Here is a 57,671-nt window from a genome sequence, read left to right as displayed (position 1 = left end):
TTATTGTATACTGAAGCAATTTTTAGCGTTCCTCTTAGGTCATAGTTTTCCCAAGTTGGGTTGTAGAGGTGAGCATCTAAGCTTGAAGCAATTAGACTCAGTGTCGAAGAATTGTCGACCGACTGATGTCTTAGTTCTAGAAGATATCCTGTTTTTGTTAGATTAGTTAATGGATCGACAAAGTTCTTACTTTCGAATTTGTAGTCAATTTTTTCAAGTGCTTTACCATCAATTGAAATTTCGTTAAATAGAGATTCTCCAGATACATCTGAGTACACTTTTTTAACGATAAGTTTTTTGTTGAAATTTCTGTCGTGACAAGAAGTTATCGTTTCGACAACTGTGTTAATGTCTTCGCCATAGTAATCATCGTATCCGTCATAAGATGCGAATGAAGTGTTAGAAGTAAATACAAGTGAAATAAGTAGAAGTAGGGAATTCTTCATTAGGTTCTCCAAGAAAAAAGTTTTGCTTGGAGAATTATTTAGTACGGATTTCTAAGCAGTCTGTCAAATTTAAAATGAGAAAGAAAGCTATTTATTATCTTCGTTTTATATAATTATAAATATTTAGATTAGAGTTTAATATTTAAAGATCAATAATTTTAGACCGATATAGTGTTTGCATTACAATTTCAATAGAGGTCTTCATAAAAGTAATTCTTTTTGTCACTTTTATTTTTTGTCTATCATGTCAATTTGGTCAGGAGTCTAATATTAATACTGAAAAATTAGATAAGTTTTTTGCTGTTTTAGAAAATAAGAAAGTAGTTTCAGGAAGTGCTATATTAGTAAAAGATGGTAAGTCCATTTATAATAAAAATTATAATTTTGATAAAAATAATAAGAATCCTATTTATCGCATAGGTTCTGTTTCGAAAATATATACTGCTACAATTATTCTAAAGTTAGAGGAAGAGGGGAAATTAAAGCTTTCAGATAAGCTTTCTCTCTATTATCCAAAGATAGATAAGGCAGATAAGATCACTATTGAGGACTTGCTTCGCCATCGTACCGGTATTCCAAATATGACAGATCTTGCTGATTACAAGGAATACTCTCAAACTCCCCAATCTGAAAGTCAGATGATGGAGCGTTTCTATCGCTATCAGTTGGAGTTTATGCCTGGTGAAAAGTATGAGTATTCAAATACTGGTTATGTCATCTTAAGCTATATTGCTCAAAAGGCAGGAAATGATACTTATGCAAACTTACTAACTAGTTATATTGTTAATCCTCTTTCTTTGCAGGAGACCTTTGTCTATGATGCTAAAAGTCGTCGATCTAATGAAGTCACTAGTTACTTCAAAAGAGCTAACTGGGAAGAAGCAACCAATACTCATCAGAATGTTCCTCTTGGTGCTGGTGCCATTGCTTCCACACCACTAGAAGTTGCAACATTTCTTAGAGGATTATTTAGAGAAAAAATAATCAATTCAAGCTCTCTTAAGAAAATGAAAGAATTTATCGGCGAGGGAGAGTATGGATTAGGTTTAATGAAGTTTCCATATGCTGACAAATACTTCTTTGGACATACAGGTGGAGTCGATGGTTATGCATCTATCGCCGCCTATAATATTGAAGATGATATTGCTATGGTAAACCTAACAAATGCCTTGTCATTTAATTTTAACGATATGTCTCTTGCTCTTTTGGCCGGATTTTATGGCGACGATTTTGATATTCCTGTCATTCAAGAGTCAATCTTAGTTAAGAAAGAAATACTTGATCAGTATAATGGAACATACGGAAGTAATGATTTTCCAATTAAGCTTACTTTTAGAAATGAAGATGGAGTTCTTCTAGGGGAAGCATCAAGTGATGCTCAAAATGAGATCCCTTTTGAAGCATTTTCTAATACGATATTTAAGTTTCAGCGTGCTCATATCAAACTTGAATTCAAAGATAATGGAGAGATCCTTATCTTTACACAAGGAGAGGAATTCACTTTAAAGAAGCTTAATTAGTTAGAAATTTTTCTGCTTCATAGATTCCAAGAAAGCTTATTCCTGTTGAGAAGGACTTAACTATTCCTTTATCTAAGAAAACTGTTGTTGGTGTAACCTGTATTCCTAAATCATAACCTAGATCATTATCTTCAATAAAAGTGAAAGGATATGGACTTTTCTTTAGGTATTTTCTTATTTTTTCAGTACTTTCAAATGGGTTGATAGCATAGATCGAATCCTTTGCAATTTTACCATTTTCGACAGATTTTTTTAATCGTAGCATTTCAAGCTTACATGGAGCACATGTTGTCATCCAATAAAACGCTACTACTTTATTTTGTGGAGGAAATTCTAAAGCCTTCGAATTAAGCTCAATTGTCTTTACAGTTCTTGTTTGGATCTTTCTTTCTTTAATTTTAAAACTATTCGCAATTATCGGGGCCTGCTTTACGATAAACACTCCCAAAGCAATGACAAGTGCGATATTTTGGAGGGAAAAGTACTTCTTCATTCAAATCATTCCTAACTCTAGATTCCATCTATTGTATCATTTAAGCGCTCAGTCATACAATACTGCACAAGTAGGTACGTGATAGAGGGATAAATAATATGCCTTTATTAGCAACAAAAATTCTGTGCAGTAACCATTTGTTTGATGATTCAAATCTAAGTGAATTATTTTACATGGGTTGATTCTTAATCTATCATTTAGATGATTAATTTATAAAGGTAGTGGATTTGTTAATTAACGCTAATATATTTAAAAAGAAGTTGTTTCTAGCGTCAGTTCTGATGTTTATTCTTCTTGGTATTAGCTGTGCTTATTACTTCTCTAGTAAAAACCGTAAGGCCGTAGTTGAGTTAAATCAGAGAATTGACCTCTTCGTTTCTGTCGTCGGCAATTTTGGATATAATGGCCTTATTCATAATTTTAAAAACTATGTAAATCGATCTAATGAAGCATATTACAAAAAAGCTGTCATAAAATTTAATGAAATCGAAGAAGCTTATCTTCGTTCAAAAGATTATAAACTATCCGATACAGAAAGAGAGTCTCTCGAAAATTTATTTTCAACAGCACAAGAATATCGTAACAATCTTGAAATTTTAAAAAATAGTGACAAGAACCTTTCTGCCGAAGAAAGGGATTATCTGGTACGTGTTGATGACACACAGGCCGATTTAGCGGCCAAGGAAGTTATTCGCATATTGGAGAGTAAAGAGGTTCAGCTTAATAATATTTCACAGGATATCTCTCGATTTAGTGTTATTGCGATTGTACTTCTTATTTTTGCAATGGCGTCGATGTACTATTTCGATTTATTGGCACTGGATCGAACAAATAAGAAACTTACTCAAACAAATGAAGAGCTTCTTCAGTTCTCTTACCGTACATCTCATGACCTGAGATCACCTTTGACAACAATAAGTATTTTATCAGATTTGATCATAAGAAGTATTGAAACTAACAGGTTTAACGAAAAAGACGTTAAACTTAAGGTTGAAAAGATTAGAAGTCGTGTTAATCATTTGGCCGAGCTGATATCAAGTCTTTTAGAACTGGCACGCCTAGACGTATCAACACATCCTAATGAAGAACTTGATTTTGAGACAATGATTTCTGATATCGTAATTTCAAATGAATACTTAATAGAGAAGAATAATATTCGTTTTTCAACTGATGTCGACCTATCTCGTGGGCACTCTTCCCAAAGAGTTAGAGTATTTCAAATTTTAAGTAATATCATTATCAATGCAGTTAAGTATTATGATGTTAAAAAAGATGTTCCATTTGTAAATGTTGAAATTCATGATGATATTGATAATCTCTATATCACAGTCGCAGACAATGGGGTTGGAATACCATGTGAAAGTAAGTCTCAAGTCTATGAGCAATTTGTTCGTTTCAATGAGGATAAGTCAATAGGTACTGGTATAGGAATGTATATTGTTAAAAAATCTGTTGATTACTTAAGTGGAACTATTGATTTTACTTCTTCTGATCAAGGTACTACTTTTAAGGTAATTATTCCGACTTCTTTGGTGGCAACGACAAATAATGAATACATTGCTCAAGACAATACAAGTACAATGATACATTAATATTATATATTCAGTGTACTTATATAGATATCGAGTATGTTCCATCTATTGATATGATGATCTCGCCATTGAGTTTCTTTTTAAAACGATATAATAATGATTTAAAGCTTGTTTCGGCCTTAAGGTAATCACAATCTTGTCCATAGATTTTTATTATTAGCTGCTGTCTATTGGACTTAGCTTCTTTTAAAGCGTCTAAAAGAACATTCTCTTTCTTACTTAATTTTCCATTAATCTCAATTTCATGCGGGACTTTGTTTTTTAATAATAGACTTGAGATTAGTCCATGGTTGGGATCTTCTGATGAAGAGTTTATATCGACTTCAATTTCTTTTGAAAAATCTTCTCCATGTAGTTTAGCAGATAAAAGATAAAATAATGTACGGTTTAATAAATTATTATCTTTGCTTCGAATTATCGAATGAAGATTAGCTAATTGTTTATGTGATAGAGACTTTATATCGATAATATTTAATATTTCTTTATCAATTTTGCTAAGAAGTGCATCGATCATGATAAAGACTCCTGTGTAGCAAATATGATCTTCTCATTATTTGATAAAGAAAACAGCTGATTCTTTTGATCGAAAATGATAAGTCCTTCTATTTTTTTATTTATTCTAGATACTAAGGTCGTTAAGCGATTTCTTGCATCAAGCTCATCTGTATTCGGATAAATTTCCTCTATAATCTCTTTAAAGTCACATGGGCCGTAAGCTAAAAGGTGAATTAACTGGTCACTTATTTCTCCAAGTAGGTAAGGAGAAGTCTTTTTCTCTAGTCTGATTCTCCACGCCATTGTGAGTTGAGCTTTGTTAATTGTATTATTCTTGCTGAGATATACATTTTCAATGGCCTTTATTGCTTCTTTGATTTCAATAAAGTCGTAACATTGAAGCTCATCAAGAACCTTGTTCGCATTAATATTTTGCCCAAGACAAAACATCGATTCACAAAGATGAGTTAATGCTTGTGCATATTGAAGAGTGTTCTTTTGATCAGCTAAAATCATTAATGCTTTTTCATTGTAGCGATAGGCCGAACGTTGGGCACCAATCTTATGAAACTCATCAGCGATATTAACACAAATATTTGCTGCACTTGTTATGGATTCATGTTCAATTAGTTTATCAACTGATTCGATATAATTTGCTAGTAATCTTTTTCTTAGATCAATATTACCTTCTGCTGTTATTGTATTCATCTGGGCCGTTAGTGCTTTTTTATTTGCTCCGATTTTTGTGTAGCAGTTATAGGCATTTAGAAAGTTGTTCTTTACCTGAATATGATTGTCTTGTTGAGCTGCTATTAAGGCCATGGCAAAATAGAGATCACCGATATAGGGAGAGTTTTTATATATTTCAATATTCTCGATTTCATAAGACTTATTTTCTAAAATAGCGATACGGCAAAGGCAGAAAACATGTAAAAAAGAATTTGGTTTTACTTCGTTTTGTAAGCGCTGAAGCTTAGTTTTATCGTTTAGATAATAGGCCATCATGATTTGAGTATATAAAGAATCCTCAGATTTATATTCTAGTTCAAAAAAAAGTTTCGTTAATTGTGCTATATCAGCATCGATTAAATGTGAGGGGTGAATAGTTATACTCATTAGTTCCAGCTATTAATTAGAGGTATACTACCTTTGTTGCTGTTTTTCTTTTTTACGCTATAAAAAACTCTAGCTTTGTTATGCCTAAGTAGAGCATCTTCAATGCTCTGATTCTTGCTTGTCCTAGAGACGTTTAGCATATCCGTAAAGAAGAGTTCTTTTATATCAGCTATAATTGTATTGTCTTCATCTAATATGATTTCAATTCTTGGGACAAATTTTTCAATATCATTATCAATGACAACTGATTCTTTAAATTTCTTGTTATGATTCTTTCCAGATATCGTTAGTATTATCTTATCATTCTTAAGCTTAATGACTGATCTAATTGAGAAGGTTTCTTCTGTGTTTTGATCCTTATTACTTTTAAAGTTCCTAATCTTTTTTCTCAATATTTTTATTAAGTCGACTTTATCATTACTGTAGATTTCCTTACACTTTGCTATTTCACTGTATGCAAGGCCTTCCCAATTTGCGAAGATATAATTGTCATCACTTTTTTCATGTGAATTTTTGCACCTGAAGCCAATTACTAAATTTCCTGCAATTGATAATCCCGTTGGAATAATTATTCTCTCTCTAAACTCTAATGAATTATATACAAGTGGCCCGCCACCATTTCCGTAACCATTACCACCTCTTATAATTATATTGTCTTTGAATTTACCTTTAAATTCTTTTAACATTTCAATTGTTTGTATATTTGACCTATTATCTTGATCAATATTTAAATCCTTCTGTTTTTTCTCTAGGTATAGGTCGTAAAGTTCTTTTATTTTTGTATCAGTTAGATCTCCATTGGCCTTACCATGCGTGTTTGGGATTTCTTCAATTAGTCTATCCTGATTCTTTTGACGATAAGTTGATTGATACTTTGTCGAATACTTAAATCTTACCGAATCTAAGTGTCCTCTTTTCCCATTTAAATAGTTTTTGATACAACTTTTAATATTAGAATGCGAAGTAAAGATCGATCTTTGCATGATTCGATCATAAGAAGTGGCAATGCCTGCAATTTGATACTTACTTTGAGTTAAGTTGTTATTTTGTAATAGTGGTGACCCACTCATTCCTGGAACAATGCTTGAGGGAGTGATTATTGCTTTACTTAAAAATGATTGACGGCTTTTTTCATGCTCTTTTACTTTTGAATCTAAATTTATTCGACATTCATTATGTGTTATCAGATCCATAATTGAATTCATCATTCCAATTTGATTGTGATGATTTTGCTTATATGGGATCGCTTCAGTCGTTATCGACTTGATTGCTTCTGAAATAGGAACAAAGAGTGCATTGCCCTTGTAGTGTTCAGGCGAGCTTGGATAGAAGTTACATGAAAGATCATACATATTACCGATCTGTACGTAAGAGAGAGTTTCTCCTGATAGTGAATTTTCAAAGAGTGGTCTATTATTGTAATTTATTTCTCTGTTTTCTCCAAAATGAAACTCAGACTTTTGTTGACCTCTTGGCGAATTATTTTTTCCATGAGTATAAAGAGAATTCTTATGTCGATCATATCTTCCAAATATCTCTTTTATATTATTATTAACTTCAACGACTGCAACATCATCGTTTGCACATGAGAGTGTATTATCTTCTTGTACAGGAAAAAGCTCTCCACGATAGACATAGAATTTATTATCACCGTCGACCAGGTGTGAATTTGTGATAATAAACTTCCTATTATCACTTTCTATGGTGAAACCTGTCCCGGCAATCGGCATTTCACTCTCTTTATAATGAGAACCTATCACGACAAGAGATTCTTTATCTTCAATATAATGCTTCTTATAATACTCGTTTATCTTGTAGCTATCGACATTCTTACCAAGCAATATATCTGTATATGGATCTGCATTGACAAAAAATGATAGGCCAAGAGTATAGATAAATAGAATTTTATATTTCATATGCATATGTCATATACACAGCAAAGAAGGTGCCATTTTTTCGAAGTTATTACGTATCATCTGCTCGTATTTTGTTTAGATTAACAGACGGCCGTCTATTTTTTGATCAATTCTAAGCTAAAATACTACATTTATTGTGCGATTTATTGGCATTTTACTTGCTTTATCAATCATATGATTAAATCACTTAAAAGCTTATCTATTATAAGTACGTTCTTAATTTGTTCTAGTTCAACGTCTTTTGCGGCCGATAATTTATATGGGGCCGAGGCCGGTGTTAAGACTAATCTTGGCAATTGGTATAAAGACTCAAGCCTTGATGAAGGGCCAGTTACACTCACTTTTAGGGCCGATAGTAACGGTAATTTAGAGCTTGCAGAGTTGGACTGGATGCAATTTGAAAAAAGGTATCAAAGAGAAGAATTTGGTGGTGTTGAGATCGCTCTAAGGGCCCTTGGCGCAAAATATGAAAAGATCCATGACTCTATCGGGCAGCACGGTAGTATTCAATATGCGCACTTAGTAATTAGAAAAGCATTTGTCTTAGATGATGGTGCGACATTAATTCTATCAGGTGTTGCAAAAGCAAGTGATACTTGGAGTGTTCATCAGTTTAATGAAGAAGATAGTCGTAATCTCGGTCGTTCCTATAAGAGAATCTATAATCAAGACTCGGTCAATTTAGATATCGAAGCAACTGGTGAAATCCATTTCAAAATTGGTGATGGTAATGCCCGTGCTTATGCCTACTACAAACAAGGTGATGAAAGAAATTTTGAAACTGAAGATAAAAAATTTAATTACTCTTATCAGAAAAACGAATATGGAGCAGGTATTGAATATCGGCCAAGTGAAAAGTCGAAGCATACTTTTGGGCTAAAAGTAAAGCGTAACGAATTCAATGAGAATTTCGGTCGTGGTCAAAAGAGCTTCGATGAAACACAGTTTATGCTCACTTATCAATATCGTTTTGATATGGAAGAGTTCTTTTTTGGTAAGTCATATGAAGTTGATACAAAAAAAGGTGATAAAGAATATGACGAATACGTTGAGGAAGAGTTAGATCTACCAGAATTCTATTAATATTTTAAAACAAGGCATTAGATGAAAAAAATATTTTTATCATTTCTATTATTTATTCCTCAGGTTTTTGGTGAGAACTTAAATATCAATCACGCTCACTTAAATGAATTAACTGGTGATAACGAAGCTGTCTTTGAGCCTATTGCGATAAAGGAGCTCGAAGTAGAGGAGGAATCGCTCCTTGACGGAATTAGAAAAAGATTTGTTATAACATATTCTAAGATAAATCGTTCAGATATGGATACCTCTTATAATGTTTCAAATGATGGAGATTCTCTTTACGATTTATATGATGATGAATTCGATCGAATATTAGATGAAAATTTAAAATTTAAAGAAGGTCATAAAGTAACAATTGAGTATCTTGTTACTCAAACTTTTAGTATTGAATTGGCCGATACGTATCGTCGCTATAATATGTCTGGTCGACATGTTGGTGTAACTGAAGGAGGCTTTCTAGAGGATGATCAATATGATGTCTATGAAGCTAAAAATGTTACGATATTGAATGATATCCAAATTGGTATGAAATATGCCATTAGACTTGTTGATACTCCCCGTTTTAGATTTGAGTTAAGTCCAGGTATAAGTGCAGGTTTAGTTCATGTCCAATCTGATACTAAAACTTACTACAATGGTGCAGAGTATGAAGAAAATCACTTTAACGATATTGGTGGCTATTCTTACGGTGTCTCGCTTGAGGCGAAGGCCATTTTTTGGGATAATTTCTTTGTACAAGTAGGAGTAGAGCAAAGAGATTACGTGCTTGCACCAATGGCACATGAAAGTGGTGTTTCACAACAAATTGATCAAAGTGGATTCAATTTTTACATTGGAGCTGGGATTAGATTCTAATCTTCTATCGAATGAAAATTATCTAAATTTAATTGATAGGAGTCCTCTTGATCATGCTTGAGGACGTCCTTGAACTTCTTTGCCTTGAGTAAGTCCTTTGCAAGGTAGATGTGGTTAGAGTGAACAGTTTGAGTAAGTACTTTGTCTATTCCAGTAAATGAAGTTGAAAAAGATATTCTTTTCTCTTTTATTTCATCTAACGTTAGGCCATAGAGTGGACTTTCTGTATCGATGGGATGCATAACTGTCCATGTTAGAAGAAATGTCGGGTTTTCTGTGTTCATCAACTTTAAGTTACATGTACGTCTTATATGATGGCCTTCCTTAGAAACATAGGGAATTAAGGCCCCAACCTTAACTGATGCATCGATAATATGTGTATCCCTACTATTGGCAATTCTAAACATTAGAGTCGGTACTGAATCAAACGTAGCGATGATAATATTATTTGTAAAAATAATCTTAGCTGAAGGTTTTGCAAATTTAGCAAAGGCCATACCTGTTATAATTGCAGCGTAGAAGATACCAGTCATGGCATCGATTATCACTAAGAAGTGGGCAGGGTCATTTTTAGGAAGATAGTAACCATAGCCGATAGTTGAGCTTGTTTGAAAACTGAAGACAAATGCATCCCAAAGCGAGTTACTATTAGTATTTGAAATTTCTGCTGGAGAGTAAAAGTAAAGTAACGCAAAAAGAAAGTTAATGATCAAGTATATTAAACTCGCAGTTAGAAAAAAACGAGACCAGGATGTTCTGATCATTCGATAGTATAAATCATTAAACAGATTATACCTAACACCCTCAATTGATACATTTAGCTTTGCCATGTTTATATTATATCCGAAGAATAAAATTTAAGAAAATCATTAATCTATTAGGTAGCACTTACCTTGTAAAATGCCATCATCTTAAACAAGGAGACTGTAATGATTAGATCAAAAGGAATCGCGGCAAAGAGTCCTAAAGCGCCACTTGAACCATATAATTTTGAAAGAAGAGAAGCTAGACCTAATGATGTTGTGATCGATATTAAGTATTGTGGTATCTGCCACTCTGATATTCATATGGTAAGAGATGAGTGGGGACTAGGTACACCTTTTCCTCTAGTTCCTGGGCACGAGATTGCTGGTGTTGTTCGAGAGGTTGGTGCAAATGTAAAAAAATATAAAATAGGAGATCGTGTTGGAGTTGGATGTCTTGTCGATTCTTGTCGTAGTTGTTCTCCTTGTGAAAATCATCTTGAACAATATTGTGAGCAAGGGGCAACACAGACATATGGTTCGGAAGTTGATGATGGTACTGGCCATACTCAAGGTGGCTATTCTGATGTTATCGTAGTTGACCAAGACTTCGTTTTAAAGATTCCTGACAATATTGATTTACAAAAAGCTGGCCCGCTTATGTGTGCAGGTATAACGCTGTATTCTCCTTTAACTCATTGGAAAGCTGGCCCTGGCAAAAAAGTTGCTATTATGGGGCTTGGGGGACTAGGGCACATGGGAGTTAAGATAGCGGCCGCAAAAGGTGCTGAAGTTACAGTTCTTAGTCATACAAAGAATAAGCAAGAGGATGCTTCAAAATTAGGAGCGCATAAATTCCTCTATACGGGAGATGAGAAAGTTTTTGAAGAGAACGCCGAAAAGTTTGACCTTATTATTAATACTGTTTCTAGTAATAAAATAGATATGGGAAATTATTTTAATCTCTTAAAACTAGATGGAACATTGGTCTCTGTTGGAGTTCCTGAAGAACCTTTAGCAATACATCCATTTCCACTTATTATGAAACGTAGAAGTTATGCAGGTTCTGTTATTGGAGGAATCAAAGAGACACAGGAAATGTTAGATTTCTGTGGGAAGCATAATATTTCCCCTGAGATAGAAATGATTGAGCCTAAACAAGTTAATGAAGCTTATGAAAGGGTACTTAAAAGTGATGTCCGTTATCGCTTTGTCATTGATATGAGTAAGCTTGGTTAGTAAAAAAAAGGGATCCTAAGGATCCCTTTATTTAAACTATTTTCTTAAGTCACTTAAATGGCATTTATATGATTTAAATACTAACTTTGATTTTTCTTCACAAGTTACATTGTAGAAATGAATTCCACAGGCATCTTTGTCTGATGAACAAGTCGCTTCGCTAATATCGTATAAAGCGTCCGAGATATCTTGTGCCTCGTCACCCTTTACTGTCTTAACAAGAATGTCACCATTTGAAAAAGCGCCTACTGTACATTTTGTCTTTTTAAACAATTGTGTACAAAAAATTTGGTCTAATTCGATTATACATTTAGACCCGTTGCAATCTGGTTCTACTGTTGACTCTAGTGAAAGAAATAGATTTTTCGCAAGATCTTTTTCTACTTTTAAATCTGAAGCGCCAGCTGTTGCAATAAGAGTGATTAGAGTAATAATGATTTTTTTCATGAATTACTCCTCTGATTCTTCAAGGTTGTGATAAACAGTAACAACATCGTCGTCTTCTTCAAGAAGATCGATTAATCTTTCGAATTGCTTCAATGTCTCTTCATCATTAATTGCTTTATAGTTTAAAGGAACTCTTTCAAGTCTCGCTTCTTCAGGTGTAATCCCAATTTCTTGAAGTTTCTTTTGAATGTCTCCAAATGATTCAACTGGTGCGATGATTTCAAAAACACCGTCTTCTAGTGTAATATCTTCAGCACCTGCATCAATAATCTCAAGTTCAAATTCGTCTTTATCAGAAACATTCTCTTCGTTCACGAGAAAGTTTGCCTCTCTTTTAAATACGAATTCAAGAGAACCAGTTTGTCCAAGTGATCCTTGAACTTTATTAAAGTAGCTTCTTACACTTGCTACAGTTCTTGTATTATTATCTGTTGAGGCCTCAACGAAAACGGCCACACCACCAGGTCCGTAACCTTCATAGTTGATATCGACGTAACCTGCACCATCACCACCTTGTCCTTTTTTTATCGCACGGTCGATATTATCTTTTGGTACGTTAAACTTCTTACAACGATCAATAGCAACCTTCAAAAGAAAGTTAGTATCAGGATCTCCACTACCACTTTTCGATGCTAAGAATACATCTTTAAGAGCTCTCGTAAATACTTGCCCACGGGCCTTGTCTGCTGCGCCTTTTTTGGCCGCAATTTTTGCTGATTTTCTTCCCATAAATCTCTCTTACGTTAAATTAGTATCCTATAGTTTTAGTCAAATCATCATAAATCGTCTAGTTCTGGGCCTATTTAATTAAGCTAAGTTGCTGAAATATGTATAGAAAATAGTCAAATATGAAGTATCTTCAATTAATGACAAGTAGCATCTATTAAGTGATATCTTCATCTTAAAGGAAGATCATTATGGAAAAATACCTAGCTCTCACATTCATAAAACTAAATATTCTAGCATCTTTTGGCGGCCTAGGTGGTCTCGGTGGTTTTGGTCCAGATATAGATCATAACCCAACTTATCGACACCGCACGCAAGATCAAAGGGCCGAAGTTGATAGATGTGTAATTAATCGAGCTGGGCAAGATTATCACTTAAATAAAAGTAACTATTCAATTGATGATCTTTTCTCATTAGTATCAACAACTGATAAAGGCCAGGAGGTTGTTAATAGAATCAGGCCCTTATTAGATGATGGTAAATTAAAAATAAGAAACCTTTCAAAGCTTGAAAGAGAGCGCAGAGGATTAACACAGAGAACTTCTGCTCTTTTTGACTTTACAATGGAGACACCTACAATCTTCATCGGTCTTGAAGATGAATTAGGACTTGTTGCTCACTTCTTTGTTCATGAAGCAACACATGCTCTTGATGAGCTAATACCACAAGAGTATGAAGTGGATATGATTTATTATAATACATTCAAAGACTTTCAAAAGTTATTCGGTCTAGATCTTGAGCCTATGAAGGATCTTTCAGAGTATGAAACGAATAAGATGTATGAAATTTATGAAATAAAAGAGAAAAATCGCGCCCAACATGCTTATCGTGCTGAACGCTTTGCTTTTGACCAGCAAGGAGTTTTCACTAGTGAAGTTCTATCTGTAGAAGATTGTTATGAAACATATATTTCACAACATCGAGAGAGAAACAAATTAAAACTTTACCGTGTAACTCCTGATGATCATATTTTTAATGCATATGGTATTAATAAAGATTATCTCTAGTACTTAATTTAAAATTCATACTTTAAGCTAAGCCCATAGCTTCTTGGGGCCTCGTTTTGAGTATATAGCTCATCTTGCCAAGTTGGAGGCATATTCGCAAAGTAATAACCACGCAGAGAATATGTTTCATCAAATACATTCTTGCACCAAATTGAGACGTCTAAAGACTTGTAGCGATATCCTATCTTAGTATCAACTATCTGATACGGATCAGATTTCAAATCGTGTGAATTTGAGTAGTAGAAATCATCTGAAGCGTAGAAGTTGATATCCCAATACAGTCCATTTCTATATTTATAGTTAAGGTTTAAATTAACTTGGTAGTTTGGTGCATGAGGCATTTGTCTTCCTTCAAGATCACGTGTACCAATATTGTAGTCTCCGTAGCGCGTTCCAAGTAGACCAAGTCCTGAAGAGAGGTTTAGGCCATATGGTTTTTCAAGACTAGCTTCAATCTCTGCTCCATAATTGAACCCACTTGCAGCGTTATCTGTGTAGAATGTGAACGAACTTGGATCCATTGGATCATCTTGAAATGATGTTTTAACTTGAGCATTATTTCGATACATAAAGAAAAGAGAGCTATTTATTGAAATCCCTTTTTCTTTTATCAGATACTTCTGTCCAATTTCTAATGAATAGAGGTCTTCAGGTTGAAACTCTTTTCTTGAATTTGGTACGGCCGACTGTGTGTTTATACCACCAGGCTTATATCCTTTAGATAGTTTAGCGTATGCAAGATCACCAAGAAGTTCTTTCTTAGATAGCGTGATATTAAGGCCATACATCAGATCTTCTGGTGTAAGATTTGTTTTAATACCGCCTTCTAATGATTCAAATTCTACCTTGCGATATTCTAGACGTGCACCATAGTCTAAGCTCAATTTTTCACTTAGCTCATTTCTACTTTCAGCGTAAATTGAAACTAATTTTGTATCGACTTCTCCACTTATATTTTTTCTTACTGCTGAGTCTTCATAACCAACTTCCTTGAAATCTTCGTTAGATGATTTTAGGTAAATACCAGCTGTCGTGGCCTTTGATGAGAGACGTTGATCCAATGTGAAATCCTCTCGCTCTCTTGGGAACTCAATATTGTAGTCGTAGTCTGCGTTCCATCCTGGGATTGAATTCCAGTATGGATTATTTCCCCAGTCTTCATCGTAGCTATAATAAGATTTGTTTTTGAAGTGAGTTAATATCGATGTACTTGTCAGGTTTGCATTCAAATCTTTTTCAAGTTTTATGTATTGTCCAAATGTTCTACTTTCATCTTTACCTGGTTTATCTGAACGTGTCGTGAAACCGTTGTCTTGAACAAACGCATCGTATCCGTTGTTTTTATCAAAGTAGTGTAACCCTGTCGTTAGAGTTGCCGTGTTAAAGTCCATCGTCAGATTAGTGCGTAGATTTATTTCGTCTTGTCCATTTGTATCCTTGCGACTTAAGTAATCATTGTTCATATAACCATCGCTATCTCTTTTACTAATAGCGAGTGCTAGCCCTGTCGTTTTACTTAGCATTCCTGAATAACTGATACTTTCTTCCCAAGTGTTAAATGATTCATATGAAAGATATGTATTTATTTGGGATTTTTGTGATGGTGTAAGAGATTTTACATGAATCATTCCTGCCATTGCACTTGGACCAAAACGTGTTGCTTGAGGTCCTTTATAGATCTCAAGTTGCTTAACTCCGTTAAGGTTTGTTGTTCCAGAAACTCCCGTATAGTCTATTTCATCTACCATTAAACCAACTGAATAATTCGAAATCCCTTCATATGCTGAGCGCTCTCCAATACCTCTTATTTGAAAGAAGCTTGAGCGAGAGCTACCATTTGCCATATTTAGGTTTGGAATCGCCTTAAAGGTCTCACTGATATCTGTTGATTGTTGTTGCGAAAAATCTTTTTGCGTCTTTAAAGAAATACTATTAGCATCACTGTAATATTCTTTCTTTTCAAAAAGACCATAGATATAGATTGCATTGTCTGAATCTACTGTTTTTGTTTGAGCATGAATTAGTTGGGAAATAAATACTAGTATCAGTATTTTCATCTGAATCTCCTTACGCCAGCATTACCTGGATCAAGTTAGAAGGTTTTACGGCCAATTCCGCTATTCTCAGCCACATTATGGTGCAGCTCCCTTGTATAAATTTTGGTATTAATTACATTAATATAATTAAAAGGGCAAATAAAAAGGCCAGCTAGGCTGGCCCAATTATTTTATTTCTTAGAACTTAACTTTATAGTTTTTTACTTTTACAACGCCTTTTTTGATCTTTGCTGTAATAACAAGTTTAACATCTGTTGCACCTTCACAGTTATAACGAAGGTACATATTAAATAGTGATGCAGAAGCTTTTTCTGGCTGTGCAGTACAAGCTGCTAGGTAGTCTTCTTCAACAGTTCTAACTATTGATTTAACTTCTTCATTTGCCATTAGCTCTTCAACTGTTTCCTCAAAAACACGTTGAGATTGCTCAATTGAATCAAAGTCTGGCATGCTCATTCCTGGAGGTAGTCCAATAGAGATACCGGCCTGTGCATTAAGTGTAAGTAGACACACTAGTGATAAAAGTGCTTTTTTCATATTATCCTCACTATCTATTTTTTGTTTGTATATTTGTTTACTAAATCGCATTTTACATCTGGAAATGCAAGGTAGGCCAAGTATCCCTGAAATTATTTCTTACTTAAATTCTGTAATAATATCGAATACTTCGTTGTAATCAGTTGATTGAATATCATCTGAGATAGATAGTCTAAATCGAGTTTGAATCGAAAAATTTATTGCCGAACAATAACTCTTTGCCGTGTTATTTTTTAATCTTAAATAGGGGATTCGTGCACTAAGTGGGAATATTAACTGATCACACTCTATTGAAAATGAATCATTACCACTTTCTTGCGCAGTAACAACAATAAGTGAATCTATGATAGATTCACAGCTTGGAAGAAATATTGGGTTAGTACTACGAGGTGCAAATCCTATTAATGCTTCATCATTTGCTCCAAAGACACCTTCGAGCTCTATATTCCATACCTTTGGAACTGGAGAGAAGAAGTCATCTTCTGAAATAGTGTAGTTGAAATGTATTTGATCATTTAATTGTAAATAACGTCCATTCGTCCCAGAACCAGATGAGTCCTCAATAGTCCACTGGAAATCATCAATATTTGTATATGCAGGAAGCTTAATTCTAAGTTGAGTTAGCGTTGTTGCTTTTCCAGTGATAGTAAGCTGATATGTCTGCCAATACCAACGATCTCCATCAATAGCATCATACATCAGCTGATTTTTCACTCGTTGGATATGTCTAATCCCTTTTGAAGTGATGGCCTTTAAATCGAGTTCTGCACTTGTATCAGTCTTAAAACTGATCTCCAGTGTCATTCCAGCTTTTATACTAATGTCTTGGATATCATAGTAGTAATTTGAATTACTCGGTGATGAACAAGAGTAGCTACCTTCATACACTTGCCATGGATCAAGAGTTAGACCATTGAGGCCAATATCAGAATAGCTCTCACATCTAAAAGAGCCACCCATATTACAAGAAGCATAAATGCTAAAAGCAATAAGAGTTATGAATGTGAGAGCTATATTTTTAATCATTATAGGCCGTCAACACCAGTGAAACCAACATTGATTACAGCTTGGAAGTTGTCTGAAGTCGCTTCATCACCAGCTTCAAGAGCGATAATTCCTCTAACTGTAAGTGCTGTGTTATCTGCTAAGGCAGATAGAACTTTAGCGTTTGCTTCACCTGGATTAGCTGCTGCAGAGTTGTATACTTCTGATGCAACATCAGTAATAGCTTTTTTAGTGTCTACCATGATATCGCCTGATACTAGGCTAGAAGTCGCTCCACCAAGAGTCTGTTGTCCATATGTATCTAGACCTGCAGATACAAAAATCATTTTTTCAAGTGCTACAGATACATCATTTGAAGAAGATGTTAGAGATTTTGAAATTTTCAGGTAGTCACCTTTGAAAAGTAACATTTTTGATTTGATTTCAAATTTTATATAACGTGTATTTGATTCACCATCAAAAGTACCTAGGTTTAATGTTGCATCTTGTGTGTGTGATCCAAAGCTTGTGGAACTTAGAGTTGCATCACAGTCATTAAATGTTACGTCTTTTCCACAATCAACAAGTGCAATCGAAACACTGCTAACTTTTGGTGAAAATCCACCTGATAATGTAATTGATCCATTTGCTGTTGAATCTGCTGCAAATGAATTGAAGCTTAATGCTGTTGCAAGTGTTGCTAGCTTAATTAATTTCATTGTCTTCTCCTTAAATTTATAAATTAGTTTGAATCATTACTGATTTGAATCCTAATGGTAAGTTTTTGTGATTTGTCCAGTTCTCGTAGTCAATCCCGTATAGCGGAACGGCCGTAAGATTTAATACTTCTGGAAAGTCCAGTCCAGGGTATTGTTGCGCAAATTGTTTTCTTAAATTTCTTAGGTGTGATTTAAGACTAATTTCCGATAAAATTGTCTTACCTCCTGGCAGGAGGTGGTTTTTTATATTGGCCTTAAATAAGTGCAGTTCGTTATCTACAGTTACACCATGAGACTCAAAACCTGATATCGGATCAGTATAGATTAGATTCATCTCAAAGAATGTGTAAGCGTTTCCTTTATTTGCAAGTGCATAAGTAAGCTTGTTCTTTTTCTTGTCAAATTTTAAGAATCTCAATTGTGGTGATACTTGAGCCTCTTTAGTTGAGTAATAAATTTCACCAACGATGAAGCTTGTTGCTCCACTCATATAATCAATTTTAAATCCGGCCTGAAAACTACCTGTCTTTAAGTCAGAGGCAATGTTAATTTGTAGTCCATAGTGCCTTGTCTCTCCAGGAGCTAAACTTTGTTCAATAGAAAAGCTTTCAATCCCTTTTTCATCTAAAAGTGACATATATGGCGCTAATGAATAACTTACATCTTGACCAATTCTATATGGAAGATAGCTATAACTACCATCTCTTGATTGGATAAGCTCTGTTTTGATAATAGTGTAGCGACAAATACTGTCACTCGTGTTTTTTACAACGATTTCTCTCTTCTTGTCTCCATCTTCAACATAATGTTTGATTGCAGGATGTGACTTTTTGCCATTATCGTCCTTTTGTAGAACGAGACAAGCCGAAGCTGAAAGGTTTGCACAAAGTAGAATGATAGTTAAAAATATTTTCATCTCTTATTGGCCTTAATTATTGTAGAAGAGGTTTCTAGTTCTTCTGATTTGTAGTTTTTCACCATTTTCATTTTCTAACTCAATATCAATAGTGATCTCGTTTTTTTGACTTAGCAATGAAATAAGATTTTTCAAGTCGATATTAATATCCCACATGCCAGAATATACTTCTTCGATTTCTATATCAACTTGATAGCCATCAAGTTCTACGGAAATATCTGAAAGAATTGTGTATTCAGTTTCAGATGAGTCTAATATTAATAAGGCGCTAAATTTAGGCGAACTAATTATACTGCTATCAAACTCTGAAACAATAAGCTCCTGTGTCGGCAGAGTGTCTGCATTAATGATTTCGAACCCAAATGATATTGTCTGCATATTGTCTTTAGGTAGCTCTAATGTAACTTCTTTCTGGATCTCTTGGTAAATAGGAGAGTTTGCTGTCGCAATTAACTTGTAATTTCCGTTTTTAAGACGTGAGTAATTAATTCCATTTAAAGAACGGGCGCTTATTGGAATAATCTCTCCATTCTTATCTATTAATTGGTATGTGATATCTCCAATTAGAGTATCGAAGTCTTTTTCAAAACGTCCATTCTTGTTAATATCATTATAAGAGAAGACATTGATTGATGATATTTCCTTTAGTGCAAAGTCCACATGTACAGTTTGATTCTTTATGACCTTTGTCCCCTTATAGTATTGCGCTGACTCCAAAGACTTCGCAGTAACTTGTCGCTCAATAAGAGAGATGTGGTCAATATCTGGTTTAAGCTCATTAATGATGTATTTGCCATTTTTGTCGGTTGTTGTGCTTCCAGTTACGCTATAAATATTAAGGCCTTCAACACCCGGCTCAAAGTCTTCACATAGGCCATTTAGGTTTCGATCAATACAGATTCGGCCAGCAATACTACCTGTGCGTTTTCCACCAAAAGCATCTTCGACACCTCTTGGCGTCTTTGCTCCAAAACGGTATTGAAAACGAATACCTATTTGATAATCGATATCATCATATTGATGATTATCTTCTGCTCTTGTATAAATTTCGAATGAATAATTACTGTCTGCTCCTGTTCGAATACCTGCTTCGATATAATCAAGATCAGTTTGTGTTTGTGTTACGTAATCGTTTCTTTGGCCTTCATCATGGCCAACTCTAACGTAGGCATCACCATTAAAGTGGTTATTGTTGATATTATAGTTTACGCCTACACTAGTACGTGTACGATATGAGTCATCCCCATATGATTCATACTCAAAATGCGATCTTATTGTGAACTTTGGTGCTTTGTAGCTTAAATCAACAGATATGAAAGGCTCGTTAGTATAGTCTTGAATATTTGCATCTGTATAATTCTTGCTTGCAACACCAGCTCTCATTGCGGCATATAATTGCTTGTTCTGGTAGGCGAATGTGATGAACTTTCTTTGTTCACTTTCACTTGAGCTAGTTTGATCTTGGTAGTTAACACTGGCCGACAAGCCTCCTCCCATTGGAAAGCTTACACGAACATTATTAGAGCTGCGATGTGATCTACTCTGCTCATTTGTTTCGAAAGTGTCTTTGTTTAGTTCGTCATTTCTGCTAAGTTCGAGAAGAACACCATCAAAATCGTAAGATAGTGAAGTATTATTATAAATAACTTCTTGAAAACGATCTCTTCTATAACCAGAAGTTATTGCAATAGGGAGGTTCTTTCTTACCATGTAACGAATAGCTGTACGGTAATCTTGTATTACTCCACGTTGAGGGTCATCGGAAACAGTTAGGGATGGTGCAAATGATAATTTATCATTAGGATTAAAATTTCCACGATAGCCAATTGAGCCAGATGTTTCTCCAGAGTCTGTATTCTGGTTGATGATAACAAAAGTTCGTTGTCCTGGTTTTGGGTCATATTGAACCATGGCCGCTGTATTAAATTCATCATTTTCGTCAACACCTACTAGCGTTCCAACTTTTAGGTTAGGCAATATATCTCTTGAATAGGCAACACCATCACGGGCCTCGTTACCAACATTTGTATCAACGTCTAGATCGACATTATTTCCAGCACTAAATCGCCAGTTATCACCATCAAAGTGGAATGTGCCACGTGCATCTTGTGCTTGTCCATTGACCATATTTGCTTGTACGTAGCTTGATAAAGAAACATAGTCAGATAGGGCCCCGTTAGAATTTAAGACTACTGAACTTAGATTTGAGTCTTTACCTTCCACACTCATGTAGTCATTAGTAATAGTTAGTGTTGTATCAAGGTAATTACCTTGTCTATCCTGGTTATTTGTTGAGCTAACAAATTTTACCTGGAATTTTTTTTGAAATTTTGTAATTGTTCCAACTTTTGCGCTCACTTCAAAGGCCGCATAAGTTGAAGTACTATTTTTAAAGTTAACTCTTACAGGAAGAAGCTTTACTTCATTTGCAGCAATGGTAATAGGGGAGCTGTTTACACTCACACTTACTTCAGGTGTTAAGTTTCTTATTGAGAAGTTATAAACTTCACTTGAGTTACCAGTATTTTTAACCTTTAAGTTAAGAGAGTGATTTTTCTTATTTGTTTCAATATTTTGATCAGCATCAAAAAAATCGAGATTATGTTTCTTGGCAACAACAAAGCTAATATTGTTTTCAATCTTTTCTTGTGTCTGTGTATTGGTAAAAACAATTTTCAATTCATGAATTGTTCCTGCATCAACAAAGCTTGGAGTGTATGTATAAAAAGTTAAATAAGTTAGATCGCCAGCAATTAGGTTTGCTTCTTCTGGGCCTTCGGCACGCCACTGCTGATTACTTTCAATTGTAATTTTATACGTGGCATTTGATACTGATTTTATCGGAAGAACTTGTATGGCAACTTCACCTGGAAGAACACTCTTGTCTGGAAGCATACTAATATCTAGTTCACTACCTAGTACTAGTAAATTGATGAAAAAAACGAATAGGGAAAGCGTAGTTTTTATCTTCTTCATAATGCTCACATCTTAGCTTAAATAAGATGAAAATATTCATTGTTGAGCATTATTTATAACTATGTATGTCTTTTGTACATGAGTAAAATCAGTATTTTACAGGAACAAATGTTAGGTAATCTAAACTTGTTTAGAGGAAGTATTCTGCAACTCCATAGAGTCCGTTTTGCTCAAATGGGAAGATGATTGAGTCGTTAGTTGGATTGTAATCAAACTCCACACCACGACATGAAAGTTGAGGCATTGTCCAACTCAGGGCACCAAGATCAGTGTCTGTATCGATATTGTGAGCATATAGTCTGCTAGCATAGCAGTAGTAGAGATATTGCGTTCCGCCTCTTCTAGTGTAAACGAAACCGTCATCAATATTTCTAGCTGTATAGGCAATTTGCTCAACGTTTCCGTCTTTAAAGGCAATAATTCTGCGCTGAGCACCACGATACATCTTCGCTGTTACATACTTCGCATCAACACTATCGTAGTAGATATTTCTGTAATTATCCCAGTACTCATATTCACAAGTGCTACCAGAAGTTGGTGCAGTTCTTAGTTCTGTACAACCTTCTTCTGTACTATTGTATCCAAGAACACCCCAGACGTGTTCTTGTCTGTAGCTATCGGCCGAATCATATGCCTTAAGCATAAAGTCTTCGTATCTTAGGTCTGTTGAGTTATATCTCATTCTATTTAAGAATAGCTTACCATTGGCAAAACCAAGAGGTAGGGCCCTGTTTTGATCACCGGCAACATCAATGTCACTGCCAATTTTTCCATCAGAAGTCGGGTCATAATAAGCTGTACCACTTGTATTGCTAAAGACATCTTCCCACATACCTGTCGAGCGGTTAAGCATTGAAAAACGTCCATAGTGCCATTCTACACGGTCCATATAGATATTTCCCGTTGCACGATCAACTACGGTCCAATATGGGTTTCTTACTGGCTGTGTTGTTGCAGCTGCAGCAGTTGAAGCTGTGGCCACTGTACCATTACCTGCGATACTGTGAATATTCCCTTCGATAGTAAATTCTTTTAGATAGTAAGATGAAGTGTCATTTACAACAATCTTTCCGTTATTTAATCTTGTGACACGGCTAATATTACTAAAGCGAGCATTAACGGCATTTACATTATCTCCGTAAGACTGACCTTGGCCAAAGATTGTAACAACTTTCCCTTCGTTATCTAGGGTTCTAATTTTACCGCGGTCACTGAAATAAATTTTTCCATTCTTATCAACGAAAACTGAATAGATATCCATATTACATGCAGTGGCCAGAGTACCATCTGCACATTCTCCAAGCGTTCCAGAACCTAGGATTCTTGTGTATGTTCCATCAAAATTATTTCGATTCATGTAACTTCTTGCTACTGTTACATATGAGTTACCATCCATACCTGTATAGTTATAGTAGTGATACCAACGGTAGCTATTATCTAGTGGTGTAATAGATTGACCAGTTGTTGGATCAAAATAAATTCTTGCATAAGTATAGTCAGAAGTTGATCCATACATATCACAGCCTGGAAAATTCTTATGGTGATAGGCCGTTCCAGTGATTCCTTGAATCTGAGATGTCGCTTGATTAAATTTGATACCAGTATATCCAACTCGACACTTAGATAGGTCTTGAGATGCCTGCCAACCATTTCCTGTACCACCAAGATAGAATGATTCAACTTGCCCTGTTGCTGCTCTGTAGATACGCACTTTGAAGTTGCCGTCTGTTTCAATACTTTCTGATCTTTCAGCATTAAACCAGATATCACCATTTGGTAGTGGTGTGAATAACACAGCATTCGTACGGTAATCAGAGCTTGATAATCCTCGCATTTGAAGATCTAGTGGGTTTGCTACAGTGTCTGCAGTGCTAGAGCCACCACCAATAATCGTTTCAATTGTTGGGTTTTCAAGATTTAAGTCAACTCTTCTAATTCTGTTATAATCAAGGATTAATAGTCTCCCTTGATAATCAAGAGTGATTTTCATAGGGTAGCGTAGAGTTGCACTCTCGGCCGGTCCACCATCTCCAGTTGACGTTCCAGTTTTTGCAATGAAGAGTTTCTGCTTACCATCTGCAGGGTCAACAGTGATAATACCTCTTTTATAATCTGCAAAATAAATATTACCATCATCAGTAAAGACAAGAGTGTGGATATCAGAAGAGTCACCAACGCGCTTGTTAAAGAATAGGGCCGATCTCGCATCCCCACCTAGACCTGCTTCAGTATTTCCTGCAATAATCTTAATACGATCAGCATTTAATGGAGTTGAAGTAAGCTGTGTACTAATACCTGAGATATTTGTTACCTTAACTCTGATCTTGTATGCAGTTGCCAGAGGTGAACCACCTGTCCACTTAAAACAACCTTCATTTGCAGCTAAAGTGATGCTAGGACAACCGTGATTAGTATGTGGTGAAATTCCTTGTGCTCCAGCAATTGCCGTAAATGTTTGTTCATCTTGTGTATAGAAAAGATTAATTGCCGTAGTCGAAAGACCAACAGCATCGTCTACCTTCCAACGAATATAAAGGTCAGTACCTGTTGGAACAGAGGATTCTGCTCTTGTTGGAGGAATTGATGATAAATCATTATTAGCAGCAGCTACGTCCCAAATTAGTGGAGGAGCATCTTTACTATATACAATTTGATCGTAGTCAGTACTTAGCACTTGTGTGTTTGATGAAATATTTCCAGCTTCATCTTTTACCCAAGCATAAACATCGTATAAAGCAGGCTCCCAACCAAGAAGATAAGAGTAGTCTGTTACAGTGATATTTTGTGCTGGAGTTATTCCAATCGAAGTCGAGTTCACTGCAATCCAACAAGCATCGTCACTTGCAGGTTGAGTCGTTGTATTTGATTGAAGACAAATATGAGTTAGGTAAACATTCGCATTTTGAGAACTAGCTGTTAACGAATATGGAATAAAGTTAGTTGGTGATGGATCCGCAACTCCTGCAGATATCGTATTTATAACAGGAAGGCCTGTTTCACGATACCAGTTACCTGAAACTGTTGTCGTATTAGAGGCAGCGTTCGTTTGAGCAAAATTATATGTATTGTTAACATCTGATGCAGTTGATGCTGTTGTCCATGACCATACACCTGAAGAACAAGTTGTTGTCGTCGTTTGTGCTCCAGTAATATTGATCGTTAATCCATTTTCACACGTTCCTGTGAATGTGGCAGTAGAACCATTATTTTTTATCGCGTTAACATCGATCGCTAGAGCAGGGAAATTAGAGTCTCTTGTCCAAGTATATGTTAGTGCTGATGTATTTCCTGCTGAGTCAGATTGTGTGAATGTGAATGCTCTCGTGGCATCTGTAGTGTAATTTGCCGATGTCCATGTCCAAGATGACGCTGAACAAGTAATACTTGCTGACTCTGTTCCAGAGATAGAGATAACATTTGTTCCTTCACAAATACCAGATACTGTTATGCTGTCTCTCAGAACTGTTTCTGATTGGATTTCTCCGATCTCGATTTGGATTGGTGCTGTCGCATTAAATGCCGGAGCTGTAGCGTCACGTTGCCAAGAAAGAGATAGGGCCGGAGAAGATGTATTTCCTGCAGCATCAGTTTGAACTAAGTTATAAACAAATGTTCCATCTGTTGTTTTTGGTGAAGGTGTCCAGCTCCATGTCCCAGAAGAACAATTAAATGAAGTTGTTTCATCACCTGTAACATAAATCGTATATGTTCCTTCACAAGTACCTGACCATGCGTTTGGTGTGTTAGCATTTGTAAAGTCTGGTGAGATACCAGCAGTTTTAGTAAGAATTGGAGCGACCTCATCACGTATGAAAGTTCTTGTAACAGAAGTCGAGTTACCTGCTGCATCGACTTGATTGATTGTTATATTCTTTGCTCCATCGTTGTCTGAGAAGTTTACTGTTTGTGAGAAAGTCCCACCAGAACAAGCAATCGAAAATGCAGCTTGAATATCACCAGAGATATTAATATTTAATCCACTTTCACAATTTCCGTTAATCGTCGTACTTGATAAGTGGTAAGAGTTATTTGCTGGTGATGTATAACTTAGTGCTGGTGCAATAGAGTCAATCACAAATGCAGCTGACTCAACTGTTGCAGAGTTTCCAGCTAGGTCTGTAAATGAAACTCTAAACTTAGCGTTTGATGTATTAATAGATGGAACACTCCACGCTCTTGTAAAAGATTGTGAACTAATTGGTCCATTAATGGCCGCAGTTGTGCCAATTGAAGACCAACTACTACCGTTGTAGAAATCTACTTGGAAGTTTTGTGCCGTCGATGTACTGGCATCAGTAGCGCTCCATGCAAGATTGATATTATTTCCGCCTTTTTGAATCGAAGGAGTTGTTAGAGAAAGACTTGGGTTAATTGTATCGTAGTAAACACTTATATTAGTTGATGATATGGAAATATTTCCGTGTGGATCTTTTGACCAAGCTCTAAGTGTATGAAGTCCTTGAGTTGCACTTGCAAGAGTATATGTTGTAGCATTTGCAACTGTTGAACATGCTACCCATGCATCACCAGCGGCCGGCTGGCTTCCTTCGTTAATGATCACAGAAGAAATATCGCTACAGCTACTTACTGTCATAGTATTTGCAGTTGAGTTCGTATAAGTCGCAGATGTAAGTGCAATAGTCGGTGCAGCTGAAGGTGTTTTATCTGTTACGTTAATCGTTACAGTTTCAACAGAAGCCGCATCAATAGTTCCATCATTTGCAATGAATGTGAATGTTTCGCTACCATGGAAATTAACATTACTAGTATATGTACATGTAAGATCAGTTCCATAACTACCTGTTGTGATACAATTTGAAAGTGTTCCATTAGATGGTGGCGTAACAATTTTATAAGTAAGAGCATCACCATCGACGTCTGTAGCATTGCTTAATGTAATTGCCAGTGCTGTATTATCATTTGTCGTAAATGACTGATCAGCTGCCATAACAGGTGCATCATTAATAGAGTTTACAATAATCGTAACTGTAGCAACTGTTGAATTAGCTGAGCCGTCATTTACTCTATATGTAAAAGTAGTTGTACCATTAAAGTTTGTTGCAGGCGTATAAGTACAGGCACGTGAAGTCCCTCCTGTGCAACTTAATGTTCCTGTCGCTGGGTCTGTAAGCTTGATATATGAAAGTGTGTCACCGTCAATATCTGAGCCAGCATTTAAGTTGAAGTTTAGTATTGTGTCTTCATTTGTTGAAACAGTTTGAGTTGCTGCAAGAGTTGGCACATCATTTACAGCGTTAATTGTAAGGTTAACAGTTGAGCTTGTTGCTGAATCTAGTAGTCCATCATTTGCTAGATATGTAAATGAATCGGAACCATTGAAATTTGCATTTGGTGTATAAGTACATATGATATCAGTTCCGTAAGAGCCTGTTGTGATACAGTCTGTAATTGTACCATTTGTTGGAGAGTTTATTATTTTATAACTAATAGTCTGCGCTGGTAGGTCAACATCAGTAGCTCCATTTAAAGTTATACTAAATGGAGTATCTTCATTAGTTACTTCACTTTGATCTGCAACCATTACTGGTGCATCATTGATTGCATTAACTGTGATATTTACTGTAACAGTATTTGAGTCAAGTGCTCCGTCATTTGCTTTATAAGTAAATGAGTCACTTCCTTCAAAATTAAGACTTGGTGTATATGTACATGCTGTTGACGTTCCACCTGTACATGAAAGAGTTCCGTTTGTTGGATTTGATACAATAAGATATGAAAGCGCATCATTTTCAATATCAGTGGCCGCTGTTAGATTAAAGCTATGGGCCGTATCTTCATTTGTTGAAAATGACCAGTCTCCAGCAAGAGTAGGAGCATCGTTTACACTATTGATTGTTAATGAAACTGTCGCATTTGTTACAGCAACCCCAACACTATCAGTTGCTGTATAAGTAAATGAATCACTTCCATAGAAGTTTGCATTCGGTGTGTAAGTACACGAGATATCAGTTCCATAGCTGCCAGTTGTAATACAATTTGAAATAGTACCGTTTGTAGGAGAAGTAATGATCTTATAACTTAATGTCTGAGCTGGAAGATCAACATCTGTCGCACCATTAAGTGTGAAGTTTACAGCAGTATCTTCATTTGTTGAATGTGCTTGATCTGCTGCCATAACAGGTACATCATTCACTGCTGAAACGTTAATTGTAACTGTTGCAAGCGTCGAATCAAGTGCACCATCATTTACTTTATAGGTAAATGTCGTTGAACCATTAAAGTTTGAATCAGGTATGAATGTACAGGCCGTAGATGTACCACCTGTACAGCTAAGGCTCCCATTTGCTGGAGTTGAAACGATTATGTATGAAAGTGTATCCGCTTCAATATCTGAACCTGCAGTTAGGTTGAAGTTAAGTACTGTATCTTCATTTGTTGATAGACTTTGAGTGGCCGCAAGAGTTGGAGCATCGTTTACAGGAGTGATTGTAATCGATACTGTTGAATCCGTTGCAGAGTCTGTTAGTGTGTCATTTGCTCTATATGTAAAAGAGTCACTTCCGCTGAAATTTGCTCCTGGCGTATAGTCACAAATAATATCAGTAGAGTACGTTGATGTATTAATACAGTTTGAAAGAGTACCATTTGCTGGAGCTGTAATTAGTTTATATTGAATTGTTTGTGCAGGGATATCAACATCCGTAGCACCTGAAAGAGTGAAGCTAAGAGTATTATCCTCTGCAATCGTTTCAGATTGGTTTCCGGCCATTACAGGAGCATCATTTTCTGAAGTAATGTTCACGGTAACTGTTGCTACTGATGAATCAAGTTGTCCATCATTTACTTTATATGTGAATGTAGTTGATCCGTTATCATTTAGGTCTGGTGTATATGTACAATCTCTAGATGTACCACCTGTACAAGTTAAGGTACCTTTTGCAGGGTCTGAAACGATTATATATGAAAGTGTGTCTCCTTCAATATCTGCTCCAGCATTTAGAGTAAAGTTAAGTGCTGTATCTTCATTTGTACTAACTGTTTGAGTTAGAGCAAGTGTCGGAGCATCATTAATAGCGTTAATTGTTAGAGTTACCGTCGCAAAAGTGACTGCATCTGTGACAGTATCATTTGCAATATATGTAAATGAGTCTGATCCGTTGTAATTAGCATTTGGAGTATATGTACAGTCTCTATCATTGATATAAGTCGCAGTCGTTATACAATTTGATAGAGTACCGTTAGTAGGAGCTGACACAAGTTTGTATGAGATTGTTTGGGCAGGAAGATCCACGTCTGTTGCAGTATTTAACGTGAAATTAATTGCAGTATCTTCATTAGTCGTCTCTGATTGATTTGCTCCCATTACTGGAGCATCATTTACTGTGTTAACAGTAATTGTCACAGTGGCCGTTGTTGAATCAAGCTCTCCGTCATCAACTTTATACGTAAATGTATCAGTTCCAAAAAAGTTTAAATTTGGATTATAGCTACAAGCTGTCGATGTTCCCTGTGTACAATTAAGTACACCACTAGTCGTTGATGAAATAATAGTATAATTGAGAGGTGTTGCTTCAATATCACTTCCGGCCGCTAGATTGAAGTTAATGACTGTATCCTCATTTGTCGTTTCTGCTTGAGTAGCTGCAAGTGTAGGAGCATCGTTAACTGGAGTAATGGTTAGTGATACAGTTGCTACACCTGCAGAATCTAGAGACCCGTCATTTGCAATATAACTAAAGCTATCATTTCCATAAAAATTTGTATTTGGAGTATAATCACAAGTTAAATCATTTCCATATGTACCTGTTGTAATACAATTTGAAAGAGTTCCATTATTCGGAGAACTTACAATTTTATATGTAAGGGATGCTTGTGAATTATCAACATCCGTAGCCTGGTTAAGAGTGATTGCAAGTGTGTTATCTTCAGCTGAAGTCAGACTTTGATCTGCACCAATAACTGGCCTATCATTAACATTTGATACATTTAAAGTCACAGTCGCTTCAGTTGAGTCTAGCTCTCCATCATTAACTTTATATGTAAAGGTATCAACACCTACAAAATCTGCGTTTGGTGTATACGTACATTCATTAGTTGTTCCTACACAAGTAAGCGTTCCGTTTGTTGGTAGTGAAGTTGTAATATAAGATAGACTTGGCGAGTCCACATCATCACCAGTTGTCAGAAAGAAGTTGTGAATTGTATCTTCTGTTACATTTACACTTTGGGATGCTACAAGAGTAGGAGCATCGTTAATTTGTTCTACATCGAGAGTATAGATAAATTGATGATGAGGAATTGCTGTGTTTACATTGTCGTCACCATCATTCTTCTTTCCAATTCTAACAATTATCTCAGCACTTGCTGCAGTATCAGCTGGTGGAGTGTAGCTCCATGTACTGGTATTTGAAACAGTCGCTCCATCAAGTATCCATTGATAGGCAACAGGATATGATGAATCCCAGTGAACTGCACTTGTTTTAAAGTCACTAGAAATTCCTTCTTTTAATGAAGTAGGTGTTTCAAGAGTTTTTAACTTCGGTGCAGCATCTTTTAAAATTGCAGCAGTTTCACCATTCGTTAATTCTGTGAAGATGTTGCTTGCCTCTGTATTATTCTCAAGCTCACTGTAAATTAAGTCATAGTCTATTGTTTGATTATCGATACTTGCTTCAATTAAAGCTTCTGTGCGATCGAGATAATCTGCAAGCTCTTTCGTTGGAGTATACTCAAAATCTGTATTCGTGATTTTTGCTAATAATGTTGAAACCGGAGTAATATCTTGTGGAGTAAAGTAACTAGTTACAACTTTTTCTAGCTCATCGCTACAACCAGATACTTTGACTTTGTAACGAGCAGGAGCTGTCAGATCGAGGGCCAACTTTTTTGCATCAAAATTAAAATAAGTTGAAGTGTTGATTCCTTCAAATGTAATCGGGTTATCTTCAAGGACTGTCATTGTCACAAGATCAAAAAGTTCTACCTTTGGATTGTCACAAGTTGTTGCTGCATAGGCATTATTAATGAATATACTTTTATTTGTTTGTGTTATTAGTCCTGATAGAGGAGGGATTCGCCCTTCAATGGCCGGAGTAACAATGACTGTATTGCTTGAACCAGTGTTTTGTTGCTTAGTATCTATTTCTTCTTCATTTTCTTCAATATCATTTGGAGGAGTTGGGATGGAGTAAACAATTTGTTTACTTTCTTCTTGCTTCTCTATTTTTTCAATTGCTTTTGCAGGCATCCTTTCAAATGAATTATTCGAATAATATGGCCTAGAGTAATCTGAATCGTTTAAGAATACTTGTGTTGAATTATTTTTCTTTTTATTAACAGCAAGTTTTGAAATTTGAAAATCTGCTCTTTTTTTACTCGGTTCAACTGCTTCGTCTACACTTTCTTGTGCAACTGAAGATGGACTTCTTTTACTGAACGTAGCTACATTTGAGTTTAGCCTTGCTTTAACTTTTGGTTTAACTAGTTCATATTCAATACCAATCTCTTTCGCAATCTCACTGTAGCTATTTGTCTTCGCTGTATCTTCTGCAAAGAAGATATAGCTAAAGCTAAATAGTGATGCCAGCGCTAGTCCGACGTAGAGTATTGGTTTTTTCAAAGTCCCTCACAACTTTCTTAATATTTAGTCGATGGTGAATAAAATTTGTTCTTAAATATTTTCGACTTAATATAATATTTCTTTAGTATTAAAGCATTTAATGAACAGATCACTAAATTCAGTTACTTATATCGGCTTTCTAAGGGTAATATTTAATTTTGTGGCAATTTTTTGTGGACTTTCAAAATTGTAAGATGAGATTTCAGGGCCTTATAAAGTTAATTAGTTAAACTAAATGCTTTTAGTTTCAAAAAATCTATAGAATTTCTTAAGGTTTTTACATGGATTTTGTTTAGGAGATAGAAAGGCCCAGATGAGACTGGGCCTTGAATATTTTTAAATATATAATTTTGACTTATTCAGCTGCAAAGTAGCCAATGTAATCTACCGAACACGTGTCTGGGTCAACAGCAATTGCAGCATTAAACCAACCTGAGTGTTCAGAACCAATTGCAGAGTAGATAAGCTTATCTTCGTTGAATTGTGCTAGCTTATTTCCTCTTTCATTTAGAAGTTCGCTACCTTGAGTAAGGTACATTAGATACTTCACTTCTAGAGGGCGATCTGCTCTAATCTTTCTTTCAAGTTGCTTACTTACGGCATTGTCACAAGCGATTACGTTTGAGCTAATTGCTAGACATGAGATAAACGATAAAAGAGTAATTGCTAATTTCATAAAATGGCCTTTGTGTGGGTTACAGTTGGCCGCATCCTATCTAAATAGGGTGATATAGACAAGCTCTAGAGATTTTAAATGTAAAATTTGCTAAGAAACTAACAAGATCTTAATAATTCTCATTTGCGAATTTTAGTAGCTTCTGCTCATCAACGATATCAATACTTCTGCCACTCTTTGTGATTAAACCTTGCGCCTCTAATTCACTTAAGATTCTTGTCACACTTTCAAAAGTTGATACCGCAAAGTCAGCTATCTCTTTTCTCGTCCAATTGTGTTCAGGATGCTTGAGTTTCAAGTAGACAAGTGCCTCAACAATTCTGGCCTTAGCTGATTTATCTGCCATTCCGGCCAGTCTTCTCTCTGCATTTCCTAGCTCTCTTGCGAGAATCTTTGTCATATTCTTCAAGAGGGCAGGGCTTTCAAGACATATATTGTCACACTGCTTACGATCGATGAGCATAAGCTTAGCTTTCGTCAAGCTAACTGAGTTTGCATGATAAGGAGTTTCTAGAAAGTATGAACGATGGCCAAAGATTTCCCCTGGCCCGTAAACTCTTAGGAAGCTCTCTTTTCCATTTTCACTATTGTAGTAGAGACCAATAATGCCTTCTTCTACAATATAGAGATATTGTGGGAATTCTGACTCTCTGTATATAACTTCACCTTTTTGATATTGGCGATAAATAGGTTGTTCAATATTGTTTAAGATTTCCTTAATCATGTTTTTCCAAGTTTGATGGCGATCAATGTTAATTTATAATCATTATATATAATTAATTTAACTTTGAAAGTCTTAGAAGGCTCTTAAGAAGTAATACAAAGTAACGATATTTAACAAAAAGGTGAGTATATGACTAACTTTACATGGCCGCTTGTGGGCGGAATTTTAATTGGAGTAGCTGCAGCATTTTTGCTCTATTTTAATGGGCGAGTTGCGGGTATTTCTGGAATATTTTTTAACTTCCATAAGAAGAATGATGGCGGGTTTTGGAGAGTTTTCTTCGTCCTCGGTCTGTTGGCAGGTGGACTGATCGTTAAGTTTGTTAATCCTGATTTCTTCTCTTACGCACTAGAGCTCTCATATCCTAAGGCAATTATCGCAGGATTATTTGTTGGAGCAGGAACACAACTTGGTTCTGGTTGTACAAGTGGTCACGGTGTGTGTGGATTATCACGTTTTTCTAAGCGCTCATTTGTTGCAACTTTAACTTTTATGGCCGTTGCAATAGCAGTTGTTTCTTTAGTGGGGTTACTATAATGAAAAAATTTACAAGTTTACTAGCTGGAATCATATTTGGAATTGGGCTTACTGTATCTGGTATGGTGAATCCGAAGAAAGTTATTGGCTTCCTTGATATCTTCTCTTTACAGGGAGGATGGGATGCTTCTCTTGCATTTGTAATGGGTGGAGCTGTTGTTATCGGTGTAATTGCAACCAAGCTAATTACAAAGCGTGGTGCACCAATCTGTGACACTCAATTTCATCTTCCGACAAATAAGATTGTTGATAAAAAGCTTGTTACAGGTGCCGCTTTATTTGGTATCGGTTGGGGGATTGCCGGGATTTGTCCTGGGCCAGCAATCGTAAACCTTATTAACTTATCAGCACCAATTATTGTCTTTGTTCTATCAATGGTGGCCGGTTCAATTCTTATACGTAAAGTAGTTAATTAGAAATTCTTTTTACTTTGCGAGTAAGGTAGTTTGTTGTGTCCTTATAAATACTAATCCATTCGTGAAATGCGACGAAAAAAGGATTATAGCTTTTTATAGGGACAGACCTGCCATATTTAATTTTTATCGATTCTTCCTCTTTTTGAAAACTTCCAAATAGACGATCAAAAATAATCAATATTCCACCAAAGTTTTTATTCTTATAGATATCGTTTCTACCATGATGAACTCTGTGGTGACTTGGTGTATTGAAAAGATACTCGATAAAGTTAGGAAGTTTTCGTATGACTTCTGTGTGTAGCCAATATTGATAGAATAGATTTAACGATAGAATTCCGAAAATTTCATCTGCTCTTATTCCAATCAATAGTAAAGGAGATAGGAATATTATTTGCCCTGGAATAACTGCGCCCCAGCCTAGTCTTAAAGCTGCTGTTACTTGCATTACATTAGGAGTGTGATGTACAGAATGACTTGCCCATAGAAGCCTTACTTGATGTGCTGTACGATGAAAAACATAATATGCGAAATCAACCAAGATAAAAACTAAGATTAGCCTTACTAAAGCAGGCATTTGAAAATCAAAGAATTTATACTTTTCTATATGTGATGCAATTAAAAATAGAAGAGGACTACCGATGAATTTTGTTAATAGTGAACCCGACATAACAATGAGAGAACATTTGGCCTCTTTCTTATATTCATCATTGTAGTCAATTATCTTTCTTCTTTCGATCACATATAATGTTGATAGGTATATCGTTAAAATGATTATTTGGTTTGCACTGATATTATTCATTTAATAATGTCCTCATTTTTCATCAAAGAAATCACTTGTGAGGTTGGCCACATACTTTCTATCTTGAATATGACAGAAGTGATCCGTATTTTTTATTTTATGAATTGAAAGGTTGTCATTAATTGATATTAGGTCTTGTATATTTGAGTAAGGTGTAAAGATATCATATTCACCCGTAAAACAGAGGGTCTTGCAGGTAGGTACTTTGAGCTCTTTCGTTTTATTTTTTAGAGTGTAACAACTAAGTAATTGTCTTTTAAAATCATCTTCGTTTAACTTGCTAAGTGTATAGCTAAGTAACTTTCTAACGAAAAAAAAGTTTTTTATATTACTCTTCTCTCCATGGTTTAATAAGGTTTCCAGAGTTTGATTCTTTAAAACTTCTTTATCATTAATAAATGAACTATTAATGATATTATCGATATATTCGTGACCTCGTTGGCTTATTGGCCCAAATGCTGCTAGAACACATTTTTTGATATTCAATTTCGATTGAGTAATGGAGTTTGCGTAAATCCCACCAAAGCTCGAACAGATTAGGTTAATATTCTTATAGCCAAGATCGGAAAGGATATCTGATATTCTCTTGGTAACTTCATCTATATCGATTTGTTTATTAGTAAAATACTTATCTGGTATTTTCGAAAATTCAAATATGATTGTATTTTGCTTCTTTGTGAATTCTTTTAAAGCTGATTCAATATTTTTGATATTTTGGAGTGCTCCTCCTATATACAAAACAGGAGTCGAGTTATCAGCTTGTGTTTTCTCAATAAATGCAAATTTGTATTCACTACCATCATTAAAATTGAAGGTTTCAATATTCATGGCCCATCCGTAAAAAGTAAATTTTTATCAATATTTATTATTAACTATTGTCTGATGTCAAGTATTTATATTTAACTTGGGACTGTGTAAAGGGGAGGTCGTTGAATAAAATATATTGTTTTAATATAGTAAAATTAGCTTGCTTGAATTATGATGATCTTAAGAAAATTTATGGAATATTCACTCTCTGATCTAAATGTAATTATATATGTAGCTTTTACTCTTTTAGCTGCTCTGTACTATCTTGCATTAAGCTTTCATGCTTTACGAGTTAAGCTAATTTTTAAATCGACTTTGCCAATTGAAAGAATGCCTTTTTATCAAGGGATGATTTGTTTTCTTATTACTTCTTTGGTTTTTGTTCCCATGTATTCTGATTATAAGATTGGAGTTACTCTTCTTATTTTCTTCTTCATTTTTCTTGCTCGTCTAGATCTGTGGAGTATCTTAAGCAATATTCTAAAAGAACATAGTCTACTTATAACGATGTATAAGATAGTGGTTTACTTGGCCCTTTTTATTTTTGGGATTCATTTCTTTCTGTATTTAATTGAGGGCAGTGGTGCATGTTGTATAAGTGATGATGTACTTTCAAAGACAACTAATGAGCTCACAAAATTAATCATGCCATTTAATATGAGTAAACTCTTAACAGCATCTTATCGTGTCGTCGCTTTTTTGAGTTTATTAGTCTATATTCGCTTTGCTTATCTTGCATACAAAAAAGCCGACAAATTCTTACTTGTCGGCCTTTGTGTCAATATCATTTATTATTTGTATTTCTTTTTAAACTTTATTGTTTTTCACAAGTACTGGATTCCAATTTTTTATCTCGCTGATCTTATAATTTACCTCGCACTCATAAAATTCAGCAGAAAGAAATTGAGCTAGTTACACTTCCCAAGTTCAAAATTAATTGTTCCGTATCCGTTTATGCAAGTCGAGCAGGTCATATATGCCTTAACCTGATCACCGGGAGCTATCGAAACATTTACATTACCACCAGGAAATGGAATTCCTGCTGTAATTAGAGAGTTATTTAAGACAACATCAAATGTCGCAGAAGATACATCTCCTGAGTCCAGTCGAATATAAACATTCTCAATACACCAGTACTGTGAGGAATTAAAGCCTTCCACATCTGTTGCACTTGTCCCAACTTGATTTTGAATTCCAAAATACCAAGTTAAGGTTGTGTCAGCATTGAAGAATTCAAAAGAGAGTACGGCCCTATTATCATTTTCAAAAAGGTAGGCATTACCATCAGCATCTGTTTTAAAACATGATGATAAACTAAAAAGTAGTGTAATTAATAATAGCGCTCTCATTAAAACTCCATTTCATATAAGACGCTAAAGTCTTTATTTTTAACGATAATATCTTGTGCAATAAATTCGCGGTGTAAGAAATTAAATAAGAGGGCAGTTGACTTCGAAAGATGTCTTCTCGCTCCTAGTTCAAAACCTTTTCCAGAGTAGATGGCAATATTTGGATGATGAGTATCAACAATATATGAGCGGTAATTTGTTAGGAATGTCCAATTATCACTGTAGTCATATTCAGCACCAAATTTAAGGTAAGGTGCAAATTGTGTTCTTTGATCCATTACTGGAGTTAGGCTCGTTTCAAATCGTGCAACTAGAAACATTTCGTCATTCATAAAATAACCTGCTGTAAGTCTGAAGCGATTATTTAATCGGTAATAAGCTTGAATTCCTAGCTCAAATGTCAGAATATCATCATCCATTTCTTCTGGTTCTAGTTTATCTCGATCCATGAAATAGGCATGAATTCCAAAGATGTAATCAAGGTATAGTTGTTGATTTAAAACATGACGGTAATGTCCAATAATATCAGCACCAAGTCCGATATAATTGTCATCATCACTTCCATTCATATTTCCCATCGTCGCATAATTCATTTGCTTGGCACTAATTCCTGTTTTAAGTCCCCAAGAATTTTGCATACCTGCTAATTTGGCAGCACCTGTATAAGGGCGGTGGTCTACAACTTCATGACCTTGAACTTCTTTGTATTCAATTTTGTCATTAAGTTTTTTGACAACTTCTTTTGTCTCATCATCTTGCTTAGTTGCAACAAAGCCTTTCTTTTTGTCTAGCTCGATTCCATTGGCAGCAACAAATTGCCCTGTGTTCTTATCAACACTCCCAACATCAAGTGACTCGTCTTGGATCGCTGGAATAAAAATCGCAGAATCAAGATCGACGATAGCACCATTTTTTGGAACTTCGTCTTCTTCAACATCCTTGCCATAAAGATCTGTGATCTGTTTCTTACTAAGATCCTCTGTCGTTGCTTTTTGGATATCGCTTCTTTTCACACTTTCTAAATTCTCATTCTTTTCAAGTGCTATAAGCTGGCTTGGGTTAACTTTTTGTGGTGGAGTTTCGTCATATAGGTGTGCATATGTTGTTGATGCAGTCCCTTTTTTAACAATCGTAACATCATCGCGGTCAAGATTGTCTCTAACGGTTTTTTCAGGATCAATACTCTCACTATTAATTTTCTTAACAGCTACTTCTCCCTCAAGAGTGACAACAGAAGTTGCTTGGTTTTCTTGGCTGACGACTGTAACAAACTCAGTTCCTCGAACACCTAAGGCCATTGTTTTTGTTTTGATATAGACTTTATTAAATGCGCTATGGCCCTTAGACTTTTTGGCCGGAACAATCTTAGATCGCATCTTTCCGTTTAGAACCTGAATAATACTTCCTGATTTCTTTTCCACTTTTGTGAGTTCGATTTTAGAATTTGGCCCAACAACAATATAACTTCCGTCATCTAGAATCTCAATTTTCACAAATGAGCGAAGTCTGGTTACAATAGAAGTATTTTCTTTTAGTAATTGTCCTTTCTTGATCCAAGTTGCTTGCATGGCACCAGGTGGAAGTTGTGAAACTTCTCCTCGTATATTTACAACTTTTGCAAAGGCGGCAATTGCATTGGATTGAATAAAACTCAAAGAAATTAAGAGAAATGATATTTTAATTAGATTCATAAAAGTAAACATCCGTGTTTAATTAATTTATCTAATTATAAATAAAAAACAGATGAATGTTTACTTTTTTTTACTTTCTTTAAACAGATTCAGATGCAGTCTGTAGATAATTTTGTAAACCAATTTTATCAATTAGTGAAAGTTGAGTTTCTAGCCAATCGATATGATCATTTTCAGTATCTGAAAGTAGTCCCAATAGTAGGTCTCTTGAAACATAGTCATTAACAGACTCACAGAGGGCGATTGCCTTTCTAAGTAATTTACTATTTTCAACTTCATACTGAAGCTCATCAGATAATAATTGCTTCACATCACGACTTGGCTTGTATGGAAGACGCGTTCCTAACTCAGGTAGGCCCTCTAAGAAGATAATTCTTTCAATTAGCTTGGTTGCGTGAATTGTTTCATCATCTTTTTCATGATCAATGCGCTCATATAATTTAGTCAGTCCCATGTCTTGAAAAAGGCGTGAATGAAGGAAATAGAGATCAATGGCCGATAGCTCTTGTGTTAGTAACTCATTAAAAATAGTGATAACTTCTTGATTTCCTTTCATTTTTTCTCCTTTTATAAAGCATACATGAAAGCGGTTCTTTTTTAAATACAATAATAGTTGAGTAATACGCTAAAGTTATTCTTAAGATTATCCGATAATTTTACTACGTGATTAGGACGTAGGAGGAATTATGAAAAAGTTAATGGCCATGGCCGTATTAGGGCTTACGCTCGTTTCTTGTGGGACATCCCCCCAGCGAGACATTGCATCGGTAGAGGGTGCTTGCTCACTACAAAAGCATCCAGCTAAGAATCATTATCGTATCTTGATAAACGATAAACCTCATAGCCAGTTTTGGTATACAAAAGGTGATGCGCTTAAGATTCAAGACTCATTTTCTAAAAAAGGAATGTGTGAAAACTAAGGTTTAATTATTTAGGGAGAGAAATAAAAAGGCCCGCGGATGCGGGCCTTCTTTTGTATTGAAATATTGAATTATCAGTTCTACTTGATCGCTTCACGAATCTTAGAAGATAGCCAGTCCATGATCCAAACAATCGCTGCAATAACGATTACTAGAAGACCAACTTCATTCCATTTCGCTAGACCTTGGTACTGCATTAGCATTGTACCAATACCACCACCACCAACTAGACCAATTACTGTGGCCATACGTACGTTGATGTCCCAACGGTAGATTGAGAAAGATAGGTATGGAAGAACGATTTGTGGAACAACACCAAACCAGATTACTTGAACTGGGTGTGCACCTGTTGCCATCATTGCTTCAATCGGTCCATTAGAAACGTTTTCAATTTGCTCAGAGTATAGCTTCGAAAGTGAAGATACAGAGTGAAGACAAAGTGCCATCATACCAGCGAAAGGTCCAATACCAACCCATACAGAGAAGATAATCGCCCATACTAGTGGCTCAATTGAGCGTGAAACGTTTAGAAAGAATCTAACAACAGAGTAAATTGTCATTGTTAGACGAGATCCATTCATTAGGTTTCTAGCTGCAAAGAACGCTAGAACAAATGCAATTGGAAGTGCTACGGCCGTTGCAATGAAGGCCATGTAGATCGTTTCAATTGCTGCAAAAAGAGCTTCTTCAAAAATTGCAAAGTTTGGTGTTAAAAGAGCTGTAAAGATTCTCTTAGCACCAGTCATTCCTGATTCAGAAAGGAATTCATAAATTGAAATTTGTGAAACATAAATACTAGCAATAAATGTTAGTGCTACTGTTGCAATAAGTACGAATGAGAATGGTTCTTTCATAAATAGAGTGTTCTCATCTCTTTTCATAATACCAGTTAATCCGCGTCCAAGAGACATTTTAGTTGTGTAAAGAGCTGCTGCTACTACAAAACCTGCTCCAAGAGCGATTAGTGGTTGGTTCCAAGAAAAGTCTGGGTAACGTAGACCAAGAATTAGTCTCTCCCATACGATCTTCCATGAAACAAGAATCATGTATGACCAAAGAAGAAAATCGATTAAGAAAGAAAAGAAATTCATCTTAACTTTGTATGATGTGTACTCTTCTCTTGGTTTTGGTAAGTTATTAACTTGCGTATCTGCCGTTTGAGTCGTCGTTGTCATTATTTAATCCTATATCCAAAAAACTTAGTTAATTGTTACTTCTACAGCGTCTTCGCCATAAATTGTCTGGAACCATTCTTCGTTAATATCAAGTGGTTGACCTTCATAGATCAGCTTTCCACCTTTTAGAGCTACTACGCGTGATGCGTATTCTCTAACAAGTGATAAGAAGTGAAGGTTACAGATAACTGTAACACCAAGTTCTTCGTTAACTTTTTTAAGGTATTGCATAACAGAGTGAGAAGTTGCAGGGTCAAGAGACGCAACTGGCTCATCAGCGAGAAGAACCTTAGGGTTTTGCATAAGAGCGCGAGCAATAGCTACACGTTGTTGCTGACCACCTGAAAGATTGTCTGCACGTACGTTTTCTTTACCTTCAAGACCAACAATCTTGATGTATTCCATTGCTTTTTTCTTATCTTCTTCAGAGTAGATACCAAGTACCGACTTGATAACTCCTGTTCTTGCAAGTGTTCCAGAAAGAACGTTAGTCATAACAGTTCTTCTTGGGATTAAGTTAAAGTGTTGGAAGATCATCCCGATGTGTGAGCGTGCAGTTCTCATTGCACTACCCTTAAGTTTAGTGATGTCTTGTCCTTCGAAGATGATCTCTCCACTAGTAACGTCGTGAAGACGATTCATACATCTTAGCATTGTCGATTTCCCAGAACCTGATAGACCGATAATTACTAGGAACTCGCCTTTGTTAACGTTGAAGCTAACGTTGTTTAGGGCGTGGCATCCGTTCGGATAAACTTTGTTAACATTTTTAACTTCTAGAATCATTTTTATTCTCTCTTTATTTAATAAAGTAAAAAACTACTATTTCTTGTTAAGTTGTTCTTCAAGATTGATATTTAGTGTTTTAATTACGTTTCTTAGTCCATCGTAATCTGCATCAGTTGTATCAACTAGGCCACCTACACTGTAAATATTTTCGAATACATCTTTTCCATCTGGAGTAGCGATGTATTTCTTAACTGCAGCAATAAAGCTTGCTGTTACGTCAGCTGGTAGATCTTTTCTAAATACGAATGGATCGTTAGGAATTTTTTCAGTGATTTGAACGATTTTTACTTTATCTTCAACATCTGGGAATTGAGTTTTTACGCGTGAACGAGCGTCACGGATTGTTCCATCTTCTGAAGGAGCAGAGTAGTAAGTTGCACCAGCATCTACTTGTCTTTGGTATACCATTGTTACAACGTTGTCGTGCTTAATAGCAAAAGTTGTGTTTCCTGGTTTTACATTGTTTTCCATCATAATTTTTAGTGGGAACATGTATCCTGAAGTTGATGAAGGGTCAGTGTATGCAAATTTCTTACCTTCAAGATCTTTAATTGAGTTAATTCCACTGTCTACGTGAGCAATGATTTGCCCTTGGTAGTAGTCGTGTCCATAACGAAGAACTTTTAGCTTTGCACTTGCACCATATTTTTCATTTGCCATTAGGTAACCGAAAGAGTTCATAACAGCAATATCAGCTCTTTTTGAACCAAAAGATTCAACAACTGAGATATAGTTTGTTGGAATACCTGTCTTGAAGTAAAGACCAGTTTCTTTCTCTAAGAATTTGATAAAGTGAACTGAATTCGACGCAATAGTGTCTGCATCAACTGATGGTGTAAAGTAAAGTTTAACAGGATTATCTTTACTTCCTAGTTTCATATCTCTCTTACAAGAGATCCCTGTCGTTATTGCTAGTACAATGCTCATTACCGCAACAATTGTGTGTTTCATTTGTTGTTCTCCTCGTATATTGAATCCTAATATATAGAAATCTAAAAAAATCTAACATTTTGAAATTACGCTCTTTTAGCATGAATAAGACAGTTTTTTAATGTCAACCTAATCACAATTATAATTATCTTTAAAAACTGAATAATTTCAGTAATTTATCTTAGGTAGTTTTTATAATATTTAGTCTTTGTCTAATTTAAACAAGGTTATAATAAGAACATGGCGTTAAATATCAAAAAACTCGAAAATCCTGTGCGTCCAACTGATCAAATAAGCTCAGATCAGACACGTGTGAAGCGGCTTCATAAAGGTTGTGATGGATCAAAAAATTTTGATGAGAGCAATAATGATAGTAAGCGTATGTCATTGATAAAAAGCTTTGTAGAGGAGCTCTACGAACGCAAACGCTCTGTGAAAAAGAAGCTAAAAGACAAAAAAGAGAAGATGAATGAGGCCATCAGAAGGCTAAATATTCTCTAATTTCTTTGTGCGCCACTACAGTCCTGATGTCGGGCAGAAATCAAGGTGGTTTGGCCTTAGTAAAGTTGTTTTCTTTAGGGCCTGGTGTGGGAATTTTCCAAGTTTTGATTCCGTAAAAATCACTCTTTTAAGCTCTTTTGGGCCATCGATTAAATGAATTTTTTCGTCCATAAGGATCTGCAGCCTTTGCATTAGTATAAGTGCTAAATCTCTATGGTAGTCATCTAAGGATGGATATAATTTTATCAAATTTTGTAGAATGTATTGTTGTGTTTCTTTATGCGACTCAAAAATATACTGGCAGGCCATAAAAGTAAGTTCAAGCTTTGAGATAAGCTTCTTTTGATTTCCATTCCCTGACATCTTTTTGGCAAAAACAATGGCCAGTTGCAATTGATGATAACACTCTTCCGAAAGATTATTGTTAAAAGCTACTTGCGCGTTGTTGAGGTAGTTTTTTATCGTAAATATTTCTTTAAAAAATTTCGTCACTTTTTGTTTCTTTGAGACAACTGAGAAAGTCGATTTAAAGAGATCACAGTAGTGAATTTGCTTTATTTCAAATTTCTTTGAATCAAAAATTGAAAGATAAATATCACCTGAATTAATCGTTAAGGCCGAGATTGTCGTCGGCCAATGTTTCTTCTTATATGTATCAAGATGGTATTTAAAATAATCTTTTTCAGTCCTTTCTTTGCCGTCATAAACATGAACTTCTTGGCCATCAATAGCAACAACTCGGTAATTACCACCAGCATCCTTTATATGGAACTCCCAGTGGAAAACAAGCTCTTGTTCTTTTAAGAATTTTACGGCCTCATTAATATCGTTGAAACCTAATAAAACAACTAGGGCCAAGTAGCTTGCGCTCATTCCCTTATAGTTGATCTTTAATGCATCTCTTTGCACTAGTTGGACACTTAATCCCGCTTCATTAACACCACCATATGTTGCAAAAGGTGACATTAGGTTTTGAATAACGATGGCCTCAAGGTTTTGTCCGGACTTGAAATGAACAAATCTAATTTTGTCATTGAAAGTCTCTTGGATTGGAGTATTGATTAACTCAATTGGAGAGTTCGCTTCTAAGTGATAATCTTTTATCCCTTCAAAGACAGCACTTGGGTTATTTAAGTACTCATGCATAAAGCTTAAATAAAGTGCGTCTTTTGGACTGATACCTAGGCCTTGAGCGTAGCTAGTTATTAGCTTATGATACGACTTTCTATAGTATTCATCCGAATGGTCTTTTAAAAAAGTACTTTGGTGGGCAAATACCTGACTAAAGAGTTTATGAATTGCGCCTTTTAAAATATTTGGCCCAAAATATGAGCTTTCTCTCAAATTACTCCAGGCAAGTTTTACATCTTCCTTATCGAGGGCGGCCAATTGGTAAATTGATTCCTCTAAATTGTCGAAGAGTTCTATGTATAGTGGAGAATTTTCTTTAAATGGAGCGCTCATGTCTAATATTTTAAGTTCACTTGTTAATCCTAGCAATCAAACTTTTATTGCCGTATGCGTTGCCTTGTCTGGTCTTAGAGTGGCCATTGAGTTAACTAGATTCTCACCGGCCAACTGGCCTATTTCAAAACAATTTTCTAAAAACTTTGGTGAAGATTTCACTCAAAGGTTTCATAAAGTAGGTCTATATATTTGTATTGGACAAATTATTCTGTGGGCCCCTGAGCTTCTATTTGCTTCTTAGTCTCACTTTCATTTGCTAGAAGATTTCCATCATATAACTCAATCTTTCCATGGTAAGAGTTGAACGGAGCGCGAATATTTAGCTGCGATTCATTGCCTTTTTTTCTAATGTAAATCTTCACTTCTTTATCAAGCCCATGGTGTTTTACATTATCCTTGATTTGAAAAATCTTATTTAAGAAAAGTCCGTTTTGACGTGCTGTAACTTTAAAGTCTTCCACTCTTTTTAGCTCATTCCAAAGCTGTCTCGGCTCAACTCGGCCGGATAACAGCTCAGAGAATGTTAGATAAATTAATGGGTCTGACTCAAAATTATCTCCCATTAAAACAACAGAAGATGGAATATCTGTCATGTTAACGATATCGAGTAAGTGGCCTAGCTTATAAATTCCTTGAGTCTTGATATCTTTTGGAGTTAGATCATTTTCTAATATAGAAAGAATGCGGCGATAATCTTTTAGAAAGATACCGGCCGTGAAAATTTCATTAGCGTATAGCCAGTCACGAATTGCATCTTCATAAAAGTGTGGAGATGCTGAAAGAATAAATGGGTGATATCCCATTTCAATATATGACTTAAGAAGTTTCACTGAATTATCTAATGTTGGATAATTCTTTAAAGGACTTGTTAATGAGTCATAGATTTCACTTGGCTTCGAGTATTTTGTTTCAACAAGCGTCTTATCAAAGTCACAGATAATAATTTTTCGATTATCTGTAATCTTTAATGGGATGAAGGTCCCAAGATGTAACTCAAGCCCTGGGTATTTAGAAATTTCGTAGGCTTCAATCTTTGCCAAGCAATCCTTGCAATCTCTAGGAAGAGGTATCTTGGCAAGCAGGCCTCCATATGAATCTGTTTCTAAGTTCTTTGTGAAGAGTTCTTTGTTATTTTGATCTAAGGCCACAACCTTAATTTCGAACTCATATGCCCTAAGTAATTTATAAGCTTGAATAGGAAAACGCGCTTCAAATTTTTCAAAGTCCTTATTCTTCGAATACAAATTCTCACTCATTGTGAAGTCTGCCTTGAGATTAAGGTAGTTATTCGTCTGAATAGCTAAAAAATTTACGGCCTTGGCCCTTTTCAACTGATAAATCCTTGTTAAAATAGACTTTAGTTTATTTTATTCCACAAGAGGTTATATGTATATTGAATTCATTGGAGAGCAACCAGTTTATATTTCGATGGGCATCAAAGTTGTTTGCTCAATCTTTCTAGGTGGCTTTATCGGATATGACCGTGAACAGAAGATGAAATCTGCTGGGATAAAGACGAATATGTTGATCTGTCTAGGGGCAGCAACATATACATCTCTTAGTGTTCTGACCATGAGTGAGCATATGGGCACGGTGGCCGATCCCAATCGGATGGCCGCGCAAATTGTAAGTGGTATCGGTTTCTTGGGTGCAGGGGCCATTATACAAGGCCGTGGTAATGTTGTAGGGATGACGACTGCAGCTACTGTATGGGTTGTTGCTGCTATTGGGATGACTGTTGGATTTGGTTATCCTGTGATTGCTAGTTTGATTACAATTTCACTTTTTGCAGTTCTGCGTCTTATTAACCCAGTTTATCGTATGCTTGAGTCTGAGAAGGCCAAGCAAAACTTCTATATTGAAGTGCTTTCAAATGGTCGAATTCGTGGACATGTTAAGGAGATTCTATACTCAAGAGTTGAGGATATTGAAATTGTAAGTGAAGAAGTTCTTGATGCTGTATCAGACGAAAGACTTCTAACTTTAAATGTACAGCTTCACCCTCGTTGGGTTGCTCCGATTAAGCGTGAAATTAAAACGCTCATTCGTGTGAATAAGGTTGAGTTTCACCAAAGAGATCGTGATATTTTATAAGAATTATCTTTTTGCAATACGATAGGTAAGAGTCGAAGTTTCAAGATCGTAATTTCGACTTACCTTAGTTCCATCGAGAATTTCTGGTACATCAAATTGTCTAACTAAACTCTCTGAACGTTTTGACTTGAAAGTGTTTCCATTTTCTTCAACACGCTGATCGAATTTTCTATTCTGTGTAACTGTAATGCCACGCTCTTGAGCATTGATATGAATAGTTTCTTCTTCGTGTTTAGGCACTTCAATAGAGAAGTAGTAAAAGTTCTGATCACTTTTAATGTTAGGCTCTAGCTTTGTAATATTGTAAAAGCTATCTTGGCCTTTTTCTTGGATCGTTTCCTTGGCCTTTGTATAATAACTCTTAAGAGCATTTAACTCTTCATCTATTTTTGTTTTAAGGCGCCCCATTAGGCCTTGGTGTTCCTTTTGAAGATCCGCATACTTTTTTTCGAAGGCATCTTTTCTGCTTTTTACAGTATCCTCGTGGAATGCTTTTTGGCTTTTTAGCTCATTTTGTTGAAAAACATCTGTTTGAGTTAGCTTGAAATGGTGATCGCTTTTTAGCTTAGACATCTCTTTGCGTTGCTCTCTTTCAAGGTCTTTAACGGTTGTCGAATTTTCTTTTGATAATTTATCAACACGTTGATCGAATTGTTTATTAATTCGTTGAATAAAGCCATCATTTCTAACGGAAATTTCATTGGCGAGATTCTTGGCCTTTGCTGTCTCGTCAATAATGAACTCTTCATTGTCGTACTTAACCTTTTGGGCCAATTCGTTGACAGTATTTGATGTATCCTCAAGATCGTCACGACCTCTTTGATGGACATATTCTAATTGTTGCTGATAGTTGTCTCTAATGGCAGCAATATTGGCATCTGTTTGAAGTTTTGTATGCTTTTCTTGCTTTGCAAATTGTTGACCAGTTTTTTTAAGACTATTTTTTATTTCATTAAGCCTGGCCTCTTTATGATTAAGTGATTCAATGATAGCTACTTGGTTTTGATCACGTACTGAATCTAGTTTTTCTTCTCCGATAATTCTTTGATCACTTGCCATCTGATTATAGTTTTTACGGATTGATTCAATTTCTTGTTTTTTATCCTTAATAAGGCGTTCGCGCTCATTTTTAAGCTTTAAGTTCTGCTTACTAAATTGGTTGCTATCTTCAATTCTCATAGTGCGCCGTTATTTCCTTGCTCTTGTGCTTCTTCTGGATTTGTTACATCCATTAGCTTGGCAAGCGGTGCTGCACAAACTGGATCGCCACCAGTATGACCTTTACACATCCAAGTGTTAAGGAGGTTGACGCGAATAGAGCGATTGCCTCCGTGGTACTTTACATATGAATTTGGATCAAGTGTTGAAGTAATGATCACACTCGCTGGCCCTCTCGGATTTAGACGTGAAGAGACCATGTACTGATAGACTCGGTATTCAGCATTAGCGCTTAGAGCGATTGTTGCAATGATTAATAGCTTATTGAAGCTGTGGGTTAGCATCTAAGATCTTTCCTTCTACCATTTCAACTAATGCACGAGCGACGATGTATTGGTCAATCTCATCAAATGTTGAAAAGAGAACGCGTTGTTTTTCTAGGTTATTATGTGATGAAATTTTCTTAAGCAGGGACTTTGCTTTAAGGCGTTGAGCTTTTGTCATTCGAATCTCTTCGAAATCACTTCCCATTGCAATATCTTCAAATAATGGGAAATATCCATTTGCACCAAAGTCGATTAATCTCTTAATTGAATCATAGCGTTTTAAAAATCCTAACTCGATCAACTCATTCCTCCTGAATTTCGCTTTGAAATTTTTCGTGAAAATCTCTAGAGTTATTTTATAAATTTTAGAGACTATTTGGCAGACGGCATACATTTCCTTTGATGCTATACGTATTTTCAGGTTAATTTATGAACGCGCTCGGGCAAGTTACTGTTATTTTTAAAGTACTTGATGCTTGCGGTAGGTTATGCACGCATTGAAATTAAGAAAATATAAAGATACAATTAAGTAGACGCTAAGAAGGCGTTAAATTTTCAATGAACAAGGAATGTTTTTGATGAATATCTTAACAGCTGCAACCCTGGCAATTTTATTCAACTTTTCTGCTCTCGCATTGGTGGACTATTCACCAAAGTCATCATCTAGTAATGGTGGCTCTTATAATCCTGTGACAACAAGACCTAGTGCTCCTGCTAGAAGTGAAAGAAGTGTTTCTCGTGCACAAACATCTAGCTCTAGCTCTGATTTTTGGGCCTTTTTACCAGAGTATTATGATTTCTCTCTAGGCTATGTTGCAAATAAATCATTCATTACTGATGAAAATATAAATTTTGTAAATTTTAATTTAAAGATGGGATTTGCTCACGGCATCTTTATCGACTTATCTGCTAGGGGAGCTCAGTCTTTAGAAACTTCTGAATTTGAACAGGCCAATTCAGGTGTTAAGCTTGGCTTCAATTGGCTTGAAATTGGTAATGATTATAATAAGCTCATTATCGATACATACCTAGGGATGAGATTTAAAGGTGATAGTGAATTTTCAACACAAAGAAATGATCGTCTTTTAGGAGTTTCTACAGAAAAACGCTTTGGTGCCGTTGCGCTTGGTGTTGATTATGAAAGAGTTTTTGCAGACACTCTTGATAATGACGAAGAAATGGCCGTTGGTGACATCTCACATATTAAGGCCAACCTTGGAATTATGGTTTCACATGAAATTCAATTCCTTTTGACTTATGGGGAAGTAAAGGTCTCTTCAAGTGATTTCTTTACTGCTAATTCTCTAAATTCTGACTTAAAATATTCATACTTAATGCCTCAAATGTTTCTTCGTATGTCACGTTCTGTTCGTTTAAATATGGGAGCAGGTTTTCAGGTGAGTCGTCCAGATACTTCTGTTTTAAATGAAACGACTAAACTTTGGGATCTTCCTGTATTGTACGGGAATACGCTATTTGCTGGGCTTAATTTATCAATTTAAAAATAGGATACTTCATTGTTAATTTCAGATAATATTTACTACTGCAAGAATTGTAAAAAAGTTGTTCCATCTATCGAAGATTTACTCTTTGTTGAAGATGGTTCTAATCTAAGCTTTTGTAGTGAAGCATGTATAGAAAAATTTTATTCACCGTTAATTGACTACTTCACAGGTAAGATTGAAAAGAAGAGAAAAGATCTTAATATCGTTGATGAGCCTGCTTTAGAGGCCCTTGAAAATCCTGCTTTTGTTGATCGTGTGCTACATAAACCTGATGAGATATGGCGCTTAGAAAATGATCTTAAAGAAGAAATTTTTACTTTTATTTCTAAAGTTAATCATAAAGGTGAAGATATCCATTTAATGGCCATTTGCTTTGTTTTTGATCATACGCCTTCATTCGTGTTGGCATTAACGGCAACTGCCAATGATTATTTTGTGCAAGACTTTCAAGTTGGAGAAGAGGTTGAGTCACTTGAAGATTACCACCGTGAAATAGAGAGTAATTCAATTTTAGACCCAGAAGATTTTGAGCATATTGAACTTAAAAAGTCTAAATTACTCGCTGAGATGATGATTCATCGAAAAGAGTTCGATATACCATTTGAAGATTTCACTCTTTATATGGACTATTTAAAGCCTACAATTGAGTCTTACGATGAGCTTTACGTTTTCAAAGACGAAGATGATGAAGAGGCCTTTGCATACTTTAAGGCCTTCGAAAAAAGTGGTGTTAGCTTCTTCTATATTGCACTTTGTACAAAAATAGAAAAAGAAGAGCAAAGCTTGATTGTTCCAATTATTTCATTTCCAACGATTGATGGGGATTTGTCGAATTCATATAAAACAGGCAAGCTCGTTGATGGAAATAAGCTTGCCCATTAATTAAATTATTTTTTTTAGAATGATTTGTAGAAGTATTCGCCCTTAGATTTAAAGGCGTCACAATATGTTCTATCGTTGTATAGATCAACATTGATTGAACACATGAAGTAGGCATCGTAAGAGATTAGCTCACGATTAAATGGAGAAGGGAATTCATAGCTTTTCTCCTTCATGACCATTACACCGTTGATTCTAAATTGTTGATAGCGTCCGTAATCACGATTCTTAGTTAAGTTAAATAATGAAATTGTCCCAGAGCTATTAATGTACTTACATTGGGCAGAACCAAGATAAATTGAATTTCCTGAGGCCTCTGAAGTTGGTATGACACAAACTCTAGAATTTGTATCAGGGTTTTTTAGTTGGACATAGATTTGAGTTTCGTTAGTGCGAGACTGACAAATTGTATTTGGTCCAAGGTGACTATTTGAAGTATTTGCAAATCCTGTCTGACCATCAAGAGACCAGCTACAGTGAGCAATTGCACTTGGAATATTTGCATTTGAACCATTTGAAGTTGAACTTCCTGAATCATCAATATCAATGACTGAAGAGCCTCCTCCTGATCCAACACTAGAGCCTGAACCAGAGCTATTCGTATCATAGATTGAGCGTGTCTCTCTTGGTGCTACACAAGAAGTAAGGGCCATGATTGCTGTGATAAAAATTAGTTTTTTCATTCAATTCTCCGAATTAATCACCTAACTTATCGGTAATTTTGAAAAAATATTAATTTTTTCATGTAGTTTAATGGTCAATTAACCGATAAATCTCATAATGAAGAAGCTTATCTTCCTAATGACCATTCTAGTACTCGTATTATCAAGTGTTTATCTTGTCATTACGATGCCGTACCGATTTTATTATACCTTCCAAGATGAAGGGATTCAATCGGACTACTTTATTGCCACTAATCGATATGAGTGGCTCTATCGTGGACTGTCTCCCTATGAAAAATCTCGAGGTGCGACTTTATTTTGGAAACCGATACACTTTCAAAACTTTCAATTTGATATTCCTTTTGATGATGTAAGCTTTAAGCTATTTCCACGTCCAAATGTCGATAAGTTAAGTGCTTTACCGTATTTTGATATTGTTGATCACAAGAATAGACGTGTGTTGAGTGTTTATGATTTTGAAATTGAAAAATTTAAGGCCGCTATACCGATGGACCCAATTTTTAATCTTCCGGTAGTTACTCAATTTATCAAATCTTCTTCAAATCAAGCTGTTTGGCTAGATGTTTTAAACCTTAATATTAAAATAAAAAAATTAAATCTATATAGTTATAAAAATATTAAGTATCTTCTTTCGAATTACTCACTTCCAAAGCTTGGTTATTTTCTTTATATCTATAAGATTCGTAATCAAATTTTTTCAAAAGATGCAAAGAAGATTGTGCAAAATGGTCCTTTTCATATAATGCAATTTTTCGATGGCCCAAAGAATTCTGGTATTCTAAAAAACTACTTCTATGAAAAGGGACGTCTGTACCATCAAACAATTCGCTATAATAAGAATCATCCAGATCATAATGTTGTCCTTGATAAACTTGTTAAGAATTTAAAGCTTAGTCTTTCTCGTGATGAGGAGAGTTCTCTAGCGATGTATAATGAGTTTAGAAAGCTTAAGTATGAGAAGAGGTTTGAATACAAGGGGATGGCGCTACTCTATAGTGCCTGGTCACATGAGCTTGAAAATGAAGCTTTCTATCGTGAAATGATCTATTATCTTGAAAAAGGTAATTACAAAACAGCTCAACTATTTAGTCTTTATGATTTTGCTAAGAAGAAGTTTGGAAAAACATTTTCAAATCGTGATGAAGTTTTAAAAGATGATCTCAAGGCAAAAATTGAAATAGAGACGAAGAAAGAGAGAAAGAAGCAAGAGAGGGATCTTGCTGATTATCAAATATCTGGCGAAGTCGACTTCAAAGATGACGATGCTAAGCTCGATTACATTCTAAAGAATATCGAAGTTAAAGAAGAAAAAGACGATTTAAGCGAGTACTAAGAGATCAAATCCTCAAAACTATCAGGGTGGTGAAAGTTTGGTGAAGTATCTGGATGCTTATTTGAGTAGTAATAAGTGTTGTCACCTTCGGCCGTCAATACACATGTGGGAGATACTCTTAGATTAGAAAGATCTTCAAAGTTGTGACCAAGCTTCTTAAGTTCAAAGCGACAATTTAGTGTAAAGAGTTCATCCTCTGATTTGATGACAATATTATCAAGTTCAATGTCATTATACTCGGTAAGTTCTGAGCGATATGAATTGAAGATAAAGCAATTCCAACTTGAATCACTCCCAAAGTTAAATTCAAAATATTCACCATCTGTCTTATTGAGAATAAAGAATTCAAAACAAGTCTGTGTCCAAAGGCCGATAACTCGGTTCATCTTTCCATTGTCACGGTGAATGTAAATAGGAGAGAGGTCTCCCTTTAGTGTGAAGTGAAAGTTAACATGGCCGTCAATGACCTTGATCTCAGCAGAAGCTTCGAGATCAAGATCATTTTCAGCAAATGGAATTAAATTAAAATATTTTGAAATCATAAATGACTTTGTTCTTACTTTGTTAGTTACCTTTACCCATTATATTTGTTAAAAAATCCACAGGTAGTGGGAAGAAAGTTGTCGACTTACCATCTCCGCTTGAAATTTCTTTCATTGTATCTAGATAACGAAGAGTAATCGCATTTGGTGATTCATTAAGTACCTTTGCAGCTTCTGCTAATTTTAATGCTGCATCAAATTCACCTTGAGCTGAAATAACCTTTGCTCTCTTATCTCTTTCCGCTTCTGCTTGCTTTGCCATCGCTCTTTGCATCTCAATCGGAAGGTCAATTGCTTTGACTTCAACTGTTGATACTTTAATTCCCCATGGCTCTGTATGCTCATCTAAAATAGACTGTAGACGTGCATTGATTTGCTCACGCATAGATAGAATTTCATCTAGCTCAAATTGACCAATAACAGAACGTAGAGTTGTTTGAGCAATTTGTCCTGTTGCAAGTAGATAGTTCTCAACTGCAACAACTGACTTTTCTGGATCTTCAACTCTAAAGTAAACAACACCATTAACTTTAAGTGTTACGTTATCTTTTGAGATAATGTCTTGTGATGGAATATCCATTGTGACAGTTCTTAAGTCTACTTTATGCATTTTCTCAAGACCTGGAATTAGCAGTATTAAACCTGGCCCTCTAACAGCTGTGAAGCGTCCTAGAAAGAAGATGACACCACGTTCGTATTCTTTTAGAACCTTAACTGTGTTGAACAATAAAATTAATAGTAGAATTATAAATGGTAAGTAAGGCGCAAAATTAATCATATATCCTCCGTTGAATTGACAAAAACTTTACATTTAACTGACTCTAAAAAAAACTGAGAGTTTAATATTATATTAAGAAAACTAAGGGGAGATTTTTAATAAACTCTCTCTCTTCCTTGTCAAAAATCAATCGTCCCTCAACGTCCCCTTAGTTTTTTCTTCTTTTATTTCAATTATTTAAGCCACAAGAATTTTTTAATCTCTCTTCTTACCCAGTCGATATCGCTCTTAGTTGGTAGCTCATTCTGACACATTGAAAAGATTAAACTCATTAATTGGCGAAAAGATTTTCTTTGACTCATTTTATACCTCTATATTTTTACTTGTAACTTTAGGTTGTCTTTTTTTATGACCTCTACCTTATCACCAACTTTTAGCTTTGACATATCGCCAGTGGCTGTAAGTTGCCACAATTCTCCATTGTAGCGTGAAAAGAATTTATCACCATCAATATCTGTTACTGTAATCTCAACTCCTGTGTACGGATCTTCTGGTTCAGAGAAAATTCTTTTTCTGGACTTATAAAAGACATAGGCAATAACACCAATGAAGGCAAGAATCGCACCAATACTTGAGAAGAGTACAGTTGATGAAATTTGTAGATATGATTCCTCTGTTTGAAATAAGAACATGGAGCCAAAGATCAAACTGGCTATCCCGGCCAAGGTCAGAAGGCCAAAGCTTGTAATATATATTTCTAAGATAAAGAGAACAAAGGCCGCAATAATAAGTAGAAACGCGCCAGTATTTAATGAAAGAATATTAAATGATATTCCTGCTATCAGTATGGCCACGGCCCCTACACTTCCTGCAATAAATCCACCTGGAGCTTGGAACTCTACGTAGATGAGTGCCGCTCCAATGAGAAAAAGAATATAGGCCATATCTGGCGAAGCGAAGAAGCTTAAAAGTTTTTGCCCAAGTGTTTTCTCCATTGTCGTAAGAACATAGTTATCAGCAATTACAACCTTAAAAGGTTTATGATGTGAAAGAAAAGTTTTGTTGTTAATTGTGCTGATAAGACCGCCTACACCTTGAATTGTATCAACAATACCGTTGTGGACATTTTCTTTTAGTGCTTCTGTTTCAGTATAGCTCTTGGCTTCAGTAATCATCTTTGTGAATACTTCTTCATTTTTTCCAGTTGCGGAAGCCTGAGACTTTACGAGAGCTACTAGATCATTGACGATTTTATTTTTCATATCGCCTTCTTTAATATCTGATGTCCCTGAAATTGGAGTTGCTGCACCAATTCGCGTTCCATCGGCCATGTAGAGTACTGGGATGCTACTTGCAATAATTGCTCCAGCACTAGTTGCTGATGCTGAACTAGGCCCCACCCATCCAATCACTAGGTTTTCGCTATTTGCAATTAGGTGCATGATCTCTTTAGTAACACTAACTAATCCGCCGGGAGTGTTTATCTTAATTAAGATCGCGCTTTCTCTTTCGCCTTCAATACTTTGAAAGGCTTTTTGAAGGTAATTTAAAGTGGCCGGAGTGATGGCCTCTTCAATATTAACCGCAACGATTTTATTGATATTAACTTCTTTGGCTTGGTTAAAGCTATCCGCTGCAACTGCGCCGAATGACGTTAAAAATAGAGTAAAGAGTACTACAAAACTTGTAATGATATGCTTCTTCATATATGTTGACCTGCTTATTAAAGGAGATTTCATGTCATCAAATAATATTACTTATAAAGTAATTATCGCTCATTTTTTTAATCCTATAAATGATAAAAAATGTGAATTTTTAGAAGATTATGCAATTGTTGCAAAGCGCACGACAAAAGGTGATTACAAAATCATCGATCGTATGCCTAAGAAAGAGCTTACGGACTATTTAGCGCGTAAGAAGAATGTTGAAGTGATCGACAAGAGTGGCCAATATATTATCCCTGGTCTTTATGATACGCACTTTCACTGGGTACAAGATGCCGTTTGTGAAATGCCAAAGGCCAATCTTCTTAACTGGCTTGAAAATTACACTTGGCCTTATGAAGCAAATTTTAAGAAGCTAGCTTTTGCACGTAAAAAAGCAAAAGAATTTACTTCAAAGATTGCTAATAACGGAACGATTGGTGGAGCATGTTATGGCTCAATTCATTCACACTCTGTCTCAGAAGCACTTAAAAATTTTAAGGGTGATTATATTCTAGGTAATGTTCAAATGACGATGAACTCGCCAGAGTACCTAACAATGGGCGTAGAGGAGACAATTGCACAAACTGAAGCTCTTGCAAAAGAATACAAAGATAAATATGCAGTGACACCTCGATTTGCCATTACAACAGATCCTGTAACAATGGCCGCAGGTGGTAAAACTGCTAAGAAACATCGCTCTTTTATTCAAACTCACTTAAGTGAAACACAAAATGAAATCGACTTTGTACTTAGTATCTATAAGGACATTAAGGGATTTGAAAAAGTAAAAACTTATACTGAAATCTACGACAAAGTTGGACTTCTAACTCCTAAGACAATCATGGGGCATGGTATTTATCTTTCTCCAAAAGAGTTAAAACTTTTAGGTGAAAAGAAAACGATGATTGCACATTGTCCAACAAGCAATGCTCCAATAAAGGAGCTAGGGCTAGGTTCGGGACTTTTTGATTATAAGAGAGCAAATCGTTACAACGTTCACTGGGCGCTTGCCAGTGATATTGGTGGTGGACCTTTCCTTTCGATGCTTGATGTAATCAATTCATTTGTTATGCAAAACCATAAAAGAGGCCACCGCGATACTTCCTACACTCAAGGTCTCTACCGCGCGACGCTTGCTGGAGCAAATTCCCTTAAATTAGAACAAGAAAGTGGGAATTTCGAAGTTGGGAAAAAGCTACATTTTGTGAGCCTTGGTGACAAAAAAATGAGCGCGAGCTTAACGACTGAGGAAAAACTTAAGAAATTGATTAAGAGGCCTAACAAAGATAGGGCCTTATACGTGGATTTGATTGAAGCGACGTATTATAACGGCAATGTGATTTCAGACAGTTAAGCTGGCTAAATCGATGATGTTGAACAATATCGGCTATCGACAATAAAATTACGAGAAAATTGTAAAAAGTTTTCTTACAAATCTGTTAATATGTTTACAAAAATATTTTATTGCTTTAGAATATATTAAGATACGAATCGTAAGTGCTTGAATATAATACTTAGGAGAAATACATGAGAAGTTTTAGTCACATCGCGAAACTAATTAAAGAAAAGAGAACAGCACATCCAAAAGGATATTCTCAATCAGAATTATCACACCTTCTTGGTTACAAGAATGGTCAATTCATTTCTAACGTTGAACGTGCTCTTTGCAACATCCCACTAAAGATGTTACGTAGAGTTTGTGAAATCTTAGACATTAATGAAGCTGAATTAAAAGACGCTATCATTAAAGATCACGAAGAAACTTTAGATAATTATCTAAAGGATGGATCAGGTGTTGTTGGTGCAACAACTGGTGCTGAAGCAACGACGACTTCAAACTTCGTTTACTAATCTGATTACCTTTTCGAAGGTTGTTAGTTAGAAAATATTGATAAAAAAAGAGGGAGCGAAAGCTCCCTTTTTTTATGTTCAGGATGAATGGTAGAAAATTTAATTATAAACCTTTATATGCCTTGTAATCTTCAAGTGAACCAACAGACTCTTCAGTATCATCTGCATAATTTGCTTCAACTTGAGTTTGAAGATAGTGTGGATCTTCAATTTCTTCTTCTGTAACCTCTGGCTCAACTTCACCAACTGGAAGTTCGTGATTTGAAGAGTAAGTTAGATCCATTTTTAACGATTCAAATTTTTCTTCAAATACTTTTAGATCTTCTTCTTTAAGTCTTTCTTTAAAGGCCAAGAAAGTCTTTTGTGTTTCAATAAAATTGCGCTCAAGCTTTTCTCTTTGCTTCTCACCAACGCGCTCAAAGTTATCAAAGTACTTGCGTCTGGCCATAATGTGCTGCTCAAGTAAATTGAAGTATTTTACAATGATAAAGTCTTCGCCACTTAAATGTTGTGGATTCGGTCGACGATTCTTGCTTGGTCCACGACGTCTACGATTTCGGTTAGAAGATTTATTAGACGGCTTTTTATTTGTTGCTTGTCCCGATTGAGCACTCTTGTTTGCCCCTTGTTGAGGCTGTTGAGCTTTAT

General features: G+C 35.6%; 54 protein-coding genes and 1 riboswitch (2 of these 55 cut by a window edge). Of the genes, 18 read left to right on the top strand and 36 right to left on the bottom strand.

Annotation, left to right across the window (positions count from 1 at the left end; all coding sequences use genetic code 11):
• On the bottom strand, positions 1–446 hold the 5' portion of the coding sequence (locus ACMAYL_RS02430; RefSeq protein WP_392991746.1) for a hypothetical protein. 118 nt of this gene lie to the left of the window's left edge; the window shows 446 of its 564 coding nt (coding positions 1–446); it begins with the start codon at positions 444–446; its stop codon lies beyond the left edge, outside the window.
• A 152-nt stretch (positions 447–598) separates the two neighbouring features.
• Here ACMAYL_RS02430 and ACMAYL_RS02425 point away from each other — a divergent pair, with 152 nt between their 5' ends.
• Positions 599–1,966, top strand: coding sequence for a serine hydrolase domain-containing protein (locus tag ACMAYL_RS02425; RefSeq protein WP_412471059.1), 1,368 nt, complete (start codon positions 599–601; stop codon positions 1,964–1,966).
• Here the strand turns inward: ACMAYL_RS02425 and ACMAYL_RS02420 are convergent.
• A complete protein-coding gene (locus ACMAYL_RS02420) occupies positions 1,959–2,459 on the bottom strand; it encodes a TlpA disulfide reductase family protein (protein WP_412470684.1) in 501 nt (166 codons plus the stop codon). The two genes, ACMAYL_RS02425 and ACMAYL_RS02420, sit on opposite strands and share 8 nt — an antisense overlap.
• Positions 2,460–2,686: 227 nt before the next feature.
• Here ACMAYL_RS02420 and ACMAYL_RS02415 point away from each other — a divergent pair, with 227 nt between their 5' ends.
• Positions 2,687–4,051, top strand: coding sequence for a sensor histidine kinase (locus ACMAYL_RS02415; protein WP_412470683.1), 1,365 nt, complete (start codon positions 2,687–2,689; stop codon positions 4,049–4,051).
• A gap of 19 nt (positions 4,052–4,070) precedes the next feature.
• On the opposite strand, the gene ACMAYL_RS02410 is transcribed toward ACMAYL_RS02415, so the two are convergent.
• The 3 genes from ACMAYL_RS02410 to ACMAYL_RS02400 are packed head-to-tail and all read right to left on the bottom strand — an operon-like array spanning position 4,071 to position 7,578.
• The gene (locus ACMAYL_RS02410) at positions 4,071–4,565 is read right to left on the bottom strand and encodes a hypothetical protein (RefSeq protein WP_412470682.1); all 495 of its coding nucleotides are present in this window, start codon (positions 4,563–4,565) and stop codon (positions 4,071–4,073) included.
• The gene (locus ACMAYL_RS02405) at positions 4,562–5,662 is read right to left on the bottom strand and encodes a hypothetical protein (RefSeq protein WP_412470681.1); all 1,101 of its coding nucleotides are present in this window, start codon (positions 5,660–5,662) and stop codon (positions 4,562–4,564) included. Before ACMAYL_RS02405 ends, ACMAYL_RS02410 begins: the two co-directional genes overlap by 4 nt.
• Positions 5,662–7,578, bottom strand: coding sequence for a hypothetical protein (locus tag ACMAYL_RS02400; protein WP_412470680.1), 1,917 nt, complete (start codon positions 7,576–7,578; stop codon positions 5,662–5,664). The genes ACMAYL_RS02405 and ACMAYL_RS02400 overlap by 1 nt, the downstream gene beginning before the upstream one ends.
• Before the next feature lie 174 nt (positions 7,579–7,752).
• On the opposite strand from ACMAYL_RS02400, the gene ACMAYL_RS02395 reads away from it, so the two are divergent.
• Both ACMAYL_RS02395 and ACMAYL_RS02390 read left to right on the top strand, forming a co-directional pair.
• Complete coding sequence (locus ACMAYL_RS02395) at positions 7,753–8,661, top strand: hypothetical protein (RefSeq protein ID WP_412470679.1); 909 nt, start codon at positions 7,753–7,755, stop codon at positions 8,659–8,661.
• Between the two features lie 21 nt (positions 8,662–8,682).
• A complete protein-coding gene (locus ACMAYL_RS02390; protein WP_412470678.1) occupies positions 8,683–9,516 on the top strand; it encodes a hypothetical protein in 834 nt (277 codons plus the stop codon).
• Here the strand turns inward: ACMAYL_RS02390 and ACMAYL_RS02385 are convergent.
• Entirely contained in the window at positions 9,513–10,346 is an 834-nt protein-coding gene (locus ACMAYL_RS02385; protein ID WP_412462664.1) for an ion channel, read from the bottom strand. The two genes, ACMAYL_RS02390 and ACMAYL_RS02385, sit on opposite strands and share 4 nt — an antisense overlap.
• 99 nt (positions 10,347–10,445) lie before the next feature.
• Here ACMAYL_RS02385 and ACMAYL_RS02380 point away from each other — a divergent pair, with 99 nt between their 5' ends.
• Positions 10,446–11,498, top strand: coding sequence for an NAD(P)-dependent alcohol dehydrogenase (locus ACMAYL_RS02380; RefSeq protein WP_392991762.1), 1,053 nt, complete (start codon positions 10,446–10,448; stop codon positions 11,496–11,498).
• 36 nt (positions 11,499–11,534) lie between these two features.
• Here ACMAYL_RS02380 and ACMAYL_RS02375 read toward each other — a convergent pair whose 3' ends face one another.
• Together ACMAYL_RS02375 and ACMAYL_RS02370 are read right to left on the bottom strand one after the other, a co-directional pair.
• Positions 11,535–11,945 (bottom strand): hypothetical protein, encoded by a 411-nt coding sequence (locus tag ACMAYL_RS02375; protein WP_412470677.1) that lies wholly within the window; start codon positions 11,943–11,945, stop codon positions 11,535–11,537.
• A gap of 3 nt (positions 11,946–11,948) precedes the next feature.
• On the bottom strand, positions 11,949–12,674 hold the full coding sequence (locus tag ACMAYL_RS02370; RefSeq protein WP_412470676.1) for a YebC/PmpR family DNA-binding transcriptional regulator: 726 nt from the start codon (positions 12,672–12,674) through the stop codon (positions 11,949–11,951).
• 188 nt (positions 12,675–12,862) lie between these two features.
• On the opposite strand from ACMAYL_RS02370, the gene ACMAYL_RS02365 reads away from it, so the two are divergent.
• The gene (locus ACMAYL_RS02365; protein WP_412470675.1) at positions 12,863–13,678 is read left to right on the top strand and encodes a hypothetical protein; all 816 of its coding nucleotides are present in this window, start codon (positions 12,863–12,865) and stop codon (positions 13,676–13,678) included.
• An 8-nt stretch (positions 13,679–13,686) separates the two neighbouring features.
• Here ACMAYL_RS02365 and ACMAYL_RS02360 read toward each other — a convergent pair whose 3' ends face one another.
• The 9 genes from ACMAYL_RS02360 to ACMAYL_RS02320 form a co-directional block, all read right to left on the bottom strand.
• Complete coding sequence (locus ACMAYL_RS02360; protein WP_412470674.1) at positions 13,687–15,735, bottom strand: TonB-dependent receptor; 2,049 nt, start codon at positions 15,733–15,735, stop codon at positions 13,687–13,689.
• A riboswitch (TPP riboswitch) is annotated at positions 15,726–15,838 on the bottom strand. It overlaps the preceding gene by 10 nt.
• Positions 15,839–15,912: 74 nt before the next feature.
• On the bottom strand, positions 15,913–16,272 hold the full coding sequence (locus tag ACMAYL_RS02355; protein WP_392991771.1) for a hypothetical protein: 360 nt from the start codon (positions 16,270–16,272) through the stop codon (positions 15,913–15,915).
• Positions 16,273–16,371: 99 nt separating this feature from the next.
• Complete coding sequence (locus tag ACMAYL_RS02350; RefSeq protein ID WP_412470673.1) at positions 16,372–17,298, bottom strand: hypothetical protein; 927 nt, start codon at positions 17,296–17,298, stop codon at positions 16,372–16,374.
• Positions 17,298–17,975 (bottom strand): hypothetical protein, encoded by a 678-nt coding sequence (locus ACMAYL_RS02345; protein WP_392991774.1) that lies wholly within the window; start codon positions 17,973–17,975, stop codon positions 17,298–17,300. Before ACMAYL_RS02345 ends, ACMAYL_RS02350 begins: the two co-directional genes overlap by 1 nt.
• 16 nt (positions 17,976–17,991) lie before the next feature.
• Complete coding sequence (locus ACMAYL_RS02340) at positions 17,992–18,891, bottom strand: hypothetical protein (protein ID WP_392991776.1); 900 nt, start codon at positions 18,889–18,891, stop codon at positions 17,992–17,994.
• 12 nt (positions 18,892–18,903) lie between these two features.
• Positions 18,904–21,867 (bottom strand): hypothetical protein, encoded by a 2,964-nt coding sequence (locus tag ACMAYL_RS02335; RefSeq protein ID WP_412470672.1) that lies wholly within the window; start codon positions 21,865–21,867, stop codon positions 18,904–18,906.
• A 130-nt stretch (positions 21,868–21,997) separates the two neighbouring features.
• Complete coding sequence (locus ACMAYL_RS02330) at positions 21,998–31,447, bottom strand: tandem-95 repeat protein (protein ID WP_412470671.1); 9,450 nt, start codon at positions 31,445–31,447, stop codon at positions 21,998–22,000.
• Positions 31,448–31,802: 355 nt separating this feature from the next.
• Positions 31,803–32,123, bottom strand: a complete 321-nt coding sequence (locus ACMAYL_RS02325) for a hypothetical protein (protein ID WP_103217369.1) — start codon at positions 32,121–32,123, stop codon at positions 31,803–31,805.
• 109 nt (positions 32,124–32,232) lie between these two features.
• A complete protein-coding gene (locus ACMAYL_RS02320) occupies positions 32,233–32,847 on the bottom strand; it encodes a Crp/Fnr family transcriptional regulator (protein WP_103217368.1) in 615 nt (204 codons plus the stop codon).
• A 129-nt stretch (positions 32,848–32,976) separates the two neighbouring features.
• Here ACMAYL_RS02320 and ACMAYL_RS02315 point away from each other — a divergent pair, with 129 nt between their 5' ends.
• Together ACMAYL_RS02315 and ACMAYL_RS02310 are read left to right on the top strand one after the other, a co-directional pair.
• Complete coding sequence (locus tag ACMAYL_RS02315; RefSeq protein WP_392991783.1) at positions 32,977–33,384, top strand: YeeE/YedE family protein; 408 nt, start codon at positions 32,977–32,979, stop codon at positions 33,382–33,384.
• Positions 33,384–33,800, top strand: coding sequence for a DUF6691 family protein (locus ACMAYL_RS02310; protein WP_392991785.1), 417 nt, complete (start codon positions 33,384–33,386; stop codon positions 33,798–33,800). Before ACMAYL_RS02315 ends, ACMAYL_RS02310 begins: the two co-directional genes overlap by 1 nt.
• Here the strand turns inward: ACMAYL_RS02310 and ACMAYL_RS02305 are convergent.
• Both ACMAYL_RS02305 and ACMAYL_RS02300 read right to left on the bottom strand, forming a co-directional pair.
• Entirely contained in the window at positions 33,793–34,599 is an 807-nt protein-coding gene (locus tag ACMAYL_RS02305) for a sterol desaturase family protein (RefSeq protein ID WP_392991787.1), read from the bottom strand. The genes ACMAYL_RS02310 and ACMAYL_RS02305 overlap by 8 nt on opposite strands.
• 12 nt (positions 34,600–34,611) lie before the next feature.
• Complete coding sequence (locus ACMAYL_RS02300; protein ID WP_392991789.1) at positions 34,612–35,427, bottom strand: alpha/beta fold hydrolase; 816 nt, start codon at positions 35,425–35,427, stop codon at positions 34,612–34,614.
• 171 nt (positions 35,428–35,598) lie between these two features.
• On the opposite strand from ACMAYL_RS02300, the gene ACMAYL_RS02295 reads away from it, so the two are divergent.
• Positions 35,599–36,318: a hypothetical protein gene (locus ACMAYL_RS02295; RefSeq protein ID WP_412470670.1), complete on the top strand. Its 720-nt coding sequence runs from the start codon at positions 35,599–35,601 to the stop codon at positions 36,316–36,318.
• On the opposite strand, the gene ACMAYL_RS02290 is transcribed toward ACMAYL_RS02295, so the two are convergent.
• The 3 genes from ACMAYL_RS02290 to bfr all read right to left on the bottom strand — a co-directional run bounded on the left by ACMAYL_RS02290 (position 36,315) and on the right by bfr (position 39,002).
• On the bottom strand, positions 36,315–36,755 hold the full coding sequence (locus ACMAYL_RS02290; RefSeq protein ID WP_412470669.1) for a hypothetical protein: 441 nt from the start codon (positions 36,753–36,755) through the stop codon (positions 36,315–36,317). The genes ACMAYL_RS02295 and ACMAYL_RS02290 overlap by 4 nt on opposite strands.
• On the bottom strand, positions 36,755–38,446 hold the full coding sequence (locus ACMAYL_RS02285) for a FecR domain-containing protein (protein ID WP_412462656.1): 1,692 nt from the start codon (positions 38,444–38,446) through the stop codon (positions 36,755–36,757). Before ACMAYL_RS02285 ends, ACMAYL_RS02290 begins: the two co-directional genes overlap by 1 nt.
• A 79-nt stretch (positions 38,447–38,525) precedes the next feature.
• The gene (bfr, locus tag ACMAYL_RS02280) at positions 38,526–39,002 is read right to left on the bottom strand and encodes a bacterioferritin (protein WP_103217361.1); all 477 of its coding nucleotides are present in this window, start codon (positions 39,000–39,002) and stop codon (positions 38,526–38,528) included.
• A gap of 130 nt (positions 39,003–39,132) precedes the next feature.
• Between bfr and ACMAYL_RS02275 the strand changes: the two genes are divergently transcribed.
• A complete protein-coding gene (locus ACMAYL_RS02275; RefSeq protein ID WP_103217360.1) occupies positions 39,133–39,366 on the top strand; it encodes a hypothetical protein in 234 nt (77 codons plus the stop codon).
• Between the two features lie 80 nt (positions 39,367–39,446).
• Here the strand turns inward: ACMAYL_RS02275 and phnE are convergent, their stop codons facing one another.
• The 3 genes from phnE to ACMAYL_RS02260 are packed head-to-tail and all read right to left on the bottom strand — an operon-like array spanning position 39,447 to position 42,281.
• On the bottom strand, positions 39,447–40,541 hold the full coding sequence (gene phnE, locus ACMAYL_RS02270) for a phosphonate ABC transporter, permease protein PhnE (protein ID WP_103217359.1): 1,095 nt from the start codon (positions 40,539–40,541) through the stop codon (positions 39,447–39,449).
• A 24-nt stretch (positions 40,542–40,565) separates the two neighbouring features.
• The gene (gene phnC, locus ACMAYL_RS02265; RefSeq protein WP_103217358.1) at positions 40,566–41,327 is read right to left on the bottom strand and encodes a phosphonate ABC transporter ATP-binding protein; all 762 of its coding nucleotides are present in this window, start codon (positions 41,325–41,327) and stop codon (positions 40,566–40,568) included.
• A 36-nt stretch (positions 41,328–41,363) separates the two neighbouring features.
• The gene (locus ACMAYL_RS02260) at positions 41,364–42,281 is read right to left on the bottom strand and encodes a phosphate/phosphite/phosphonate ABC transporter substrate-binding protein (RefSeq protein ID WP_392991797.1); all 918 of its coding nucleotides are present in this window, start codon (positions 42,279–42,281) and stop codon (positions 41,364–41,366) included.
• A gap of 219 nt (positions 42,282–42,500) precedes the next feature.
• Here ACMAYL_RS02260 and ACMAYL_RS02255 point away from each other — a divergent pair, with 219 nt between their 5' ends.
• A complete protein-coding gene (locus ACMAYL_RS02255) occupies positions 42,501–42,761 on the top strand; it encodes a hypothetical protein (RefSeq protein ID WP_103217356.1) in 261 nt (86 codons plus the stop codon).
• Positions 42,762–42,776: 15 nt separating this feature from the next.
• Here ACMAYL_RS02255 and ACMAYL_RS02250 read toward each other — a convergent pair whose 3' ends face one another.
• Entirely contained in the window at positions 42,777–44,225 is a 1,449-nt protein-coding gene (locus tag ACMAYL_RS02250) for a hypothetical protein (protein ID WP_412462655.1), read from the bottom strand.
• Here ACMAYL_RS02250 and ACMAYL_RS02245 point away from each other — a divergent pair.
• Positions 44,224–44,469 (top strand): hypothetical protein, encoded by a 246-nt coding sequence (locus tag ACMAYL_RS02245; RefSeq protein ID WP_103217354.1) that lies wholly within the window; start codon positions 44,224–44,226, stop codon positions 44,467–44,469. The two genes, ACMAYL_RS02250 and ACMAYL_RS02245, sit on opposite strands and share 2 nt — an antisense overlap.
• Here the strand turns inward: ACMAYL_RS02245 and ACMAYL_RS02240 are convergent.
• A complete protein-coding gene (locus tag ACMAYL_RS02240) occupies positions 44,432–45,484 on the bottom strand; it encodes a phosphatase domain-containing protein (protein WP_412462654.1) in 1,053 nt (350 codons plus the stop codon). The two genes, ACMAYL_RS02245 and ACMAYL_RS02240, sit on opposite strands and share 38 nt — an antisense overlap.
• Positions 45,485–45,614: 130 nt before the next feature.
• Between ACMAYL_RS02240 and ACMAYL_RS02235 the strand changes: the two genes are divergently transcribed.
• The gene (locus ACMAYL_RS02235) at positions 45,615–46,322 is read left to right on the top strand and encodes an MgtC/SapB family protein (RefSeq protein ID WP_103217352.1); all 708 of its coding nucleotides are present in this window, start codon (positions 45,615–45,617) and stop codon (positions 46,320–46,322) included.
• 3 nt (positions 46,323–46,325) lie between these two features.
• Here the strand turns inward: ACMAYL_RS02235 and ACMAYL_RS02230 are convergent, their stop codons facing one another.
• The 3 genes from ACMAYL_RS02230 to ACMAYL_RS02220 are packed head-to-tail and all read right to left on the bottom strand — an operon-like array spanning position 46,326 to position 48,107.
• Positions 46,326–47,501, bottom strand: a complete 1,176-nt coding sequence (locus tag ACMAYL_RS02230; protein ID WP_412470668.1) for a hypothetical protein — start codon at positions 47,499–47,501, stop codon at positions 46,326–46,328.
• Complete coding sequence (locus ACMAYL_RS02225; RefSeq protein ID WP_392991804.1) at positions 47,498–47,824, bottom strand: hypothetical protein; 327 nt, start codon at positions 47,822–47,824, stop codon at positions 47,498–47,500. The genes ACMAYL_RS02230 and ACMAYL_RS02225 overlap by 4 nt, the downstream gene beginning before the upstream one ends.
• Positions 47,802–48,107, bottom strand: a complete 306-nt coding sequence (locus tag ACMAYL_RS02220) for a hypothetical protein (RefSeq protein ID WP_103217349.1) — start codon at positions 48,105–48,107, stop codon at positions 47,802–47,804. The genes ACMAYL_RS02225 and ACMAYL_RS02220 overlap by 23 nt, the downstream gene beginning before the upstream one ends.
• Positions 48,108–48,384: 277 nt before the next feature.
• On the opposite strand from ACMAYL_RS02220, the gene ACMAYL_RS02215 reads away from it, so the two are divergent.
• Complete coding sequence (locus tag ACMAYL_RS02215; protein ID WP_392991806.1) at positions 48,385–49,308, top strand: hypothetical protein; 924 nt, start codon at positions 48,385–48,387, stop codon at positions 49,306–49,308.
• Between the two features lie 15 nt (positions 49,309–49,323).
• Positions 49,324–50,193: a hypothetical protein gene (locus ACMAYL_RS02210; protein ID WP_412462653.1), complete on the top strand. Its 870-nt coding sequence runs from the start codon at positions 49,324–49,326 to the stop codon at positions 50,191–50,193.
• 14 nt (positions 50,194–50,207) lie between these two features.
• Here ACMAYL_RS02210 and ACMAYL_RS02205 read toward each other — a convergent pair whose 3' ends face one another.
• On the bottom strand, positions 50,208–50,873 hold the full coding sequence (locus ACMAYL_RS02205) for a hypothetical protein (RefSeq protein WP_103217346.1): 666 nt from the start codon (positions 50,871–50,873) through the stop codon (positions 50,208–50,210).
• 97 nt (positions 50,874–50,970) lie between these two features.
• On the opposite strand from ACMAYL_RS02205, the gene ACMAYL_RS02200 reads away from it, so the two are divergent.
• The gene (locus ACMAYL_RS02200; protein ID WP_392991810.1) at positions 50,971–52,206 is read left to right on the top strand and encodes a hypothetical protein; all 1,236 of its coding nucleotides are present in this window, start codon (positions 50,971–50,973) and stop codon (positions 52,204–52,206) included.
• On the opposite strand, the gene ACMAYL_RS02195 is transcribed toward ACMAYL_RS02200, so the two are convergent.
• From ACMAYL_RS02195 to ACMAYL_RS02180, 4 genes are all read right to left on the bottom strand, one after another.
• Entirely contained in the window at positions 52,203–52,748 is a 546-nt protein-coding gene (locus ACMAYL_RS02195) for a hypothetical protein (RefSeq protein WP_103217344.1), read from the bottom strand. The genes ACMAYL_RS02200 and ACMAYL_RS02195 overlap by 4 nt on opposite strands.
• Positions 52,749–52,770: 22 nt before the next feature.
• Positions 52,771–53,526, bottom strand: coding sequence for a slipin family protein (locus tag ACMAYL_RS02190; protein ID WP_103217343.1), 756 nt, complete (start codon positions 53,524–53,526; stop codon positions 52,771–52,773).
• A gap of 173 nt (positions 53,527–53,699) precedes the next feature.
• Entirely contained in the window at positions 53,700–53,828 is a 129-nt protein-coding gene (locus ACMAYL_RS02185; protein WP_255407610.1) for a hypothetical protein, read from the bottom strand.
• A gap of 9 nt (positions 53,829–53,837) precedes the next feature.
• On the bottom strand, positions 53,838–55,172 hold the full coding sequence (locus ACMAYL_RS02180; RefSeq protein ID WP_158246825.1) for an NfeD family protein: 1,335 nt from the start codon (positions 55,170–55,172) through the stop codon (positions 53,838–53,840).
• Positions 55,173–55,203: 31 nt separating this feature from the next.
• On the opposite strand from ACMAYL_RS02180, the gene ACMAYL_RS02175 reads away from it, so the two are divergent.
• Both ACMAYL_RS02175 and ACMAYL_RS02170 read left to right on the top strand, forming a co-directional pair.
• Entirely contained in the window at positions 55,204–56,526 is a 1,323-nt protein-coding gene (locus ACMAYL_RS02175; protein WP_158246824.1) for an amidohydrolase family protein, read from the top strand.
• A gap of 173 nt (positions 56,527–56,699) precedes the next feature.
• A complete protein-coding gene (locus ACMAYL_RS02170; protein ID WP_103217340.1) occupies positions 56,700–57,023 on the top strand; it encodes a helix-turn-helix domain-containing protein in 324 nt (107 codons plus the stop codon).
• A gap of 103 nt (positions 57,024–57,126) precedes the next feature.
• Here the strand turns inward: ACMAYL_RS02170 and ACMAYL_RS02165 are convergent, their stop codons facing one another.
• Positions 57,127–57,671, bottom strand: partial view of a hypothetical protein gene (locus ACMAYL_RS02165; protein WP_103217339.1) — the 3' portion only. 136 nt of this gene lie beyond the right edge of the window; the window shows 545 of its 681 coding nt (coding positions 137–681); the start codon falls outside the window, past its right edge — the gene reads right to left on this strand; its stop codon occupies positions 57,127–57,129.

The sequence above is a fragment of the Halobacteriovorax sp. RT-2-4 genome, from assembly GCF_047085445.1.
Taxonomy (GTDB): domain Bacteria; phylum Bdellovibrionota; class Bacteriovoracia; order Bacteriovoracales; family Bacteriovoracaceae; genus Halobacteriovorax_A.
This window is presented reverse-complemented; position numbering and strand designations above follow the sequence as displayed.

What these genes read in the sequence shown, in the direction of transcription:
- ACMAYL_RS02375 (WP_412470677.1), bottom strand. Translation starts at nt 11,945, where the DNA reads ATGAAAAAAATCATTATTACTCTAATCACTCTTATTGCAACAGCTGGC.
- ACMAYL_RS02410 (WP_412470682.1), bottom strand. Translation starts at nt 4,565, where the DNA reads ATGATCGATGCACTTCTTAGCAAAATTGATAAAGAAATATTAAATATT.
- ACMAYL_RS02405 (WP_412470681.1), bottom strand. Translation starts at nt 5,662, where the DNA reads ATGAGTATAACTATTCACCCCTCACATTTAATCGATGCTGATATAGCA.
- ACMAYL_RS02310 (WP_392991785.1), top strand. Translation starts at nt 33,384, where the DNA reads ATGAAAAAATTTACAAGTTTACTAGCTGGAATCATATTTGGAATTGGG.
- ACMAYL_RS02320 (WP_103217368.1), bottom strand. Translation starts at nt 32,847, where the DNA reads ATGATTAAGGAAATCTTAAACAATATTGAACAACCTATTTATCGCCAA.
- ACMAYL_RS02355 (WP_392991771.1), bottom strand. Translation starts at nt 16,272, where the DNA reads ATGAAAAAAGCACTTTTATCACTAGTGTGTCTACTTACACTTAATGCA.
- ACMAYL_RS02275 (WP_103217360.1), top strand. Translation starts at nt 39,133, where the DNA reads ATGAAAAAGTTAATGGCCATGGCCGTATTAGGGCTTACGCTCGTTTCT.
- ACMAYL_RS02290 (WP_412470669.1), bottom strand. Translation starts at nt 36,755, where the DNA reads ATGAGAGCGCTATTATTAATTACACTACTTTTTAGTTTATCATCATGT.
- ACMAYL_RS02260 (WP_392991797.1), bottom strand. Translation starts at nt 42,281, where the DNA reads ATGAAACACACAATTGTTGCGGTAATGAGCATTGTACTAGCAATAACG.
- ACMAYL_RS02200 (WP_392991810.1), top strand. Translation starts at nt 50,971, where the DNA reads ATGAAGAAGCTTATCTTCCTAATGACCATTCTAGTACTCGTATTATCA.
- ACMAYL_RS02215 (WP_392991806.1), top strand. Translation starts at nt 48,385, where the DNA reads ATGAATATCTTAACAGCTGCAACCCTGGCAATTTTATTCAACTTTTCT.
- ACMAYL_RS02245 (WP_103217354.1), top strand. Translation starts at nt 44,224, where the DNA reads ATGTCTAATATTTTAAGTTCACTTGTTAATCCTAGCAATCAAACTTTT.
- ACMAYL_RS02285 (WP_412462656.1), bottom strand. Translation starts at nt 38,446, where the DNA reads ATGAATCTAATTAAAATATCATTTCTCTTAATTTCTTTGAGTTTTATT.
- ACMAYL_RS02305 (WP_392991787.1), bottom strand. Translation starts at nt 34,599, where the DNA reads ATGAATAATATCAGTGCAAACCAAATAATCATTTTAACGATATACCTA.
- ACMAYL_RS02240 (WP_412462654.1), bottom strand. Translation starts at nt 45,484, where the DNA reads ATGAGTGAGAATTTGTATTCGAAGAATAAGGACTTTGAAAAATTTGAA.
- ACMAYL_RS02395 (WP_412470679.1), top strand. Translation starts at nt 7,753, where the DNA reads ATGATTAAATCACTTAAAAGCTTATCTATTATAAGTACGTTCTTAATT.
- ACMAYL_RS02400 (WP_412470680.1), bottom strand. Translation starts at nt 7,578, where the DNA reads ATGAAATATAAAATTCTATTTATCTATACTCTTGGCCTATCATTTTTT.
- ACMAYL_RS02230 (WP_412470668.1), bottom strand. Translation starts at nt 47,501, where the DNA reads ATGAGAATTGAAGATAGCAACCAATTTAGTAAGCAGAACTTAAAGCTT.
- ACMAYL_RS02205 (WP_103217346.1), bottom strand. Translation starts at nt 50,873, where the DNA reads ATGAAAAAACTAATTTTTATCACAGCAATCATGGCCCTTACTTCTTGT.
- ACMAYL_RS02380 (WP_392991762.1), top strand. Translation starts at nt 10,446, where the DNA reads ATGATTAGATCAAAAGGAATCGCGGCAAAGAGTCCTAAAGCGCCACTT.
- ACMAYL_RS02315 (WP_392991783.1), top strand. Translation starts at nt 32,977, where the DNA reads ATGACTAACTTTACATGGCCGCTTGTGGGCGGAATTTTAATTGGAGTA.
- ACMAYL_RS02190 (WP_103217343.1), bottom strand. Translation starts at nt 53,526, where the DNA reads ATGATTAATTTTGCGCCTTACTTACCATTTATAATTCTACTATTAATT.
- ACMAYL_RS02345 (WP_392991774.1), bottom strand. Translation starts at nt 17,975, where the DNA reads ATGAAATTAATTAAGCTAGCAACACTTGCAACAGCATTAAGCTTCAAT.
- ACMAYL_RS02385 (WP_412462664.1), bottom strand. Translation starts at nt 10,346, where the DNA reads ATGGCAAAGCTAAATGTATCAATTGAGGGTGTTAGGTATAATCTGTTT.
- ACMAYL_RS02235 (WP_103217352.1), top strand. Translation starts at nt 45,615, where the DNA reads ATGTATATTGAATTCATTGGAGAGCAACCAGTTTATATTTCGATGGGC.
- ACMAYL_RS02420 (WP_412470684.1), bottom strand. Translation starts at nt 2,459, where the DNA reads ATGAAGAAGTACTTTTCCCTCCAAAATATCGCACTTGTCATTGCTTTG.
- ACMAYL_RS02335 (WP_412470672.1), bottom strand. Translation starts at nt 21,867, where the DNA reads ATGAAGAAGATAAAAACTACGCTTTCCCTATTCGTTTTTTTCATCAAT.
- ACMAYL_RS02180 (WP_158246825.1), bottom strand. Translation starts at nt 55,172, where the DNA reads ATGAAGAAGCATATCATTACAAGTTTTGTAGTACTCTTTACTCTATTT.
- ACMAYL_RS02175 (WP_158246824.1), top strand. Translation starts at nt 55,204, where the DNA reads ATGTCATCAAATAATATTACTTATAAAGTAATTATCGCTCATTTTTTT.
- ACMAYL_RS02365 (WP_412470675.1), top strand. Translation starts at nt 12,863, where the DNA reads ATGGAAAAATACCTAGCTCTCACATTCATAAAACTAAATATTCTAGCA.
- ACMAYL_RS02340 (WP_392991776.1), bottom strand. Translation starts at nt 18,891, where the DNA reads ATGAAAATATTTTTAACTATCATTCTACTTTGTGCAAACCTTTCAGCT.
- ACMAYL_RS02170 (WP_103217340.1), top strand. Translation starts at nt 56,700, where the DNA reads ATGAGAAGTTTTAGTCACATCGCGAAACTAATTAAAGAAAAGAGAACA.
- bfr (WP_103217361.1), bottom strand. Translation starts at nt 39,002, where the DNA reads ATGAAAGGAAATCAAGAAGTTATCACTATTTTTAATGAGTTACTAACA.
- ACMAYL_RS02350 (WP_412470673.1), bottom strand. Translation starts at nt 17,298, where the DNA reads ATGATTAAAAATATAGCTCTCACATTCATAACTCTTATTGCTTTTAGC.
- ACMAYL_RS02225 (WP_392991804.1), bottom strand. Translation starts at nt 47,824, where the DNA reads ATGCTAACCCACAGCTTCAATAAGCTATTAATCATTGCAACAATCGCT.
- ACMAYL_RS02360 (WP_412470674.1), bottom strand. Translation starts at nt 15,735, where the DNA reads ATGAAAATACTGATACTAGTATTTATTTCCCAACTAATTCATGCTCAA.
- phnC (WP_103217358.1), bottom strand. Translation starts at nt 41,327, where the DNA reads ATGATTCTAGAAGTTAAAAATGTTAACAAAGTTTATCCGAACGGATGC.
- ACMAYL_RS02300 (WP_392991789.1), bottom strand. Translation starts at nt 35,427, where the DNA reads ATGAATATTGAAACCTTCAATTTTAATGATGGTAGTGAATACAAATTT.
- phnE (WP_103217359.1), bottom strand. Translation starts at nt 40,541, where the DNA reads ATGACAACGACGACTCAAACGGCAGATACGCAAGTTAATAACTTACCA.
- ACMAYL_RS02255 (WP_103217356.1), top strand. Translation starts at nt 42,501, where the DNA reads ATGGCGTTAAATATCAAAAAACTCGAAAATCCTGTGCGTCCAACTGAT.
- ACMAYL_RS02295 (WP_412470670.1), top strand. Translation starts at nt 35,599, where the DNA reads ATGGAATATTCACTCTCTGATCTAAATGTAATTATATATGTAGCTTTT.
- ACMAYL_RS02195 (WP_103217344.1), bottom strand. Translation starts at nt 52,748, where the DNA reads ATGATTTCAAAATATTTTAATTTAATTCCATTTGCTGAAAATGATCTT.
- ACMAYL_RS02325 (WP_103217369.1), bottom strand. Translation starts at nt 32,123, where the DNA reads ATGAAATTAGCAATTACTCTTTTATCGTTTATCTCATGTCTAGCAATT.
- ACMAYL_RS02390 (WP_412470678.1), top strand. Translation starts at nt 8,683, where the DNA reads ATGAAAAAAATATTTTTATCATTTCTATTATTTATTCCTCAGGTTTTT.
- ACMAYL_RS02250 (WP_412462655.1), bottom strand. Translation starts at nt 44,225, where the DNA reads ATGAGCGCTCCATTTAAAGAAAATTCTCCACTATACATAGAACTCTTC.
- ACMAYL_RS02185 (WP_255407610.1), bottom strand. Translation starts at nt 53,828, where the DNA reads ATGAGTCAAAGAAAATCTTTTCGCCAATTAATGAGTTTAATCTTTTCA.
- ACMAYL_RS02370 (WP_412470676.1), bottom strand. Translation starts at nt 12,674, where the DNA reads ATGGGAAGAAAATCAGCAAAAATTGCGGCCAAAAAAGGCGCAGCAGAC.